General features: G+C 64.5%; 36 protein-coding genes and 1 tRNA gene (1 of these 37 running past the window's edge). 13 read left to right on the top strand and 24 right to left on the bottom strand.

From position 1 onward, the window contains the following. Nucleotides 1-338: 338 nt before the first annotated feature. From ACIQT2_RS18800 to ACIQT2_RS18790, 3 genes are read right to left on the bottom strand one after another with little or no spacing between them, the layout of a single operon-like run. Entirely contained in the window at nucleotides 339-3,989 is a 3,651-nt protein-coding gene (locus ACIQT2_RS18800; protein WP_402949446.1) for a 1,4-alpha-glucan branching enzyme, read from the bottom strand. 1 nt (nucleotide 3,990) lies between these two features. Further along, nucleotides 3,991-5,787, bottom strand: coding sequence for a maltose alpha-D-glucosyltransferase (treS, locus tag ACIQT2_RS18795; protein ID WP_400336029.1), 1,797 nt, complete (start codon nucleotides 5,785-5,787; stop codon nucleotides 3,991-3,993). Continuing rightward, nucleotides 5,788-7,869 (bottom strand): alpha-1,4-glucan--maltose-1-phosphate maltosyltransferase, encoded by a 2,082-nt coding sequence (locus ACIQT2_RS18790; RefSeq protein WP_402949443.1) that lies wholly within the window; start codon nucleotides 7,867-7,869, stop codon nucleotides 5,788-5,790. Between the two features lie 131 nt (nucleotides 7,870-8,000). On the opposite strand from ACIQT2_RS18790, the gene glgP reads away from it, so the two are divergent. Next, entirely contained in the window at nucleotides 8,001-10,625 is a 2,625-nt protein-coding gene (gene glgP, locus ACIQT2_RS18785) for an alpha-glucan family phosphorylase (RefSeq protein WP_400336025.1), read from the top strand. Between the two features lie 62 nt (nucleotides 10,626-10,687). Here glgP and ACIQT2_RS18780 read toward each other — a convergent pair whose 3' ends face one another. Genes ACIQT2_RS18780 through glgX form a run of 3 tightly spaced genes read right to left on the bottom strand, consistent with a single transcriptional unit; the run spans nucleotide 10,688 to nucleotide 13,638 of the window. After that, nucleotides 10,688-11,047 carry a barstar family protein gene (locus tag ACIQT2_RS18780; protein WP_402949439.1) on the bottom strand — a complete coding sequence of 120 codons (360 nt, stop codon included), beginning with the start codon at nucleotides 11,045-11,047 and terminating at the stop codon, nucleotides 10,688-10,690. Nucleotides 11,048-11,053: 6 nt separating this feature from the next. Then, the gene (locus ACIQT2_RS18775) at nucleotides 11,054-11,497 is read right to left on the bottom strand and encodes a ribonuclease domain-containing protein (RefSeq protein WP_402949437.1); all 444 of its coding nucleotides are present in this window, start codon (nucleotides 11,495-11,497) and stop codon (nucleotides 11,054-11,056) included. A gap of 32 nt (nucleotides 11,498-11,529) precedes the next feature. Beyond that, nucleotides 11,530-13,638: a glycogen debranching protein GlgX gene (gene glgX, locus ACIQT2_RS18770; protein ID WP_402949435.1), complete on the bottom strand. Its 2,109-nt coding sequence runs from the start codon at nucleotides 13,636-13,638 to the stop codon at nucleotides 11,530-11,532. 123 nt (nucleotides 13,639-13,761) lie between these two features. Here glgX and ACIQT2_RS18765 point away from each other — a divergent pair, with 123 nt between their 5' ends. Then, entirely contained in the window at nucleotides 13,762-14,571 is an 810-nt protein-coding gene (locus ACIQT2_RS18765) for a carbon-nitrogen hydrolase family protein (RefSeq protein WP_402949454.1), read from the top strand. A gap of 402 nt (nucleotides 14,572-14,973) precedes the next feature. On the opposite strand, the gene rlmB is transcribed toward ACIQT2_RS18765, so the two are convergent. The 6 genes from rlmB to ACIQT2_RS18735 form a co-directional block, all read right to left on the bottom strand. After that, nucleotides 14,974-15,963, bottom strand: coding sequence for a 23S rRNA (guanosine(2251)-2'-O)-methyltransferase RlmB (rlmB, locus tag ACIQT2_RS18760; protein ID WP_402949432.1), 990 nt, complete (start codon nucleotides 15,961-15,963; stop codon nucleotides 14,974-14,976). Nucleotides 15,964-16,042: 79 nt separating this feature from the next. Next, nucleotides 16,043-17,512: a cysteine--tRNA ligase gene (cysS, locus tag ACIQT2_RS18755; RefSeq protein ID WP_402949430.1), complete on the bottom strand. Its 1,470-nt coding sequence runs from the start codon at nucleotides 17,510-17,512 to the stop codon at nucleotides 16,043-16,045. Nucleotides 17,513-17,547: 35 nt separating this feature from the next. Next, a complete protein-coding gene (locus ACIQT2_RS18750) occupies nucleotides 17,548-17,901 on the bottom strand; it encodes a hypothetical protein (protein ID WP_402949427.1) in 354 nt (117 codons plus the stop codon). Further along, nucleotides 17,894-18,412, bottom strand: a complete 519-nt coding sequence (gene ispF, locus ACIQT2_RS18745; RefSeq protein WP_402949424.1) for a 2-C-methyl-D-erythritol 2,4-cyclodiphosphate synthase — start codon at nucleotides 18,410-18,412, stop codon at nucleotides 17,894-17,896. Before ispF ends, ACIQT2_RS18750 begins: the two co-directional genes overlap by 8 nt. Nucleotides 18,413-18,420: 8 nt before the next feature. Then, entirely contained in the window at nucleotides 18,421-19,203 is a 783-nt protein-coding gene (gene ispD, locus ACIQT2_RS18740; RefSeq protein ID WP_402949422.1) for a 2-C-methyl-D-erythritol 4-phosphate cytidylyltransferase, read from the bottom strand. A gap of 66 nt (nucleotides 19,204-19,269) precedes the next feature. Continuing rightward, a complete protein-coding gene (locus ACIQT2_RS18735; RefSeq protein WP_009357288.1) occupies nucleotides 19,270-19,752 on the bottom strand; it encodes a CarD family transcriptional regulator in 483 nt (160 codons plus the stop codon). Nucleotides 19,753-20,045: 293 nt separating this feature from the next. Between ACIQT2_RS18735 and ACIQT2_RS18730 the strand changes: the two genes are divergently transcribed. Then, nucleotides 20,046-20,603, top strand: a complete 558-nt coding sequence (locus tag ACIQT2_RS18730; RefSeq protein ID WP_400336039.1) for a hypothetical protein — start codon at nucleotides 20,046-20,048, stop codon at nucleotides 20,601-20,603. A gap of 71 nt (nucleotides 20,604-20,674) precedes the next feature. Here ACIQT2_RS18730 and ACIQT2_RS18725 read toward each other — a convergent pair whose 3' ends face one another. After that, nucleotides 20,675-21,355, bottom strand: a complete 681-nt coding sequence (locus ACIQT2_RS18725) for a response regulator transcription factor (RefSeq protein WP_020608526.1) — start codon at nucleotides 21,353-21,355, stop codon at nucleotides 20,675-20,677. After that, on the bottom strand, nucleotides 21,352-22,632 hold the full coding sequence (locus ACIQT2_RS18720; RefSeq protein ID WP_402949451.1) for a sensor histidine kinase: 1,281 nt from the start codon (nucleotides 22,630-22,632) through the stop codon (nucleotides 21,352-21,354). Before ACIQT2_RS18720 ends, ACIQT2_RS18725 begins: the two co-directional genes overlap by 4 nt. A 199-nt stretch (nucleotides 22,633-22,831) precedes the next feature. On the opposite strand from ACIQT2_RS18720, the gene phoU reads away from it, so the two are divergent. Next, nucleotides 22,832-23,485, top strand: a complete 654-nt coding sequence (gene phoU, locus ACIQT2_RS18715) for a phosphate signaling complex protein PhoU (protein ID WP_400336008.1) — start codon at nucleotides 22,832-22,834, stop codon at nucleotides 23,483-23,485. Between the two features lie 77 nt (nucleotides 23,486-23,562). Here phoU and ACIQT2_RS18710 read toward each other — a convergent pair whose 3' ends face one another. Beyond that, nucleotides 23,563-24,309, bottom strand: coding sequence for a phosphoglyceromutase (locus tag ACIQT2_RS18710; protein ID WP_387438948.1), 747 nt, complete (start codon nucleotides 24,307-24,309; stop codon nucleotides 23,563-23,565). A gap of 297 nt (nucleotides 24,310-24,606) precedes the next feature. Between ACIQT2_RS18710 and ACIQT2_RS18705 the strand changes: the two genes are divergently transcribed. Beyond that, nucleotides 24,607-25,428, top strand: coding sequence for a class I SAM-dependent methyltransferase (locus tag ACIQT2_RS18705; RefSeq protein ID WP_402949417.1), 822 nt, complete (start codon nucleotides 24,607-24,609; stop codon nucleotides 25,426-25,428). A gap of 16 nt (nucleotides 25,429-25,444) precedes the next feature. On the opposite strand, the gene ACIQT2_RS18700 is transcribed toward ACIQT2_RS18705, so the two are convergent. Together ACIQT2_RS18700 and ACIQT2_RS18695 are read right to left on the bottom strand one after the other, a co-directional pair. Then, nucleotides 25,445-25,786, bottom strand: a complete 342-nt coding sequence (locus ACIQT2_RS18700) for a DUF2516 family protein (protein ID WP_397326069.1) — start codon at nucleotides 25,784-25,786, stop codon at nucleotides 25,445-25,447. Nucleotides 25,787-25,796: 10 nt separating this feature from the next. Next, nucleotides 25,797-26,981 carry a trans-sulfuration enzyme family protein gene (locus tag ACIQT2_RS18695; RefSeq protein WP_402949413.1) on the bottom strand — a complete coding sequence of 395 codons (1,185 nt, stop codon included), beginning with the start codon at nucleotides 26,979-26,981 and terminating at the stop codon, nucleotides 25,797-25,799. Nucleotides 26,982-27,054: 73 nt separating this feature from the next. Between ACIQT2_RS18695 and tmk the strand changes: the two genes are divergently transcribed. Genes tmk through ACIQT2_RS18680 form a run of 3 tightly spaced genes read left to right on the top strand, consistent with a single transcriptional unit; the run spans nucleotide 27,055 to nucleotide 30,412 of the window. After that, nucleotides 27,055-27,705, top strand: a complete 651-nt coding sequence (tmk, locus tag ACIQT2_RS18690) for a dTMP kinase (protein ID WP_402949411.1) — start codon at nucleotides 27,055-27,057, stop codon at nucleotides 27,703-27,705. Next, the gene (locus tag ACIQT2_RS18685) at nucleotides 27,702-28,853 is read left to right on the top strand and encodes a DNA polymerase III subunit delta' (protein WP_402949408.1); all 1,152 of its coding nucleotides are present in this window, start codon (nucleotides 27,702-27,704) and stop codon (nucleotides 28,851-28,853) included. Before tmk ends, ACIQT2_RS18685 begins: the two co-directional genes overlap by 4 nt. A gap of 8 nt (nucleotides 28,854-28,861) precedes the next feature. Next, nucleotides 28,862-30,412 (top strand): alpha/beta hydrolase, encoded by a 1,551-nt coding sequence (locus ACIQT2_RS18680; RefSeq protein ID WP_402949405.1) that lies wholly within the window; start codon nucleotides 28,862-28,864, stop codon nucleotides 30,410-30,412. A 13-nt stretch (nucleotides 30,413-30,425) separates the two neighbouring features. Here the strand turns inward: ACIQT2_RS18680 and ACIQT2_RS18675 are convergent, their stop codons facing one another. Continuing rightward, nucleotides 30,426-31,157: an HAD family hydrolase gene (locus ACIQT2_RS18675; protein WP_402949402.1), complete on the bottom strand. Its 732-nt coding sequence runs from the start codon at nucleotides 31,155-31,157 to the stop codon at nucleotides 30,426-30,428. Nucleotides 31,158-31,375: 218 nt separating this feature from the next. On the opposite strand from ACIQT2_RS18675, the gene ACIQT2_RS18670 reads away from it, so the two are divergent. The 4 genes from ACIQT2_RS18670 to ppk2 all read left to right on the top strand — a co-directional run bounded on the left by ACIQT2_RS18670 (nucleotide 31,376) and on the right by ppk2 (nucleotide 35,076). Further along, nucleotides 31,376-31,448: transfer RNA gene (locus tag ACIQT2_RS18670), tRNA-Thr, on the top strand. Between the two features lie 243 nt (nucleotides 31,449-31,691). Next, on the top strand, nucleotides 31,692-33,050 hold the full coding sequence (locus ACIQT2_RS18665; RefSeq protein WP_402949400.1) for a hemolysin family protein: 1,359 nt from the start codon (nucleotides 31,692-31,694) through the stop codon (nucleotides 33,048-33,050). After that, complete coding sequence (locus ACIQT2_RS18660) at nucleotides 33,043-34,083, top strand: hemolysin family protein (RefSeq protein ID WP_402949397.1); 1,041 nt, start codon at nucleotides 33,043-33,045, stop codon at nucleotides 34,081-34,083. The genes ACIQT2_RS18665 and ACIQT2_RS18660 overlap by 8 nt, the downstream gene beginning before the upstream one ends. A 99-nt stretch (nucleotides 34,084-34,182) precedes the next feature. Then, nucleotides 34,183-35,076, top strand: coding sequence for a polyphosphate kinase 2 (ppk2, locus tag ACIQT2_RS18655; protein WP_193594428.1), 894 nt, complete (start codon nucleotides 34,183-34,185; stop codon nucleotides 35,074-35,076). A gap of 44 nt (nucleotides 35,077-35,120) precedes the next feature. Here the strand turns inward: ppk2 and ACIQT2_RS18650 are convergent, their stop codons facing one another. Genes ACIQT2_RS18650 through ACIQT2_RS18630 form a run of 5 tightly spaced genes read right to left on the bottom strand, consistent with a single transcriptional unit; the run spans nucleotide 35,121 to nucleotide 40,734 of the window. After that, a complete protein-coding gene (locus ACIQT2_RS18650) occupies nucleotides 35,121-36,668 on the bottom strand; it encodes a carboxyl transferase domain-containing protein (RefSeq protein ID WP_402949394.1) in 1,548 nt (515 codons plus the stop codon). Continuing rightward, nucleotides 36,669-37,892 carry a CaiB/BaiF CoA transferase family protein gene (locus tag ACIQT2_RS18645; protein ID WP_402949392.1) on the bottom strand — a complete coding sequence of 408 codons (1,224 nt, stop codon included), beginning with the start codon at nucleotides 37,890-37,892 and terminating at the stop codon, nucleotides 36,669-36,671. It lies immediately after the preceding gene. 36 nt (nucleotides 37,893-37,928) lie between these two features. Beyond that, nucleotides 37,929-39,155, bottom strand: coding sequence for an amidohydrolase (locus ACIQT2_RS18640; RefSeq protein ID WP_402949390.1), 1,227 nt, complete (start codon nucleotides 39,153-39,155; stop codon nucleotides 37,929-37,931). 48 nt (nucleotides 39,156-39,203) lie between these two features. After that, nucleotides 39,204-39,941, bottom strand: a complete 738-nt coding sequence (locus ACIQT2_RS18635) for a hypothetical protein (RefSeq protein ID WP_400335987.1) — start codon at nucleotides 39,939-39,941, stop codon at nucleotides 39,204-39,206. Between the two features lie 43 nt (nucleotides 39,942-39,984). Continuing rightward, a complete protein-coding gene (locus ACIQT2_RS18630) occupies nucleotides 39,985-40,734 on the bottom strand; it encodes a DUF5058 family protein (protein WP_402949388.1) in 750 nt (249 codons plus the stop codon). A 274-nt stretch (nucleotides 40,735-41,008) separates the two neighbouring features. Between ACIQT2_RS18630 and ACIQT2_RS18625 the strand changes: the two genes are divergently transcribed. Continuing rightward, nucleotides 41,009-42,457 carry an amidase gene (locus ACIQT2_RS18625; RefSeq protein WP_402949386.1) on the top strand — a complete coding sequence of 483 codons (1,449 nt, stop codon included), beginning with the start codon at nucleotides 41,009-41,011 and terminating at the stop codon, nucleotides 42,455-42,457. Here the strand turns inward: ACIQT2_RS18625 and ACIQT2_RS18620 are convergent. Beyond that, nucleotides 42,438-42,571 carry the 3' end of an Lrp/AsnC family transcriptional regulator gene (locus ACIQT2_RS18620; protein ID WP_402949384.1) on the bottom strand. Its footprint extends 820 nt past the window's final position, so 134 of the gene's 954 nt are visible here — the last part of the coding sequence; the start codon falls outside the window, past its right edge; its stop codon occupies nucleotides 42,438-42,440. The genes ACIQT2_RS18625 and ACIQT2_RS18620 overlap by 20 nt on opposite strands.

The raw sequence follows: 42,571 nt of genomic DNA, 5'->3' as shown, positions 1-42,571 counted from the left end.
CAACAAACTTGGCACACTATTGAGTTCTCAAACAACAGACACTAACCAGCACCACCAGCAACCACACAGGCCACCAGATCGCTCCGGAGCAACTTTTCAAACTTACCCGCGCACTTCATCCGAGTCAAATCGGCAAGCTTGACTTGATTTTTCCTTGCGGTTTCTTGTCAGCTTGCGATCCCTGCTCGAGGAGCAGCGCGGGTACTAACTATACGCCTACTCTTCCCGGATCGCAAAACCGAGGGAGGGCCGCTCCCTCGGTGGCCGCGAAAACCCCTGAAACACAAGGCAGGAGGCCCGGTCCCATTGGGACCGGGCCTCCTGCCCGGCAAAGCCGACTAGTCAGCCAGCGTGAACCAGGAGGCGCCGAGCGGCGGAAGTGTTACGGTCAGCGCGGCCGGCTGGCCATCCGTACCGGGCGAGACAGCCTTCAACGTCCCACTGTTCACCACGCCGGAACCGCCATAGGCTTCGGCGTCGGTGTTGAGCACTTCCCTCCACTCCCCTGCCGACGGAACCCCCAGGATGTAGCCCTCGTGCGGCCCGCCGGAGAAGTTCACGGCACAAACCAGCGCCTTGCCGTCACGGTCGTATCGCACGAAGGTCAGGACATTCCTGTCAGCGTCTCCACCATTGATCCATTGGAATCCGGCGGCGTCGTTGTCCTGGCTATACAGGGCCGGGGTGTCCGCGTAGACGGCATTGATGTCCTTCACCAGCAACTGGAGTCCGCGGTGCGCAGGAATATCGGCAAGGAACCAGTCCAGCCCGTGCTGCTCGGACCACTCTGCTTCCTGCCCGAATTCCGTGCCCATGAAGATGAGCTGCTTGCCGGGGTGGGCCCACTGGTATGCGAAGAAGGCGCGGAGGTTGGCCAGCTGCTGCCAGCGGTCGCCGGGCATCTTCCTGAGCATGGAGCCCTTGCCGTGCACAACCTCGTCATGGCTGATGGGCAGCAGGAAGTTTTCCGAAAACGCATACACCAGGGAGAACGTGATGGTTCCGTGGTGCCACTTGCGGTTGACCGGGTCTTCGGAAATGTACTTCAGGGTGTCGTGCATCCAACCCATGTTCCATTTGAGTCCGAACCCAAGTCCCCCCTGGCTGGTGGGAGCCGTGACTCCCGGGAACGCCGTGGACTCTTCGGCGATGGTCACCGCACCGGGGTGCGTCTTGTAGACCGTGGCGTTGACTTCCTGCATGAAGGAGATCGCCTCAAGGTTTTCACGGCCGCCAAACTTGTTGGGCCGCCACTGGCCTTCCTCGCGGGAGTAGTCCAGGTAGATCATGGACGCAACGGCGTCCACCCGCAGCCCGTCGATGTGGAATTCGTCGAGCCAATAAAGGGCGTTGGCCACCAGGAAGTTGCGTACCTCGCGCCGGCCGAAGTCGAAGATCAACGTACCCCAGTCCGGGTGTTCCCCCAGTGCCGGGTCGGAGTGTTCGTACAGCGCCTCCCCATCGAATTGGGCCAGGGCCCACGAGTCCTTGGGGAAATGCGCGGGGACCCAGTCCAAGAGCACGCCGATGCCCGCCTGGTGGAGTGAATCAACCAGGAACCGGAACTCGTCAGGGTGCCCGAACCTGGATGTCGGCGCGAAGTAGGACGTGACCTGGTAGCCCCAGGATCCGCCGAAGGGGTGCTCGGCCACGGGCATGAATTCCACGTGGGTGAAGCCAAGCCACTTCACGTATTCCACGAGTTCCTTGGCCAGTTCCTTGTAGCCAAGGCCGAGGCGCCAGGAGCCGAGGTGGACTTCGTAGACGCTCATGGGCGAGTTGTGCGGATCGCGCTGGGCACGCGCCGCCATCCATTCCGAGTCCTTGAAGCGGTAGCTGGAGTCAACTACCCGGGATGCTGTCAGTGGAGGGACCTCCGTGCCAAACGCCAGGGGGTCGGCCTTCTCCACCCAGTGGCCGGCGCGGGTCAGGATCTCGTATTTGTAGCACGCCCCTGCTACAACCCCAGGAATGAAGGCTTCCCAAACACCGGACGAACCCAAGGACCGGAGGGCATGGTTCCGGCCATCCCAGCCGTTGAAGTCGCCCTTGACCCGGACTGCCTGTGCGTTCGGCGCCCACACAGCGAAAGAAACACCGGAGACGTCCCCCAGCGAGGTGCGGTAGTCCTGCAGGTGCGCGCCCAGGACGTCCCAAAGCCGCTCATGCCGGCCCTCACCGATGAGGTGCAGGTCCACTTCACCCACCGTGGGCAGGTAGTGGTAAGGGTCATCAATGGTGACCGTTTCGGCGTCGTACACCACTTCCAAGCGGTAATCCGGCACGTGGCCGGCCTGAAGCGGTTCCAAAACCGCTACCCACACACCATTGGATTCGTGCTCCATGGGCGTGCGACCGGTTTCAGTCACCACCGTCACGGACTTGGCAAGGTGCTTCACCGTACGGATGGTCACGTGGCCATGATCGTCAAGGTGCGCGCCGAGCACGGAGTGCGGTGCATGGTAGGCACCGGCTGCCACACGGGCCAAGGTCTCGGGGTCCACCGGCATGGGGACCCGGGGCCGTTCGGTGCGTGCAGAGCCAGTCATGTCATTACCTTCCGCTGTAGCCGCGGCGTGCTTGCCGCGGCTCGTTTTGTCGAGGATGTGCCGTGCTGCGTTGACCGGAATGGACAGCCAGTCCGGCCGGTTCCGCAGCTCGTAAACCACCTCGTATAAGGCCTTGTCCAGCCACAATGCCACAAAGAGCGGCGAGCCGCGGTCCACGGTTCCGGGGTTGACTTCGGCATAACCGGCAAGGAACGCTTCAGCGCAGTCCTCCACCCAGGATCCGGACACCGTGGCCTCCGCATTTTCACGGACGGCGGCACCCGCGGCGTAGTCAAAGGAACGGAGCATTCCCACCACATCGCGCAGCGGCAGGTCCGGAGTGTTACGTTCCTCGATGGTGCGAAGGGGCTCGCCCTCGAAGTCGAGGATGGCCCACCTGCCCGGCTCTCCCTCGGCGGCTGGAACCCAAAGGATCTGGCCGAGGTGGAGATCGCCGTGGACGCGCTGCAACTGGCCAACGGCACCGGCATCCAAGGCGGACAGCAACTCATCAAGGCTCTGGTCGTAAGGCCCGACGGCGGCAGCCGCCTCAGCCCACGACTGGCGGACCCGCCGGGCGAGCGTTGCGACAATGTGGGCTCCCTGGCCGCTGCCGTCGATCGCACCGAAGGTTTCCGAGAGACGCGCATGGACTGTTGCCGTGGCAGCACCCAGCCCGCGCGCTTCAGCCGTGAAGTCGGTTCCGGAGGCAGCAGCCTCAACCGCCAAACGCCATGCGTCCTGGCCACCGTGCAGGAACTCGTGGGCAACGGTGAGCTCACCCGTTGATGGATTTCCAGCCGAGTCCCAGGAGCCGGTGATCCAACCGAGCGTGGCGGGCACCTCGCTCGTACCTGCCGCGGTGAGGGCCGCACCCAGCTCGATTTCCGGGTTCTTCCCGGCCGCCAACACACGGAAGATCTTCACGATCGCCGACGATCCGCCGTCGTCCACTATGACGGAAGTGTTGGACTGCTCGCTGGAGAGGACCTTCACGGAGGTGGGGCGCCCAGGCAAGGCAACCCGTCCCCGCGCGAGGTGACCGCGGACGGCGCCGTCCCCTGCTGCGCCGCCTTCGCGCATCAGTTCAAGCCACGACCCAATGAAGGCGTCGTCGAAGACGGCATCGTAGACCAGTTGCAGGCCATGCTCCGGGTCCGTTACCTCGCCAAGCAGGGCCGCCGGTGCCTCGGCCAGGGGCTGGCTGCGGAAGCTCAAGGGGACCTGCACCACGTCGGTCCGGGGACCGCCGTCGGACGTCTTGTATGTCACTCCGAGCAGCAGGACCTCCGAGGCCGGACTCCCTCCCGGATCCGGGAGGTGGAAGCCTCCGACGCGCTCCAGCGCAAAGTCGGGATTCTTCACCGGGAACCAGCGTTTGGTGGGCAGCCAGTTCCGGAGAAGGCTTTCAATGGCGGGGTTAAGTGTTCCCTTGCTCATCTCATCCTTTGGTCGACACCACGGGAATCGCCTGCGTAAAGGGCGACGATGGGTTGGAAGACGCAGAGCGCAGCCGCAACCAGTAGAAGTTGTGGCTTCCCAACATGACATTGAGTTGGCCGTTATCGCCCACGGCGGGGAAGGGCTGACCGCCGAAAATGTCCCGGAATCCCCTGCCAACAAACTCAGGCAGGTCCAGGGAGGCGGCCACTGGATGTTGTGAAAGGTTGAAGACGCACAGGATGGTTTCTGCGGTTTCGCCTTCGGCATTGCCCGGCGGAAGTTCCCGGACATACGCAAGAACCACCTCGTGGTCGGCCTCGATGTGGCGGAAGTTGCCCAGGCCGAACGCGGGGTGGTTCTTGCGGACGCTGAGGATCTGCCGGGTCCACCGGAGCAGCGAACCGGAGTGCGCGGCCTGCGCCTCCACGTTCGCCATCCCGAAGTTGTACACGAGCGACTGGATCACGGGGAGGAAGAGCTTGCCGGGATCCGCACTGGAGAAACCTGCGTTGCGGTCCGGATTCCATTGCATCGGAGTGCGCACGGCATCCCGGTCGTCCAGCCAGATGTTGTCACCCATCCCGATCTCGTCCCCGTAGTACAGGAACGGGCTTCCGGGAAGGGACAACAGCAGGGCGTTGATGAGTTCGATCTCGGACCGTGAGTTGTCCAGCAGCGGTGCCAGCCGCCGTCGGATGCCGATGTTCGCCCGCATGCGGGGGTCGGGAGCGTACCAGCCGAGCATCGCCGCACGTTCGTCCGCAGGCACCATCTCCAAGGTCAGCTCGTCGTGGTTGCGCAGGAACGTTCCCCACTGGGCACCCCGGGGGATGCCAGGTGTATCGCGCAGCGTTTCGATGATCGGCGCAGCCTTCTGGTCCCTCAACGCGTAGTACAGGCGGGGCATGATGGGGAAGTGGAAGGCCATGTGGCACTCCGGCGCATCCTCGGTCCCGAAGTATTCCACTACCTCGTGCGGCGGCTGGTTCGCTTCGGCGATGATCACCCGGCCCGGGTAGCTCGCGTCCACCATCCTGCGCAGCCCTTGGAGGAACTCGTGGGTCTTGGGGAGGTTTTCGCAGTTGGTGCCGTCTTCCTCGAACAGGTATGGAACGGCGTCGGCCCGGAAACCGTCGATGCCCTGGTCCAGCCAGAACCGGATGACGTCGTGCAGGGCCTCCACCACGGCGGGGTTCTCGAAGTTCAGGTCAGGTTGGTGGCTGAAGAAGCGGTGCCAGAAGAACTGGCGCCGGATGGGATCGAAGGTCCAGTTGGATTCCTCCGTGTCCACGAAGATGATGCGTGCGTCCTGGTACTTCTCGTCCGTATCGCTCCAGACGTAGAAATCGCCGTAGGGTCCCGTGGGATCTTTCCGTGATTCCTGGAACCACGGGTGCTGGTCCGAGGTGTGGTTCAACGGGAGGTCGATGATTACGCGGACGCCGCGCGCGTGGGCTTCTGCCACGAGCCGCTTGAAGTCGCTGATGGTGCCGAACTCGTCCAGCACCGAGGTGTAGTCGGCAATGTCGTAACCGCCATCACGCAAGGGCGAATGGAAAAACGGCGGCAGCCAGAGGCAGTCAACGCCCAACCACTGGAGGTAGTCCAGTTTGTCGATCAGGCCTTGGAAGTCTCCCGAACCGTCGCCGTTGGCATCCGCAAAGGCCCGGACCAGTACTTCGTAGAACACAGCCTTGCGGTACCAGTGGGGATCATGCTGGAGACCGGGAGCGTTCAGCTCGAAGGTGTTCTTCGGAGTGAAGTACTGGCTCGGGTTTTGCGGAGAGAAACTCACTTAAGGCTGCCTCCGGATGCTGAGCACATGGGCCGGCTCAACGTGGGCGTCCAGGCGGACGTAGTTGTGCTCGCCCCACGCCCAGCTCTGGCCGCTGATGAGGTCGTCAACCCAGTAGCGGCCGTTCTCATCCAGGTCCGCGGGGTCCAGGTGCAACGCTGAGAGGTCCAGGGACACTGTGCTCTCGCGGGCGCTGTGCGGATCCACGTTGACCACGATGATCAGTGTGTCCTTGGTGCCGTCCGGAAGGGTCTTGTGCTTGGAGTACACGATCGTGGCGTCATCCGTACTCCGGTGCAGGGTCAGGTTCTGCAGGTCCCCCAGTGCCGGGTGGTCCTTGCGGATGGTGTTCAGCCGCGTGATGTAGGGAGCCAAGGTGCGTCCCGACTCTGCAGCGCCGTCCCAATCCCTGGCCTTGTACTCGAACTTCTCGTTGTCGATGTACTCCTCGGCGCCCGGCCGGGCCACGTGCTCATACAATTCGTAGCCTGCATACACGCCCCAGAGCGGGCTGGCCGTCGAAGCGAGGGCGGCGCGGACCTTGAAGGCCGCAGGACCGCCGAATTGCAGATACTCGGTGAGGATGTCCGGCGTATTCACGAAGAAGTTCGGCCGGAAGAAAGCCGCACTCTCGTGGCTGACTTCGTGGAAGTACTCCTCCAGTTCGGTCTTGGTATTGCGCCACGTGAAGTAGGTGTAGGACTGCTGGAAGCCTGCGCGGCCCAGCGCATGCATCATCGCGGGGCGGGTGAAGGCCTCGGCGAGGAAAACCACTTCGGGGTTCTTCTTGTTGATCTTCCCGATCAACCATTCCCAGAACCACACCGGCTTGGTGTGCGGATTATCCACGCGGAAAACCTTCACGCCGTGGCTGATCCACAGCTGCACCACCCGCAGGATTTCCTTGGAAATTCCCGCAGGATCGTTATCGAAATTCAGCGGGTAAATGTCCTGGTACTTCTTGGGCGGGTTTTCCGCATAAGCGATGGTGCCGTCCACGCGGGTGGTGAACCACTCCGGGTTGGAGGTGACCCAGGGGTGGTCAGGGGCTGCCTGCAGCGCAAGGTCCATGGCCACTTCCAAGCCCAGGTCATTGGCCCTGGCCACGAAAGCGTCAAAGTCCTCGAACGTTCCCAGCTCCGGATGGATGGCGTCGTGGCCTCCGTCCTTGGAACCGATGGCCCACGGCGAGCCGGGATCCTGCGGTCCCGGGGTCAGCGTGTTGTTGCGGCCCTTGCGGTGCTGGAATCCGATCGGGTGGATCGGAGGCATGTAGATGACATCGAAACCCATCTCCGCAACGGCATCCAGGCGCTTGGCTGCAGTGCGGAAGGTGCCTGATGTCCACACCCCCGTGGCGTGGTCCAGGACGGCGCCTTCGGACCGCGGAAAGAACTCATACCAGGCGGCACGTCCGGCGAGGTCGCGTTCAACCTTCAGCGGGAACCGCTCGGAGACGGTTACCAGCTCACGGATCGGGACACGCCCGACGGCGGCCAGCACCTCTGCGCTGAAACCGGCAGCAAGCCGCTCTTTGGCAGATTTGGTGGTGTCGGCCAGCGCCACTGAAGCTGCGCGGAAGGTGCGCTTGTCAGCAGCGCTGCGGCCGGCGTCGTCATCTGCTGCCCCGGCCAGGAGCACGGCACCTTCGGCGAGCATCAACTCAACGTCGATTCCTGCGGCCACCTTCACTTCGGCGTTGTGGTGCCACGTACCGTAACGGTCGTGCCAGGCTTCGATGACGAAGGTCCAGGGCCCCGCCGCCGTGGGCGTCAGCAGGCCTTCCCAGCGGTCACGGCCTTTCCACTGTTCCTGTTGGGACGGTTCCAGACGCACCCGCTGGCGTTCCTTGCCGCGCGGATCCAGGAGAACTGCCGAGACGCCCAGCTGGTCGTGTCCTTCGCGGAACACCGTGGCGGCCACCTGGATGTCCTCGCCGGGGAGGGCTTTGGCCGGGAAGCGGCCACCCTCAACCACTGGCTGGACGGCTGTGATGGGGAACCGGCCGAAACGAAGTCCGTCGGTGATGTCCGTCTTGGTCTTGGATTTCAGAGCGGTGCTGGTTCGCTGGATATTCGTCACAAGCACGACGTTAGCGACAAAAATCACAGAATGCTAAGCACACGACCTTTCTTCTCGACGCAAGATGTCTTTTACCTAAAAGAAACCCAAAGCGGTTCCGGCTGCCATGTGAGTCGGTTAGTGTGGCGCTCGTGAAGGCAATTCGAAGGTTTACAGTCCGTACCGTCCTCCCCGAGTCCATCCGGCCTTTGGCCCGTCTGGCTACCAATCTGCGCTGGTCCTGGCACCGGCCCACCAGGGAGCTTTTTGCGAGCCTCAACCCGGCTCTCTGGGAGTCCGCGCAGCACGATCCCATCGCGCTGCTTGGATCGATCAGCCGCGAGCAACTGCAGGAGCTGGCCACCAACGGCGACGTTGTGAACCGTGTGCAGGAAGCCGCCGCCGATCTGGACCGCTACCTGAGCGAACCGCGCTGGTACCAGGGCCTGGGCGAGGACGCGCCAAAGTGCATCGCCTATTTCTCGCCCGAATTCGGTATCACCGAGGTACTCCCCCAGTACTCCGGCGGGCTCGGCATCCTCGCCGGCGACCACCTCAAGGCCGCGTCCGACCTCGGCGTGCCGCTCATCGGCGTCGGCCTGCTCTACCAGGCCGGCTACTTCAAGCAGTCGCTTTCCCGTGATGCCTGGCAGCAGGAAACCTACCCCGTCCTCGACCCGGACGGCCTGCCCCTGACCTTGCTCCGCCACCCCGCCAAGGATGGCGTACCCGGCAAACCGGTCCAGATTTCCCTACCGCTGCCCAACGGCCGGGAACTCCACGCGCACGTGTGGCGTGCCGACGTCGGGCGGGTTCCGCTGCTGCTGCTCGACTCCAACGTGCCCTCCAACGACGAAGCCGCCCGCGGCATCACCGACCGCCTGTACGGCGGTGGCGGCGACCACCGGCTCCAGCAGGAACTCCTGCTCGGCATGGGCGGCGTCAAGGCCCTGCGCGTCTACCAGGAGCTCACCGGCACCCCCGCACCCGAGGTCTTCCACACCAACGAAGGCCACGCAGGATTCCTTGGCATCGAACGCATCCAGGAAGCCATGGCGGACGCCAACGATCCCCTCACGTGGGAAGAAGCCTTGGCCGCAGGCCGTGCCTCCACCGTGTTCACCACGCACACTCCCGTTCCCGCCGGCATTGACCGCTTCGAGGCAGTGCAGATCAAGCACTTCTTCGAGGCCGGGCTTGCGCCCGATGTGCCCGTGGACCGGATCCTGGAGCTGGGCCGCGAGAATTACGACGGCGGCAACCCTTCCGTTTTCAACATGGCGGTGATGGGGTTGCGCCTGGCGCAGCGCGCAAACGGCGTGGCCAAGCTCCACGGCGTGGTGTCGCGCGAAATGTTCTCCGGCCTCTGGCCGGGATTCGACCACTCTGAGGTACCCATCACCTCGGTGACCAACGGCGTGCACGTGCCCACGTGGGTCGACCCGCGGATCTCGTCCCTGGCCCGTCACCAGTTCGGTGCCGAAGCCGAAGCCCTGGGCCGCTGGGACCTGGCTTACAACGTCAGCGACGAGGACGTGTGGGCGCTCCGCCGCGAACTCCGTGTCCAGCTCATCGAGGACGTGCGTCGACGCCTGCGCGCCTCATGGAAGAAGCGTGGCGCCGCTGACGCCGAGCTTGGCTGGACCGAAAAGGTGCTGGACCCTGACGTACTGACCATCGGCTTCGCCCGTCGCGTCCCCACCTACAAGCGGCTCACCCTGATGCTCCGCGACCCCGCCCGCCTTAAGGCCCTGCTGCTGGACCCGAAGCATCCCATCCAGCTGGTCATCGCCGGTAAGTCCCACCCCGCGGACGACGCCGGCAAGAAGATGATCCAGGACCTGGTGCGCTTCACCGACGACCCCGAGGTGCGCCACCGGATCGTGTTCCTGCCCAACTACGACATTGCCATGGCACGCACCCTGTTCCCCGGTTGCGACGTCTGGCTCAACAACCCGTTGCGCCCGCTCGAGGCTTGCGGCACATCCGGCATGAAAGCCGCCATCAACGGCTCGCTCAACCTGTCCGTCCTGGACGGCTGGTGGGACGAAATGTACGACGGCGAGAACGGCTGGGCCATCCCCACCGCCAACAATGGGGCATCCGCCGACGAACGCGACGACATCGAAGCAGCAGCGCTTTACGAACTGCTCGAAAACCAGGTGGCACCGCGCTTCTACGGCACCACCGTCTCCCAGGGTGCCGGAGCCGCGGGTCCTTCCGAATCCAGCACGGAGAAGGTCCCCACGCACTGGGTGTCCATGATCAAGCACACCCTGGCGCACCTCGGCCCGGCCGTGTCCGCCGAACGCATGCTGCACGACTACGTCAACCTGCTGTACTGCCCGGCTGCCGTTTCGGGACGCCGCGCCAGCGCCGACTCGCACAAGGAAGCCAAGGAACTCGCCGCCTGGACATCCAAGGTGCGCGGCGCCTGGCCCGGCGTAGTGGTGGAACACGTGGACTCGGTCGGTTTGTCCGAGGAGCCCCAGGTGGGTGACAGCCTTCAGGTCAACGCCTACGTGGCCCTCAATGACCTGTCACCGGAAGACGTCTCCGTGGAGGTAGCCTTTGGCCGCGCCGAGGAAAGCGACGAACTCGACGACGTGGTTGTGGCCGAACTGGACGCCAAGGAGGACCTCGGCAACGGGCGGCACCTGTTCCACGGCTCCCTGGTCATCAACCGGTCCGGCTCCTTTGGCTACACGGTCCGCGTGTTCCCGAAGCACTCAGCGCTGGCATCGAAAGCTGAACTTGGGTTGATCGCGAACGCGTAGCAAAAGCGTTCCTGGCCCGCTGTTCCGTTGTTGCGCAACAACGGAACAGCGGGCCAGCGACGTTAATGCCCGAACACGGCGATCACTGCGAGGTCGCGGCCTGCGTAGCGCTCGGCGTCCTGGAGGATTTCGCAGACCACGGCGAACGAGCGGTCCGCGCGGTAGGCGGCGGGGACCTGCCAGATCATGGTCACGGGGCTGCCGTCGTCGTCCGAGAGCGAGTCGGCGAAGTCGTGCAGCGAATCGTTCAGGGCATCCAGGTTCACGCCGTAGTACTCGGGGAAATCAAGGACTTGGCCGAAGACCTCAAGGACCGCCTGCTTGTTTGCGGCAGGCGGGACCAGGATGGTCCTGCGTCCGGCGTCAGAGACTTGCTCCTGCAGTTCTTCGAGTGTCCAGGTGTCTGCTGAGTAGATCTTCATGGGCTCCTACTTGTCCTCGACGATGAACTTGAACGATTCGTAGTGATCCGGGGTGTAGTACTTCGCCCTGTCCTTGCCCGCGATGATCCGGCGGGCGCCGCGGTCCGACTCCCCGGGCGTCGCAACCGTGTACTCCTGATAGAAACCGCTGGACTTCTTGGGAAGGAGTCCTTCGAAGTTGCCGAAGTTCACGCCATCCCGGTCATACGGATACGGCCCACCCTTGGCTATCAGCGCGAGCGTCTGCCGCGCTTCCTTGGGCAACTGCGAAGCGTTGACAGCAGGGAGCCCGGAAGGATTCACCGGTGCGCTGGCGGCGGCAGGAGGCGCCGGCGTCGTGGTTTCTGTGCCGTTGGGTGCCGTGGCCTGCTGGCCGCTCACCATCGCGACCACCAGCACGACGGCGGCAATCACCAGGGCTGCGAATGCAGCCAGTTTGCTGCGCTTCATGTGGAGGACTTCCTTTGATGCCGTTCGGCCGCTCAGGTGCGGTAGATGTTGATGGTGTTGGCTTGCAGGATATCCCGCTCGCCGGACGCCACCAGCGCACCCTTGCGGTGATCGTGCAACACGGAGGTGGTGAAACGGAGTTCGAACATGCGCTTGCCGATTCCGGTTTCGCTGAGGATCTCCGGGAGCACCATCTTGACGTCCTGGTTGCTCCCGTTCACCGCGATCAAACCGCGGACGGTGCTGGTCTCGTTCCCCATGAGGAGTTGAACGGAACGGACGTTGGGATCGTTCCACCGGGCAGGGGTCATCCGCTTGCCCTTATCGTCGAACCATTGCAGGCTGGCGTCGTTGGCTGTGGCGGGGAAGCTTTCAGGCTGCTGCCGAAGGAACCACCGCCGGAGCCGGACCAGTTCCCGGGTGGTTTGGAACATCGCGTTTGCCTCGTGGGTGCGGCTCCAGTCCAGCCAGGCAGTGGGGTTGTCCTGGCAGTACGCGTTGTTGTTGCCCTGCTGGGTACGGCCCAGTTCATCGCCGGCGGTGATCATGGGTACGCCGATGGAGAGCAGTAGCGTGGCCATGAGGTTGCGGATGGACAGGGCCCGGGCAGCGACGATCGACTCGTTCTCGCTGCGGCCCTCGAAGCCGTGGTTGTAGCTGCGGTTGTCGCCGTGCCCGTCGCGGTTTTGCTCGCCGTTGGCCTCGTTGTGCTTGCGGTCGTAGCTCACCAGGTCCGTCAGGGTGAAGCCATCGTGTGCGGTGACAAAGTTGACCGACGCCAGCCGTGACCTGCCGGACGGAGCAAAGAAGCCCGCGGAGCCGGCCATGATTTCGGCCAGCGCGGCAACGGAGCTTCCTAGACCGCCAGCTTCGATGGACGCGCGGTCGGACAACCAGAACTGCCGGACTCCGTCGCGGAAATGATCGTTCCAGTCGGACCAACCCTGCGGGAAACGGCCCGTCTGCCAGCCGCCATAGCCAACATCCCACGGCTCCGCGATCAGCTTCACGTCGGAGAGCACCGGGTCCTCGGCTATCGCCTGGAGGAACGGATGCTTGGGATCGAACTCGTTGCCTGCGTCGCGGCAAAGCGTGACGGCGAGGTCGAACCGGAAGCCGTCCACGTGGAATTCGTCCACCCAGTAGCGCAGGGAGTCCAAGGCCAGCTGCACCACTACGGGATCGCTGAAGTCCATGGTGTTTCCGCAACCTGTGGTGTCCAGGTAACGTCCGTGGGCATCGTGGCGGTAATAGCGCTTCTCCGCCAAACCACGGAAGCTGATGACCGGTCCGTCGGGTCCTGCCTCGGCGGTGTGGTTGTACACCACGTCCAGGATGACCTCGATGCCGGCGGCATGGAGCAACTTGACCATGCCCTTGAGCTCGTCCTGCACTGCGTGCGGGCCGGCGTTCCGGGCTGCCTCAGTGGCATAGTCGGCGTGCGGGGCAAAGAACGCAGCACTGTTGTAGCCCCAATAGTTGGTGAGGCCCAGGTCCTGCAGGTGTGCCTCGTCCAGATGGAAGTGGATGGGCAGCAACTGGACGGCGGTGATGCCAAGCTCGGTCAGGTGCTGGATCATCACCGGATGCGCCATGCCCGCGTAGGTTCCCCGGAGGTGTTCCGGAATCTCAGGGTGCAGCATGGTCTGGCCGCGGACGTGGGCCTCGTAGATCACCGACGTCCGCATCGGAGTGCGCGGGGCGGCGTCATCTCCCCAATCGAAATCAGTGGCCAAGTGGACGCTGGTCAGGAACTCACCCCGCTGGTCCACGGCGCGGCCATAGGGATCCAGCAGGAGCGACTGCTCGCCGTCGTCGTCGAAATCCAGCGACGGGACGGACAACGGCAGTCCACCCTCCGACGGCGCCGCGCGGAAACCGTACCGCGTTCCTGGAGGCATGCCGCTCACCAGGCCAAAGTGCACGCCGTCCTCGGTGTTGGGGAGAGTGTGCACGCGCCAGCCATCGCCGGGCGCCTGATAGGCAATCTCCACGCGCTCCAGGTCCGGCGCAAAGACCGCAACGTTGACGTGGGTGCCACCGGCCGCGCCGAAATCTCCGGGCTGCGGAGTGCTCAGTCCGAGGGGCGTGGGACGCGAGGCGTCCAGCGTGGCTGCTGTGTCCAAAATAGGCATAACCATTGCTTGCAAGTTTAGTTCCACGCCAAGTATGTGCCTCTTCGGGGGTCCATGTGACGACACACACGGTGTTTCCCTTGACCGGCTTGCCATACTGAAAACGAAAAGAACTGGAGGTTTCGAATGGTGCGTGTGGCACTTGCCCAAGTCATTACCGGACGGGATGTTGCCGACAACCTGCGGCTCCTCGAAGAGTACGCACGGCGCGCGAAGGACGGCGGCGCCGAACTGGTGGTTTTTCCCGAAGCCATGATGCGGGCGTTCGGGAACTCCCTGCTGGACATCGCCGAGCCGCTCGATGGTCCGTGGGCCAGCCGTATCCGCGAAATCGCTGCTGAACTCGGGTTGGTGATCGTGGCCGGCATGTTCACACCTGGCGCTGATTCGGAGTCTGGAAAGCCGCGCGTCCGGAACACCCTGTTGGCCACCGGCCCGGGCGTCGAAGCGAGCTACGACAAGATCCACCTTTTCGATGCGTTCGGCTTCGCGGAGTCGGACACCGTTGAGTCGGGTACGGACCCCGTGACGTTCGACGCCGGTGGCCTCACCTTTGGCTTGGCCACCTGCTATGACGTCCGTTTTCCGGCGCTGTTCACGGCCAACGCCCAACGCGGCGCCGTGGTGAACATCGTTTCTGCTTCCTGGGGATCGGGACCGGGCAAGGCCGAGCAGTGGCAACTCCTGGCCAGGGCACGGGCTGTGGACACCACAACGTTCGTCCTGGCCTGCGGCCAAGGCGACCCGGCCACCCAGGGAATCGAAACGAAAGGTTCCGCACCCACAGGCGTGGGGTACTCCGCCGTCGTGAGTCCATTCGGCCAGGTACTGGAAGCACTGGAGGGCGAGCCGGGCCTGCTCTTCGCGGACCTCGACCCCGCCGTGGTGGATGAGGCCCGGCAACAACTCCCGGTGCTGGCCAACCGCCGCGACTTTTAGCTCCCCTGCCCCGGACGCTCTCTCACCGAACCGCCCCCTGGGCCGGACCCTCTCTCACCGAACCGCCCCCTAGGCCGGACCCTCTCTCACCAGCCCCTCTGGGCCGGACCCTCTCTCACCGAACCGCCCCCTGGGCCGAACGCTCTCTCACCAGCCCCTGCGGCCGAAATAGAGGTGAGAGAGCGTTCGCCAAAAAGCACCCAACAGTGAGAGAGCGTTCGCCAGTAAGCATCCAAAGGTGAGAGAGGGATACGCGAAAGGCACCGCAAGGGCCACCGGAAGCGTGCGCCAAGGCGACGAAGTGGGCCCACGCCGTCAGGGTTCCCGGGCCGAGCTTGCGAGGCTAGGGGGCGGTGGGGAGCAGCACGCGGAGGATGGCGCTTGCGGCGCCTTACTGACGGATTACGAAGCGCGCTGGCGCGAGACTTCGTACAGCGAGATACCGACGGCCATGGATGCATTGAGCGACTCCATGGCGGAGTCGATCGGAATCGAGACGATCTGGTCGCAGTTTTCGCGGACAAGGCGGCTGAGGCCCTTGCCCTCGGAGCCAACCACGATGCACACCGGTTCGGTGGCAACCGTGAGGTCCGGCAGCGATACGTCGCCGTCGCCATCGAGGCCGAGCACGTAGATGCCCATGTTCTTGAACTGCTTGAGGGCGTTGTTCAGGTTGGAAGCACGTGCCACGGGAACGCGGACTGCGGCACCGGCACTGGTCTTCCACGCCGCGGCAGTGACGCCTACAGAACGCCGCTCCGGAACAATCACACCATGGCCGCTGAACGCTGAAACGGAGCGGATGATCGCACCGAGGTTACGGGGGTCGGTGATGCCGTCGAGCGCCACGAAGAGGGGGGCGTTGGCGATGTGCCCCTTCTTCCACTTGGTAATGGTTTCCTCGGCAAGTTCGTAGGCATCCCCGTACTCGTACGGCGGGATCTGCAGGACCAGGCCCTGGTGGACAGCGTCCTCGGTCATGCGGTCCAGCTCGGGTTTGCCGGCTTCGAGCAGCGGGATGCCGCGTTCGGCTGCGAGCTTGAGCGATTCCTTGACGCGGTCATCCATTTCGATGCGGATGGCCACGTGCAGCGCCTTCGCGGGAATGCCGGCGCGCAGGGCCTCGACCACGGAGTTGCGGCCCGTGACAAGTTCCTCGGTGGCACGTCCCTTGGGACCGGTGCTCCGGCGGGTGCCCGCAGCACGGTTGGTGGCACCGCGCTTGGCGGCTGAACGCTCGGCCAACTGCTTGTTTTTGTGGGCCTTGTGGTAGACGCGGTCCTCCGCCTTGGGCGTGGGACCCTTGCCTTCGAGCGCCTTGCGGCCGTGGCCACCGGTTCCGATGGTGGGGCCCTTCTTCTTCTTGACCGACCGGTTACCGTTGTTGGCCATGGGATTCCATCCTTGATGTTGTAATGAGTCTGGAATCAAGTCTACTGACCCAGTGCAATTCGGCGGACGTGCCCGGTTGTCAGTCGCGTTTCAGGCTCCAGGTGGCTCCGTCCGAACCATCTTCGACCACGATGCCTGCTGCCGCGAGGGTGTCGCGGATGGCATCCGACGCTGCCCAGTCCTTGGCAGCACGGGCTGCGGCGCGGGCTTCGAGTTGAGCCTCCACCAGCACGTCGAGGGCTGTATGTTCGCGGCCTTGCACTGCCTCGGGACGCTTGACGGCGTCCAGGCCAAGGACGCCGGTCATGGCATTCACGCTGTACAACGCGGCTTTGGCGGCCTCAAGGTCACCTGCCGCCAATGCGGTGTTGCCGGCCCGGACGGTTTCATGCAGCACTCCGAGTGCCTGCGGAACGTTCAGGTCGTCGTCCATGGCGGCAATAAAGGCGGCCGGCATGTGGGCCATCGGCGCTACGGCATACCCCTTCGGCCCGCCCATATCGTGCGTGACCTTGGCTGCTGCCTTGGTGATGAAACCGTCAATGCGTTCGACGGCGGCAGCGGCTTCCTGCAGCGAGGTGGGGCGGTAATCCAACACCGAGCGGTAGTGGGCTTGTCCCAGGTAGTAGCGGACGACGCGCGGTGAAGCGAGTTCCAGCATCTCGGCCGGGCTGACGGTATTCCCGATGGACTTGGACATCTTTTCGCCCTCGTAGGTGACCATGCCGTTGTGCATCCAGAAATTCGCGAACTCGTCCCCGGCGGCCTGTGACTGGGCCATCTCGTTCTCATGGTGCGGGAAACGGAGGTCCAGTCCCCCACCATGGATGTCGAAGCGGCTTCCGAGGTACTTGGTAACCATAGCGGAGCACTCGAGGTGCCACCCGGGCCGTCCGGCGCCCCACGGCGAATCCCACTTGGCGGTGGCGGGCTCGCCTTCCTTGTAGCCCTTCCACAGCGCGAAGTCACGGGGATCGCGCTTGCCCCGGGGGTCGGCGTCGGGAGCGCCTTGCATGTCGTCGATGTTCTGGCGGGTCAGCGAGCCGTATTTGCTCCACGAGCGCACGTCGAAATAGACGTCGCCGGAATCGTCCAACGCCGGGTACGCGTGCCCGCGGTCAATGAGGCGCTGGATCAGCGCGTGCATTTCCGGGATGTGCCCGGTGGCGCGGGGCTCGTAGGTGGGCCGCTGCACGCCGAGGGTTTCGTAGGCCTTCTCGAATTCCTGCTCGTAACGGTAGGCAAGGGCCCACCATTCCTCGTCCATTCGGGCGCTGGGTTCGGAGAACCAATCCGGCTCGAACGACTGCGCCGACTTCACCAGGATCTTGTCATCGATGTCCGTGACGTTGCGCACCACGGCGACACGGTGCCCCCGGAATTCCAGCCAACGCGTCAGCTGGTCGAAGGCGATCGCGGAACGGACGTGGCCCACGTGGGGCATGCCCTGGACTGTGGCCCCACAGTAGTACACGCTGGCCTTGCCGGGTTCGAGGGGAACGAAGTCGCGGACTTCGGCGGACGCGGTGTCATAAAAGCGCAGGGTCACCGCTCCAGATTAGCCGATGACGAACCATGAACCGCCTACTTGCAGTACTCCCCCACCTTGTTGAACTGCACCTTGAGCTGCTGTTGCTGTTCCTGGGTGGCTGCACCGAGCGAGGAAGCTGCCGCTTTGTCCATGATGGCGGCCATTTCCTTGATGGGGTTGGCCACCTCCGGCGCCAGCTTGTCAGCGATCTCGTGGTAATGCGCCGCCAACTGCTTCGATTGCTGCTGCTGGTTGCCATCCGGTTTGAAAGCATCGTTGTTCAGGAACTCGCAGCTGGCCTTGACGTCCATGGTGGGCGTGCCGCCGCACCCGCCCAGGAGGAGCGCCGCCGCCAGGGCGCCCGCTACGGCCGAAAGACGTACGACGGCGGTACGCGGCTTAGTCATTCGTCGGAGCTTTCGTTGGGGCCGGGACGGCATACACGAGGGCAGTGGCGACAGCCGAGATACCTTCGCCGCGGCCCGTGAAACCGAGCCCGTCGCTGGTAGTAGCCGTAACGCTGACAGGAGCACCCGCGGCATCACTCAGCACCCTTTGGGATTCCTCGCGGCGAGGGCCGAACTTGGGCCGGTTTGCGACGAACTGCACAGCCACGTTGCCGATTTCGAAGCCTGCTGCCCGGACAATCCTGGCAGCCTCCCCGAGGAGCGTCACACCGGAAGCGCCTTTGAACTCGGGGCGGTCCGTGCCGAAGTGCGTGCCGAGATCACCGATTCCGCAGGCAGAAAAGAGTGCGTCCGCCGCCGCGTGGGCCACGCAATCGCCGTCGGAATGGCCGGAAAGTCCTTGTTCGCCCTCCCAGAAGAGGCCACCGAGCCAGAGCGGTTGCGGATCATCGGCCGGCGCGAAGGCGTGCACATCGACACCGATGCCGGTACGCGGAAGAACGGGCGCCATGTCCGCCATCAGCCTTCCACCCAACGGATGCCCAAGGGTCCTTCCAACAGGCCTTCGGCAATGATGAGGTCCAGCGGCGTGGTGATCTTGAGTGACTGGCTGGCACCGCGGACTGCGTGGACCGGGATGCCCAGGAGTTCAACCAGCATCGCGTCGTCCGTCACGGCGGCGGACTGCTTGTCATCAAACAGTCCGGCGGCGTCGTGGGCACGCTGCAGCGTTGCCACCTCAAAGCCTTGGGGAGTCTGCACTGCCCTGAGCTGTTCGCGCGGCGCTGTTCCCGTCACGATTTCCGGAGCAATCTTCGAATCGGAATTGTCCGTGGGCGACACCGTCTTGATGGTGTCCACCACGGGCATGGCAGGAATGACGGCCTTGGCGCCGGAAGCCAGGGCGTCGGCCACCCGCTGGAACACCCGTTCCGGAGTGAGCGCACGCGCGGCGTCGTGGACCAGCACGGATTCGGTACCGTCCTCCAAAGCAGCCAATGCCGCCCGGACGGAATCCGCCCGGGTGGAACCGCCGTCGACGACTGTGACTTCGGGGCCACCGTCAACCAGTTCCACCGTGAATTCGGCAATCAGTTCGCGGAGTTCGGTGTCCCCCTTGGGCACGGCAATGCAGATCTGCCGGGCAACATCGGACGCCACCACGCCGCGCAAGGCATGCATCAGGATGGCTTCACCGCCCAAGGGCACCAAGGCCTTGGGCATGCCGTAGCCCAGGCGCTCTCCTGAACCTGCCGCAACAACAATGACGGCTGTGACCGAGCGCTTCGAAGGTTGAGTCATGATCACAAGGGTACTTCGTGGCAAAAAGAAACCCGGCGGCGCTTTCGCACCACCGGGCATCAATTCTTAGGAAGCCAAGACCTCGTCGAGAACGCTTGCTGCCTTCTCTTCGTCTGTCTTCTCAGCCAGGGCCAGTTCTGAAATCAGAATCTGCCGCGCCTTGGCCAGCATGCGCTTCTCACCTGCGGAAAGGCCGCGATCGTGATCACGACGCCAAAGATCGCGAACGACCTCTGCCACCTTGATGACATCGCCCGAAGCAAGCTTCTCCAGGTTTGCCTTGTAACGACGTGACCAGTTGGTGGGCTCTTCCGTGAACTCGGCGCGGAGAACGTCAAATACGTGCTCCAAACCGTCCTTGCCCACTACGTCCCGGACCCCAACAAGGTCAACGTTCTCTGCTGGAACTTCAATGGTCAGATCACCCTGAGCCACCTTGAGCTTGAGATACATCTTCTCTTCGCCCTTGATGGTGCGCATCTTGATTTCCTCAATTTTCGCTGCACCGTGGTGAGGGTAAACTACTGTCTCGCCGACCTCAAAAACCATGTGGACTTTCCCCTTTCCCGCAGACTAGTCTATCACGATTAAGGCATACGACTGGCATCGGACGGCCCCTGGACCCGCGCAAATAAAGGGAAAGAGGCCTCAGAGGGTCACAAACCACCCCTTGACGAAAACCCTGAAAGATGCATTAGTCAATCAAAGTGAGTGTCAGGTCCGGCCCGCCGCAGCTCGCCACAATGCCCTCCCGAATCCTCGTTTCGGGCTGTTTGCCGATAGGCTATGGCTGAAAACTTTCCAATGACTCTTGAGGAGTAGGTGTCGTGCGCTTTCCTGCGATGAACACTGTCCAGCGCGGCAAGCTGGCTATGGCGGCCGCTGCGATCGGCGTCGGCGTTCTGTCCGTAACCGGCTGCGGCTTCGTCAACGCCCAGCAGACGTCGCACCAGTACTCGGCATCGGACGGGGTCAGGGCCGACCTCGGCAAGCTGCAGCTCCGCAACATCCTGATCGTTGCCACCGGCGAGAACCAGCCGGGCCGCGTCATCGGCGCCGTCTTCAACCAGGGCACCTCCGACGCCACGCTCACCATCAGCGGCGCCAACGGCTCCCAGACCGAGATCCCGGTCAAGGCAGGTTCCGAAACCTACCTGAACGACCAGGCGGATGCCGCCATCCTCAGCTCCGCCGGTACCCAGCCCGGTGGCCTGACTCCGGTGACCATCCGCAGCGGTTCCGACTCCAGCACCGTCAACGTTCCTGTAGTCGACGGCACGCTTCCCGAGTACCAGAAGTACCTGCCCACCCCCAGCGGTTCGGCAAGCCCCAGCGGCTCGGCAACGTCCACAGCCACTCCGACTGCTACTTCCACCGAGTCCGCAGCAGCCGGCCACTAAGGTCCGCAGGCCACATAACAAAGGAAGGGTTCCGCTTCAGCGGAACCCTTCCTTTGTGCTATCGGGAGCTGTTACGGCTCGAACTTGTAGCCCAGGCCGCGGACCGTAACCAGGTACCGTGGCGCGGACGGGTCCGGCTCGATCTTGCTGCGCAGGCGCTTGACGTGCACATCCAGGGTCTTGGTGTCACCCACGTAGTCCGAACCCCACACGCGGTCGATCAGTTGCCCACGGGTCAGCACGCGGCCCGAGTTGCGCAGCAGCATTTCCAGGAGCTCGAACTCCTTGAGCGGCAGCGAAACCTGCTCGCCGTTGACGCTGACCACGTGGCGTTCAATGTCCATGCGGACCGGGCCGGCCTGGACGGTGGACGTGATCAGCTCTTCCGGCTCTCCCTGCCGGCGCAGCACTGCCCGCACGCGTGCCACGAGCTCGCGGGAAGAGTAGGGCTTGGTCACGTAGTCGTCCGCGCCGAGCTCCAGGCCCACCACCTTGTCGATCTCCGAATCCTTGGCGGTCAGCATGATCACCGGGACGCTGGAGCGCTGGCGCAGCTGGCGGCACACCTCGGTGCCCGGCGTCCCCGGGAGCTGGAGGTCCAGCAACACCAGGTCGGCACCGTTGCGGTCGAACTCCACCAGGGCGTCGCTGCCGTTATCCACCACTTCGACATCAAAACCCTCCTTGCCCAGAAGGTAGGATAGGGGGTCGCTGAAGGACTCCTCGTCCTCCACAATCAAAATTCGGCTCAAGCGCTGGCTCCTTGCTCTTGGGCGCCCGTGGCGCCCGCTTGTTGACGTGCGCGAGCTTGTTGGGTCGCGCTTTGGGGTTCGACGGCGGCGGGGTCGGCCACCGGTAGTCCGGGAGATGTGTCCGCAGTGGCAGCGGCAGGCGGCAGGGCGTCGTCGTCCTGGCCTTCCATCTCCGGCAAGCGGATGGTGAACGTGGAGCCCTGGCCCGGCTGGGACCAAACGGTCACTTCGCCGCCGTGGTTGGACACCACGTGCTTGACGATGCTCAAGCCCAAGCCGGTACCGCCCGTGTGCCTGGAGCGCGCAGCGTCCACCCGGTAGAAGCGTTCGAAAACGCGTTCCTGGTCCTCCGGGGTGAGGCCCTCACCCTGGTCGGTGACGGAAATGGCAACCACACCTTCCCGCGTCCGGACACCGACGCCCACGCGGGTGTTCTCCGGGGAATACCGGATGGCGTTATCGATCAGGTTGCGAAGCGCTGTCACCAGGAGGTCGCGGTCGCCGAAGACCAACGCCTCCGAGTGGCCGCCCACCACCATCTGGATGTTCTTGCTCTCGGCGGGCAGCTGGGAGCGGTCCACGGCCTCGGTGATCACGGCATTGATGTCCACGGCGTGGCCTTGCTGTGCCACGTTGGCGCCCTGCAGGCGGGACAGCTCAATGATGTCCTGCACCAGCGCCGCGAGGCGGCCCGATTCTTTGTGCATGCGCTTGGCAAAGCGACGCACGGCGTCTTCGTCATCCGGGGAGGCTTCCAAAGCCTCGGCCAGCAGCGAGATGGCGCCCACGGGGGTCTTCAGTTCGTGGGAGACGTTGGCCACGAAGTCGTTGCGGATCTCTTCGGTACGGGTGATTTCCGTGCGGTCATCGGCAAGCAGCACAATGTATTCCTGGCCGAGCATCGCCGCCCGCACCTGGACCACGATCGCGCCCTTGCCCAAGGGACCGCGCGGCAGTTCGTACTGGTCCTCCAGGATCACGCCATCACGGCGGACCTTCGCGGTCATGTCCAGGAGTTGTTTGTGGACCACCGTGTGCCCGCGCACCAGGCCGTACGCGTACGCCGCAGGACTGGCGCGGACCACGCCGTCGATCGCGTCCACCACCACGAAAGCACGGCCAACCACGGAGAGTACCTCGGCCGCCCCCTCGGGAAGCAGCGGTTCGGTGACATCCAGGTCAACAATCCTGCGCTGCCGTTCACTGATCCTGAATGCGAGCATGCCGAAGACGCCCAAAGACAGGCCAACCAAGCCTGCAATGACACCTATAAGCAACGGATCCACCTGTCCAGCTTATGCTGTGAAAACACGGCAAAGCATGGATCCTGCGCCAAACGCGGACGGTTCAACTAACGTTCACCTAAAGGTGCGCAACAGTTCATGGCCGGCTGTCAGTGTTACTTGTTGGACTAACCATGGTTTTGAAATCCGGCCGCCACCACGGGCACAGGATTTCCAAGGAAAGGACGCCTTAGTGCGCAAGGTTTTTCAGGCGGAACTCACCCAGGTGGGCGACGACCTCATCGAGATCTCCAAACTCGTTCACGAAGCAATCACCAAGGCCACCACTGCCTTTGAAGGGGCAGACATCGATCTCGCCCAGGACGTCATCGCGGCCGATGCCCGCATCGACTTCCTGCAGAACAGCCTGGACGAGCGCGCCATCGACATCCTGGCACTCCAGGGTCCTGTAGCCAGCGACCTCCGCATGATCGTCGGTTCGCTGCGCATGAGCGCTTCCCTGGAGCGCATGGGCGATCTCGCCCGCCACGTAGCGCAGCTGGCCCGCCTCCGCTACCCCGCCACCGTCATCCCGTCCCCGCTGACCCAGACCTTCAAGGCCATGGCCCAGCACGACATCGAGATTGTGGCCAAGGTCATCGAGCTCCTCGAAACCCGCGACCTGGAAGTTGCCCGGGACATCCTCAAGATCAACCTCGCCGTGGACGACCTCCACCTCAGCGTCTTCAAGGCCATCGCCGCACCGGACTGGAACGAATCCGCTTCCACCACGGTGGACGTTGCCCTGGCCAGCCGCTACTTCGAGCGCTTCGCCGATCACGGTGTTTCCGTGGCCCGCAAGGTCACCTACCTGGTGACGGGCGAATGGCAGCCCGAGGGCTTCTAGCCTTTACTGCTGGACGACGACGGCGGCCGGTCACCTGGGGTGACCGGCCGCCGTCGTCGTTTAATCGCTGCGGAGCCCTACTTCTTGCCCTGGTTGGCTACGGCGAGGATGGCCTCTGCCGCGGCTTCGGGGTCCAGGTAGGTGCCGCCGGGGTTGACCGGCTTGAAGTCCTCGTCCAGTTCGTACACCAGCGGGATGCCAGTGGGGATGTTGAGGGAGGCAATGGCGTCGTCGCTGATGCCGTCAAGGTGCTTGACCAAGGCACGCAGGGAGTTGCCGTGTGCGGTGACCAGGACGGTCTTGCCCGCCTTGAGGTCTTCCTTGATGTCAGATTCCCAGTACGGAAGCAGGCGGACCAGGACGTCCTTGAGGCACTCCGTACGAGGCAGTGCGTCGCCCAGCCCGGCGTAGCGGGGGTCGTGTGCCTGCGAGAATTCGCTGTCGTCCGAGAGGGGCGGCGGCGGGGTGTCGTAGCTGCGGCGCCATTCCATGAACTGCTCTTCGCCGAACTCGGCAAGGGTCTGGGCCTTGTCCTTGCCCTGCAGGGCGCCGTAGTGGCGCTCGTTGAGGCGCCAGTCGCGCTTGACCGGGATCCACCCGCGGTTGGCCTTGTCCAGGGCCATGTTGGCGGTATTGATGGCACGCTTCAGGAGCGAAGTGTAGAGGACGTCCGGGAGGATGTTGTTCTCAACCAGGAGCTCTCCACCGCGTACTGCTTCTCCGCGGCCTTGGTCGTTCAGGTCAACGTCCACCCAACCGGTGAACAGGTTCTTGGCGTTCCAGTCGCTGTGGCCGTGGCGCAGCAGAATGAGCTTGTAAGTCATGGTTTTTATCCTAGCCGAGCGCCCCTCTCCCCTGCCGGGCGTTACGAACAGCAACGGGCGCCCTCGGTCGCATCTGCCGCACCCACTCGCACCCCCGCACCCATTCGCGCCCAGCGCACCCACCCGCGCATCTGCCGCACCCACTCGCGCATCTGCCGCACCCATTCGCGCCACGCGCACCAGTGGTCCGGGGTGCGTGTGGCGGCAAAGGGTGCGGCACGTCAGGTCAGCGAAGCGCCGCAAAGGGTCCTAAAGGCGGCAAGGGTGCGGAGCAGGGCAGGCGATAAAGTGGGGGCCGTGGTGCAAAAGGCTGAACGGGTGGGCTCTCCCCGCAACAGGGGCGGAAAGCCGGTTGGCAATATCACCCGCGGAACCACGAATCCCAACCGCATGCGCCGCTTGGACAGGTGGCTTGCCGGGCCACAGGCGTGGCGCCTGCGCGCCGCCGTCGAGCCTTTGGTGGTGGACCTGGGCTACGGCGCCTCGCCGGCCACCGCCGTCGAGCTCTTTGAACGGCTGCAAGCCGTCCGTCCCGATGTAAGGGTCTGCGGGATCGAAATAGAGCCCGAACGCGTGCGGAACGCCAAGCCGTTGGAGCGGCCTGGGCTGAGTTTCCACGTGGGTGGCTTCGAGATTCCCGTGCCCGGCAAACCCGTCCTGGTGCGGGCCTTCAACGTGCTGCGCCAATACGAGGAAGCGGACGTGCCGGCAATCTGGGGACTGGTCCAGTCCCGGCTTGCTCCGGGCGGCCTGTTCATCGACGGCACCTGCGACGAAATCGGCCGCCGGGTGACCTGGGTAGCGCTGGATCAGGAACGTCCGCTGAGCCTGAGCCTGTCCGTGCGCTTCGGCAGTTTTGAGCTGCCGTCCGAGGTGGCCGAGCGGCTGCCCAAGGCCCTGATCCACCGCAACGTCCCGGGAGAGCAGGTGCACACATTCCTGCAGGCCATGGACCGCGCCTGGCTGGAGGCGGCGCCGTTGGCCTCGTTTGGCAACCGGCAGCGGTGGACCGCCATGTGCCGCTCACTGCTCGACGCCGGATGGCCGCTTCAGGATGGACCGTCGCGGTGGCGCTTGGGTGAAGTGACCGTGGCGTGGGAGGCCGTGGCGCCGCTCTAGTTTGGTGCGGCGCTGTTTACCAGGGGCCGTACGGGCCCACGTTGCGGTTGCCGCCACTGCCGGCCTCGCGGACTGCGGGGCGGACGTCGGCGAGATACACGGAGGCAGCCGTGACTGCCGCGATGCCGAAGAGGCCAAGGCCGCTGCCGCCGCTGAGCACGGTCAGGGCGCCGATGGCGAAGGCGACACCAGTCAGCGCGGTCCAGAACGTCTTGGTGCGCTTGGAGGCAGCCACGAACAGCGCCGGGCGGTGACGCAGGCAATCCACAAAGGCCCAGATTTCGAGGGCCAGGGCCACCAGTCCCAAGATGAAGTAGACCGCGTTGGTGACAATGGCGATCAAGAATTTTCCGTCCACGCCCTTTAGCCTAGCTGTCCAGCGACTTCAGCGCTTGCTCGAGGTCTGACCAAAGGTCCTCGACGTTCTCAATGCCCACGCTCAACCGGACCAGGTTCTCCGGGACGCTGAGCGGCTCGGCCGTGTGCCGGCGTCGGCGTTCAATCAGTGACTCGACGCCGCCCAAGGACGTAGCGGGGAGCCAGAGCTGCAGCCCGCGCACCAGCTGGTCGGCGGCTTCGGCGCCGCTGCGGGAGTCGTCGCCGGCAATCTGGATGCAGAGGATGGAACCAAAGCCCTTCATCTGCTCCGTGGCCCGCTGGTGGCCGGGATCCGTAGCGAGGCCCGGATACCGGATAGCTTCCACCCTCGGGTGGGTGCTGAGACGCTCCGCGAGGACAGCGGCGGACGCTTGCGAACGCTCGATGCGCAGGGCCAGCGTCCGCAGTCCACGGAGGGCCAACCACGCTTCGAACGGGCCCGCGATGCCGCCGTGGATGATCCGGTGATGGAGCAGCGCGGCCCGCAGCTCCGGATTGGAGGTCACCAAAGCGCCGAGGACCACGTCCGAGTGGCCGGCCAGGTACTTGGTCACCGAGTGGAGAACGACGTCGGAACCCAGGGCCAGCGGCTGCTGCACCAGAGGCGTTGAGAACGTATTGTCCGTGACGACAAGCGCGCCGGCAGCGTGCGCGGCTTCCGCCAGGGCACGGACATCGGCGATACCCAGCATGGGGTTGGTGGGGCTTTCGAGCCACAGCAGGTCTGCCTTCCGGCCTCCCTCGGGGCTGATGAGGGCTTTGACCGCCTCCGTGTCCGCGATGTCCACGGTGCGCAGTTCAATGAAGCCCTTGTCCGCGAGCTCGGAAGCCATCACCAGCGAGCCCGAGTAGCTGTGCGATGGCATCACCACCACGCCTCCGGCGGGCACCAGGGAAAGCACGGAACTCACGGCGGCCAGTCCGGAACCGTAGAGCAGCCCCGGAAGCCCGGCGCCTTCGAGCTTGGCCAAGGCCTCCTCGAAGGGGTCCCAGGTGGGGTTGGCGTAGCGCCCGTAGCCGCGGTCGCCGTCGCTCAACGGACCCGTTCCGAAGTATGTGGAGGACAAGACGATGGGCGGATTGACCGGCTCATCGTGCTTGCGTTCGGGACGGCCTGCAGCCACCACAAGGGTTTCCGGGGACAAAGCTGCCGCGTGCTCTTCGGAAAGGCTCATGGTTTCAGGGTAGTCGGGGGCACGGGTGTGGATGAAAGCCGTTACGTTTGCACCCGCTCGGTAGGCTAGGCAGGTGAGTATTCAGAGTCCTGGCCTGTTCATTGCCTTCGAAGGCGGGGACGGAGCGGGCAAGTCCACCCAGGCCGCACGGCTCTTCGACGCCCTTGAATCCCGGGGGCTGACCGTCCTGCGAACCCGCGAACCCGGCGGAACCCCCATCGGCGAAAAACTGCGCTCCCTTGTCCTTGAGCACGGCCACGGGACCATCGACGCCCGCACTGAGGCACTGATGTTCGCCGCTGCCCGCGCTGCCCACGCCAGCCAAGTGATCCGCCCCGCCCTGTCAGCGGGCACGGTGGTCATTACGGACCGCTACATCGACTCCTCTGTTGCCTACCAGGGCGCGGGCCGGGGCCTCGGCGCCGAGCAGGTCCGCTCCCTTAACGAGTGGGCCACCGAAAGCCTGCAGCCGGACCTGACGGTACTGCTCGACGTCGATCCTTCAGACGGGCGCCAGCGGCGCACTGCCGGCGAGGCCACAGAAGACCGGCTGGAGTCCGAGCCGGACGATTTCCATTCGGCCATCCGCCACGCGTTCCTGGACCTGGCCACCGCGTCGCCGTCCAGTTATCTTGTGTTGCCCGCATCCTTGGATATTGAGACGTTGGCTTCCCGGATCCTGGAACGTGTCGAGGCGTTGCTTGGTGGGCGGGTTCCCCAGTGAGCGTTTGGGACGACCTCCAGGGGCAGGCTCCGGTTGTTGCGCAGCTGAAACAGGCTGCGGAAGGCGAAGCGGGACTCACCCATGCCTGGCTCTTCACCGGTCCACCCGGCTCCGGTCGTTCCAACGCGGCCAAGGCCTTCGCCGCTGCGTTGAACTGCGAGCAGGACGACGTGGCCCTTCGCGGCTGCGGCGAATGCCCCGCCTGCCACACGATCCTTGGCGAAACCCATTCCGACGTGACGTTCGTGCGCACCGAGAAAGTCACCATCACCATTGACGAAGCCCGGGAACTCGTCTCCAAAGCGGGAGACAGGCCGTCCACGGGCCGGTGGCGGATCATCGTGGTGGAGGACGCGGACCGCATGGCCGAACGGACCACCAACGTCCTGCTCAAGGCCATCGAGGAACCCACGCCGCGGACCATCTGGATGCTGTGCGCGCCCTCCCCCGCGGACGTACTGGTCACCATCCGGTCCCGATGCCGTCCGGTCACCCTGCGCCTGCCGCCGGCTTCCGACGTCGCAGACCTTCTTGTTCGCCGCGATGGCATCGACCCGCAGTTGGCTGAACGGGCCGCCCGGGCAGCACAGAGCCACATTGGAATCGCACGCCGTTTGGCTCGCGACGCCGACGCCAGGGAACGCCGGCTGGAAACTGTCCGGAGCCCGCTGGGCCTGCGCGGCGTCACAGCGGCGGTGATGATGGCCGAGAAACTGGTCAAGATCGCAACGGACGAGGCCAACAGTTCCAATGACGAACGGGATGCTGCGGAGAAGGTTGCCCTGTTGGCCAGCCTTGGAGCCCCTGAATCCGGAACCCTCCCGCCGTCCATGCGCAGCCAGGTCAAGCAACTCGAGGACGACCAGAAGCGCCGTGCCAAGCGGTCCGTTACCGACTCGTTGGACAGGACGCTGACCGACCTGCTGTCCTTTTACAGGGACGTCTTGATCATCCAGCTCGGGAACGCAGTGGAGTTGGTCAACGTTGAACTCAGGGGCGATCTTGAAGAATACGCGCGCCAGTCCGCGCCGGAGACCACCCTTGCCCGGATGGACGCCATCAACAAAGCACGGGTCCGCATCACCACCACCAACGTGGCACCGCTCTTGGCAGTGGAGTCCATGGCGACGAGCCTGATCCAGCAATAGGAGAATCCATGAAGTCCGCACGCCGCCGCCGGGGGCTCGCAGCGCTCTGCCTCACGCTCGTTTCATTGCTGGTCCTCAGTGCGTGCTCGCTTCCGTTCATGCCCACTCCCACCGCCAAGCCATCCACGAGCACGGTTGATCCTTCCATCGCCGCGTCGGCTCCGAAGGGACTGGAAAAGTACTACTCGCAGGAAGTGGAGTGGAAGGGTTGTGAGAGCGGCTTCCAGTGTGCCACCGTCAAGGTCCCGCTCGACTACGGGAACCCTTCCGGCGGGGACATCGAACTCTCGGCGATCAAGCTCTCCAGCAGCGGAAACAAGAAGGGCACCATCCTGGTCAATCCCGGCGGACCCGGCGGTTCCGGCGTTGACTTCGTCCGGGACGGCGGAAAGACGCACTTCACGCAGAAACTGCGGTCAAACTACGACATGGTGGGCTTCGACCCCCGCGGCGTCAAGCGCTCGGCTCCCGTCACCTGCATGTCCTCGGACGCTGAGCGGGATGCCGCACGGGAAAAGGTCTTCAAGGAGAACACGGACGAGGGACTTGCAGCTGCCCTGGCCTTCAACAAGTCCGTGATCCAACAGTGCGTGCAGCAGACCGGCCCCGTGCTGGAACACATCGACACCGTCAGCGCCGCCAAGGACCTCGATGTCCTCCGCGCCGTGGTCAACGATGCCAAGCTCAACTACCTCGGCTACTCCTATGGAACGTTCCTCGGCTCCACGTACGCAGTCCTCTTCCCGGACAACGTCGGACGCCTGGTGCTGGACGGGGCCGTGGATCCGTCGCTCAGCAACGAAGACCTCACCTCAGGGCAAGCCGTAGCCTTCGAGAAGGCCATCCGTTCCTATGTTTCCGACTGCCTGAACCAAAAGGACTGCCCGCTCAGCGGAAACGTGGACAACGGTGTCCAGGAGATCCGCGACCTCATCCAGGCTGTGGACGACAATCCCCAGACAGCCAAGGACGGGCGACTCGTGACGGGCAACGAATTCGTCAACGGGCTCATCCTGCCGCTCTACGATGACCAAAGCTGGCCTGCCCTGACCCAGGCCCTGGCCAGCGCCTTCTCCGGCGACGTTTCCCAGATGCTGCGGATTGCCGATCTCGGCGCTGACCGGGAGCAGAACGGCACCTACAGCTCCAACTCGAACTTCGCCTTCACGGCCATCAACTGCCTGGACTATCCCATGGTCACCGACACCGCCGGGATGCGGGCCGAGGAAGTCCGCCTGAAGCAGGACTCCCCCACGTTCGGTGAATTCTTTGCCTACGGCGGCGTGAGCTGCAAGGACTGGCCGTACAAGGCCACGCGAACTCCCGGAGCGGTGGATTACACAGGCTCGGCGCCCATCGTCGTCATCGGCACCACCGGGGATCCCGCCACCCCGCTGGCATGGGCCCAGTCGCTCCGGAAACAGCTCGGGAACGCCTCCCTTATTACGTGGGAAGGCGAAGGGCACACCGCCTACGGCCGCTCCAACTCGTGCGTCAGCAACGCAGTTGACGATTACTTCATCGACGGGAAGCAGCCGCAGGACGGGCTGAAGTGCTAGCTTTGGACCGGCCCTAGAAGTGCCGGGCCTCGTGTTTCTCCAGCAGCAGTGGCAGCTGCTTGATGGAGTCAACCACTTCGGTGGCGCCGGCTGCCCGGAGGGTCGCTTCCGAGTGTGAACCGGTCAGCACGCCAGCCATAAGTGAGGCTCCGGAGCGGACCCCGGACAACATGTCCGAGCTCGTGTCTCCAATCACCGCCACTTCCCGGACGTCGTCCAGGTCCAGGGCGAGCACAGCGGTCAGGATCATGTCCGGGTAGGGACGGCCACGTCCGGCGTCGGCCGGGCACAGACTGAGGTCGGCCAAGCCCATCCAGCCCAGGGATTCCAGGACCATGTTCTGGGTGTGCCGGCCAAAGCCCGTGGCGAGGCATACATGCATTCCTGATTCGCGCATCCAATGGATGGCGTCCTCCGCCCCCGGAATGGCACGGACGCCGCCGTCGTCGATCAATTCGTCGTACACCAGCTCGAACGTCTTGTTGGCACTTTCGGCAACCACCGTGTCCTCGAAAAGGTGGCTGAAGACTGTTCGCTTGGAGAAGCCCATGGTGTCCCGCGCATAGCCGAGCATGCTCTCAAAGCGGGTGCTGCCGGGCTCCACTCCGTGTTCGGCCAACGCCCGGGACATGGCCCGCTCGGTCCGGCCGTCGTCCGTGATGGTGGTCCCCACCATGTCCATCACCGCGAGCCGCAACCTGTTGGGCGTGTGGTTGGTATCCCTGGTCAATGCGTCCCCAGTCATTGCGCGGCTCCCTCGGCGAGTATTGCGTGCCGGACGGCCCCGGCAACAGTTGATTCCCCAGCTTCCGGCGGCAGGGGAAAGGCGGCTTGAACCCGGCCCGACGCCCGGGTGAACATCCCCGCAACGGCCGCCACCGCCGTCGTTTTGACCCGGGCGCCGTGCCTCTATTACAGTTATGTCTTGCGTGATCGGCCGGGAAACCGGTAGAAAGACGCGGTGCTTCCTTAGCTCAGTCGGTAGAGCGTTTCACTCGTAATGAAAAGGTCATCAGTTCGATTCTGATAGGAAGCTCGGTTGGGAACCCCTGGAAATCTTCGGATCTCCGGGGGTTCTCTGTTTCCGCGTTAGGGGCATCCGCTCGTCAACGTCCGAAGCCCCCGGTGGGTTCCCGTTTCAGCCTGCGGCGCACAGATATCCGGACTTGGCCGGCCACCCCGTAGACTTGGCCCACTATGGATGACCCTCCTTCACATATGCCCAGGCCCCTCTGCCCCCTGACCGGATTGCCGGTCCACACGGGAGAGGGGCGCCCGAATGTATGAATGGATCATGCTCGGCATAGGCCTTGTCCTCACTGTCGGCACAGGATTCTTCGTCGCCTCAGAGTTTGCGCTGGTCAATCTGGACCGCACTGAACTCGAAGCCCGCCAAGCCCGCGGCGAAAAGCGGCTGGGGCCCACCATCAACGCCCTGAAAATCACGTCGACGCACCTCTCCGGTGCACAGCTCGGCATCACCCTCACCACCCTGCTCACCGGCTATACCTTTGAACCGGCCATCAGCAGCATGCTCCGCGGCCCGCTGCAATCGGCCGGGCTGCCCGAGGCCTTCATTCCCGGTGTCGGTGCGGTGGCAGGTATCTTCCTGGCCACCATCTTCTCCATGGTGATCGGAGAACTGGTTCCCAAGAACTTCGCCTTGGCCTTGCCGCTGGCCACGGCCAAGGTAGTAGTCCCGTTCCAAGCCCTCTTCACCACGGTGTTCAAACCGGCAATCCTGCTCTTCAACAACACAGCCAACCGCATCATCCGTTCCTTCGGCATTGAGCCCAAGGAGGAACTTTCGGGTGCCAGATCCGCGGAGGAGCTGACCTCCTTGGTGCGGCGCTCAGCGTTGGAAGGCGTCCTGGACCGCGACCATGCCGAGTTGCTGAACCGGACCCTGCGCTTTTCGGAGCATACGGCCGGAGACGTGATGACGCCCCGTATCCGCATGGTAGCCGTGGATTCCGATCACACGGCCGCGGAGATCGTGGAGCTGGCCTCGGCCACCGGGTTCTCGCGGTTCCCGGTGATCGGACGCGACCGTGACGACGTTCAGGGAGTCCTCCACGTCAAGCAGGCCTTCGCGGTGCCGCTGGAAGCACGTGGATCCGTTACCGCTACTTCCCTCATGACCGAGCCGTTGTACGTCCCGGAGTCCAAGGACGTGGATGCACTCCTGGTCCTCCTGCGCAAGCAAGGCCTGCAAGTGGCCATTGTCTCCGACGAACACGGCGGAACGGCGGGGATTGTCACCCTTGAGGACCTCGTGGAGGAAATCGTGGGCGAACTCGAGGACGAACACGACCGTGCCAGGGCCGGGGTGGTCCGCAGCGGCCGTTCGGTGACCTTCGACGCATCCCTGCGGCCGGACGAGTTGCTGGACCGGACCGGCATTGTGGTGCCCGAAGGCGAGGAGTACGACACTGTGGCCGGCTTCATGTCCGACCAACTGGACCGCGTTCCCGAGCTCGGTGACGAGGTGGCCATCGCCGATGGCGTGCTGCGTGTGGAACGGGTAGCCGGCCCCCAGCTGGGACGTATCCGCTTCACACCGGATCCCGATGCGGACACAACCAGCACCCACGACCAGATCATCGACAAGATTTCCGAGGAGCTTGGCCATGAGTGAGTATCTTCCCGGAATCATCTGGCTGGTGATCCTGCTGGTGGTGAACGGGTTCTTCGTTGGCGCCGAGTTTGCCGTGATCTCCGCCCGGCGTTCCCAGATCGAGCCCAAGGCCGAGGCCGGCAGCAAGGCCGCCAAGACCACACTGTGGGCCATGGAACACGCCACCCTGATGCTGGCGACGAGCCAGTTGGGCATCACGGTATGTTCGCTGGTGATCCTCAATGTGTCCGAACCGGCCATCCACCACCTGCTGGAAATTCCCTTGGGGCTCACGTCCTTGCCGGCCGAGGCAATCAGCATCATTGCTTTTGCCGTCGCGCTCCTGCTGGTGACCTTCCTGCACGTGGTGGTGGGCGAAATGGTCCCCAAGAACATTTCGTTCTCCGTGCCGACCCGTGCCGCCCTGATCCTGGCGCCTCCCCTGGTCTTGGTGGCCAAGGTGTTCAAGCCTGTGATCTGGACGCTGAACGGGATCGCTAACTCCATCCTTCGGCTGTTCCGCGTGGAACCCAAGGACGAGGCGACCAGCGCCTACACCTTGGACGAAGTGGCAACCATCGTGGAGCAATCCACGCGGGTAGGAACGCTCAACGATACCAGTGGAACACTGACTGCCGCCTTCGAGTTCACGGCAAAGACCGTGGCCGACGTGGAGGTTCCGATCGCCGAGATGGTGCTTCTACCGGCCACGTCATCGCCGGCGGACATCCAGCGGACTGTTGCTGAGCACGGCTACTCCCGGTACATCCTGACGGACACGGACAGGCAGCCTTCCGGCTACCTCCATCTCAAGGACGTCATGGACCTGACCACGCCGGAGAAGTTCAGCAGTCCGGTACCGGAAAAACGCATCCGTCGGCTGGCTTCCGTTTATGTCGGCAGCGAACTCGAAGATGCCCTGGCGTCCATGCGCAGGAGCGGAGCCCACGTTGCCCGCGTCTTCAATGCCGAAGGTGCCACCACCGGCATGCTGTTCCTCGAGGACATCATCGAAGAACTCGTGGGCGAGGTACAGGACGTGACAAGCGCCTGACAACGCATGGGTCACCGTGGCCGGACGCTTTGGGGGCGTTCGGCCGCGGTGACTTCCTGTATTCACGGTGCGTTAACTTCCCGGCGCTACGTTCTGGCCATGACTGCTCTTGGCTCCAACCTCCATGGCTTCTCGGTCCTGGACGATGACGACGATGATCCCGTGTTGCTCGGCCCCGACGGCGTGCTGGTGGATACCTGGCGCGAGGGCTACCCCTATGCGGCCCGACTGGACCGTGAAACGTACGAGTCGGAGAAGCGGCTGCTCCAGATCGAACTCCTCAAGCTGCAGAAGTGGGTCAAGTCCACGGGTCGCCGGGTTGTGATGGTTTTCGAGGGCCGGGACGCCGCAGGCAAGGGCGGCACCATCAAGCGTTTCACCGAGCACTTGAATCCCCGTGGTGCCCGGATAGTCGCCTTGGAGAAGCCCAGTGAGCGCGAACAGTCCCAGTGGTACTTCCAGCGCTATGTCTCGCACCTGCCTGCGGCCGGCGAGATGGTCATGTTCGACCGGTCCTGGTACAACCGGGCCGGCGTGGAGCGCGTGATGTCCTTCTGTACCGAGGAGCAATACGAGAACTTCCTCCACCAAGCACCCATTTTCGAGAAGCTGTTGGTGGACGACGGCATTGACGTGGTCAAGTTTTGGTTCTCTGTCTCCCGCACCGAGCAACTGACACGGTTCACCATCAGGCAGGTAGATCCAGTCCGGCAGTGGAAGCTCTCCCCCATGGACTTGGCGTCGCTGGACAAGTGGGGTTCGTACACTGCCGCGAAAGAAGCCATGTTCCTCGAAACGGACACGGACTGGGCGCCGTGGACGGTGGTGAAGAGCAATGACAAGAAGCGCGCACGCCTCGAAGCAATGCGTCACGTCCTCAACCGCTTCGATTACACCGGCAAGGACGTGGAACTGGTGGGCACACCCGATGCACTGATCGTGGGCCCCGCCTCGAGGATCTTCGAAGACGGCGAGACCCCGGGCAGCCACTAGCGGAAAACGCCCGACGGCGGGACTCAACTCCCGCTATGTGGGGGCTACGAGACCAGGGCACGATACCTTGCACGGCGGCCCTGCAGCCGCGCGGATCCCGAAGCGGCCAGCGCTTGGAGTTCGACGGCGATCACGTCACCGAGGCGTCGGCAGAACTCCACCGGCTCGGCAGCGGCATCGGGGCATTCTTCCACTACCACGTCCACCACTCCCCTGCCCGCGAGCGCAGCCGCCGTGATGCCCTGGCTTTCTGCGAGCGCCGGGGCCTGCGACGTGGTCCGGTGGACGATGGCCGACGCACCCTCGGGTGGCAAGGGGGCGAGCCACGCGTGTTGCGCGGCGATGGTCCGGTCGGCGGGCAGGAGGGCCAAGGCTCCCCCGCCGGTCCCTTGCCCGAGGAGCACGGACAAGGTGGGGGTGGACAGTCCGAGGAGGTCGTACAGGGACCGTGCAATCTCGGCGGCGAGCCCGCCTTCCTCTGCTTCCTTGGACATCGCCGCACCAGGAGTGTCGATGACAGTGACCAGGGGAAGCCCGAGTTCCGACGCCAGCCGCATCCCCCGCCGGGCGTCCCGCAACGAAGCTGGTCCCATGGACCTCCCGGAATCGTGCCCCACCACAACGCACGGTTTGGCCCCGAAGCTTGCGAGGGCCACCAGGATCCCGTTCTCCTTGGCACCGTCTCCGGCGCCCCGCAGGAGCACAACGTTTCCCGCTGCTTCCCGCAGTAAGGCCGCGGTAGAGGGCCGGAGCGGGTTTCGCGACCGTTGCACCGAGTCCCACGCTGCCGGCAGCGCCGCGGAGAGATGCGGCCTGGCGAGGTCCTGCGCGGCGGGATCGTTCGCCCCGGCCGCGCCAACGCCGGCAGCGGACGTCCCAGCAACAGCTCCCACACCGCCGGGTGCCAGCAACAGCTCCAGCACCCGCCCGAAGTAGTCGTGGAGCCCCTCGGGCGGAACCACCGCGTCCACGAGCCCGTGGTCGAACAGGTTCTCGGCGGTCTGGACCCCGTTGGGGAAGTCCTCGCCGTGCAGCGCTGAATAGACCCTGGGCCCCAGGAACCCCAGCAGGGCACCCGGCTCGGCAGCGGTGACGTGCCCCAAGGAACCCCACGATGCCATGACTCCCCCGGTGGTCGGGTGCCTCAGATAGACCAAGTAAGGAAGCCCGGCGTCCCGATGGGCCTGGACTGCAGCCACGATTTCCACCATGGCAAGGAACGCGCTGGTTCCTTCCTGCATACGGGTGCCACCGGAGGCGGGCATCGCCACGAGCGGCAGGTCGAGCTGGGTTGCGCGTTCGACGGCAGCAACGAGCCTTTGTGCCGCATCCCGCCCGATGGAGCCGGCCAGGAAAGCGAAGTCGGAGACGACGACGGCGACGCGGTGGTTCCGTATCCGGCCCTCGCCGGTGAGCACCGATTCGTCACTGCCGGACTTGTCGCGTGCGGCAACCAGGTCTGCGGCGTACGCAGAGTCAGAGCCAACCACCCCACGAGCCGGGGCGTCCCACGAAACGAAAGTACCGGCGTCGAGCGTTTCCTCAAGCAGTTCCCGCGCCCCGAGGCGGCGGCGTGTGGCCGTGGCGGTCATTCAGTCCTCCTCCCCTGTGGACAGCCACTCGCGAATGCTTGTGTCGTGCTCGTTGAGCAGCGGCGGTGCCGTGTGGGCACGGCGGGTGGATTCGGCTCCGGAGGCGTTGTCGAAGAAGCGCAGCGGCGGGCCGGGCAAAGTGACCGAGCCCAGGAGCGGGTGTTCCACGTCCACCAGCAACCCCTGGGATGCCACCTGGGGCCACTCATACACTTCCTTCAGGGACCGGACCTTGCCCGCGGGAATGCCGGCGTCGGCGAGCTTCGCGAGGAGCGGCTCGGCGTCGTACACCGCGAAGGCCGCTTCCACGACGTCGATGACCTTGGAGCGGTTCCGCACCCGGTCCGCATTACTGGCGAGGCCCTCAGCCGACGGATTAAGGCCAAAGGTGGACGTAAAAGCTCCCCAGAGCTTCTCGCTGCCGACACTGATCTGCACGCTCCCGTTGCGGCAGCGGAAGAGGCCGTACGGCGCGATCGAAGGGTGATGGTTGCCCTGCGCTTCGGGCGACTCCCCCGCCACGGTGACCTTGGTCCCCTGGAACGCGTGCACCCCGACGAGGGACGCCAGCAAGGAAGTCCGCACCACTTGTCCCTGCCCGGTCCGTTCGCGTTCAAGCAGGGCAGCGACCACCCCGTAGGCGCCGTACATGCCGGACAGGAGATCGGCGATCGGTACCCCGACGCGTTGGGGATCGTCGGGGCCGGAGCCGGTAAGCGACATGATCCCGGCTTCGCCCTGCAGGATCTGGTCGTAGCCGCTGCGGTGGGATTCGGGTCCGTCATGGCCGAAACCGGTGATGGACAGGATAACCAGCCGGGGGTTGATGGCGTGCATGGCATCCGTGCTGAAGCCGAGCCGTTCCAGGACTCCGGGACGGAAGTTTTCCACCACCACGTCGGCACGTTCCAGCAGCTGCCGGAGGACCTCACTGCCGTCATCGCTCTTGAGGTCCAGCGCGAGGGATTCCTTGTTGCGGTTGCAGGACAGGAAATAAGTGGCCTGCGGATCGTCCTCGGGCCCCACAAACGGCGGCCCCCACCCGCGGGTATCGTCTCCGGTGCCAGGGTTCTCGATCTTGATCACCCGGGCACCGAGGTCGCCCATCATCATGGCGGCGTGCGGGCCGGCGAGTGCGCGGCTGAGGTCCACCACAAGGCGGCCGGAGAGTGGACCGCCGGTGTCCCGGAGGACAGGTGTTGTTTCGGTGAGTACTGAAGTCATGCGATGTTTCCTCGAAGGTCAGTTGCCGAAGCAAGCTCAGTTGCCCAGGCGGGACAGGAGGACGGCGACGGCGGCCGAGACTCCGCCGGCCAGGGAGCCTTCCAGCTCGGGGGCGAAGTAGGGCGAATGGTTCACGGGTACCGGCACGGGGCCTTCAAAGGCGGACGCCGGGGTGCCGCCGAACATCCAGAACACGGACGGCACACCGATCGCGGTCCCCAGGTGGCCGAAGTCCTCGCTCCCCATCATCGGCGGGGTGACCTCCACTGACTCAGCCCCGAGCGCACCGCGCAGTGCCTCAAGGACGGAGGGAACGGCGTCGGGGTCGTTGTAGCACTGCGGGAAGCGGTACAGCTCCTCGATCTGCGGCGTGGGAGCGCCAGACGCGGCGGCTTCGGCCTCGATGATGCGGCGGACAGCGGCGAGGACCTGGCCACGGACGTCCTCGTCGAAGGTGCGGATGTTGAGCGTGAACTCCGCCGAAGCCGGGATGATGTTTTCCTTAAGTCCGGCGTGGAATGTCCCGACGGTTACGACGGCGGACTTCCGCGGGTCCAGCTCGCGGGACACGATGGTCTGCAGCCGCGTGACCATATGCGCCGCCATGACGATGGGATCGATCGAGTCCTGCGGCTGCGAACCGTGGGATTGCTGGCCGTGGACAGTAACCCTGAGCGAATCCGCCATGGCCGCGACCGGGCCGCTGGAGATGGACACCGTACCCACCGGGCGGGGCATGACGTGCTGCCCGAACACCACGTCCGGCCGCGGAGCTTTGTCCCACAGCCCGTCGTCGAGCATGGCCAGGGCGCCTGCCGCGGTCTCTTCACCGGGCTGGAAAATCAGTATCAGGGTCCCGGACCACGCATCCCTGTTTCCAACGAGGATTTCAGTGGCTCCCAGCAGGCTCGCCACGTGGGTGTCATGGCCGCAACCGTGCATCACGGGAACCTCTGCGCCGTCCAGCATGCCTTTGTCCGTGCTGGCGTACTCCAGCCCGGTGGCTTCCTCGATGGGCAGGCCGTCGGTATCGGCACGGAACGCGACCACCGGTCCTTCCCCGTTCCGCAGGACACCCACCACTCCGGTGCCGCCGCAGCGGAAATGCTCCACGCCCAAACGGTCGAGTTGTTCCTCGATGAGTTGCGCGGTGGCGTGCTCCTGCATGGAGAGCTCGGGATGGGCGTGGAGGCGGCGGTACAGGGCGTGGAGTTTGGTGGTCTGTTCGCTGTCGAGTTCCAGGGCGGTGGCGGTTTGCGTCATGGTGTTCTTCTTTCTGGTACGTTCAGTGGGTTTGCCGTACAGCTCGGGCTACTCGATGTGGATGGGCTTGGCGGCCGCCACCTGCTTTCCGCGGAAGAACCAGGCCAGCAGGATGGTGCCAAGCACGGCGATGGCGGTGGACACCATAGCGAGCGACGGCACCAGCGGCAGGACCACGAACACGACGACGGCGGAGACCAGGAGCGCGAAGACGGTGGTGCGGGGCTGCTTCATGGAAACGATGGCCTGCACGAGCACTGCGCCCAGGACAGTCGGCAGGACGTACAGCCGCGTGACCGTCAGCACCGACGGCGGAATGACGCTGATCAGCCAACTGCCCAGCAGTCCCACGAAGATCGCGAGCGACGTCAGGTGGACCACGGCGGCACCACAGATAGCCACGACGGCGGCAAGCTCGGCGCGCTTGCTGCCCGGCTTTGCGCCGATGTTGGTCTGCGCGATGAGGGCGGCAGGGAGGAGCTTGTTGGAGATATTGCCGATCATGAAGGCCTGGTACATGGCAGCCGGGCCCAGGATCGGGAAGTAGGTCAGCGGTTCGACGATCCAGATGATCCCGAAGGTTGCGGCCACAGCGGCGAAGGCGATCCAGAGTTGGGCGGGTCCAATGTCCAGTCCACTCGCGAACACGAGGTACAGCGGTCCGGCCACGGAGATCAGCAGTCCGGCGATCATGGTGATCTGGCCCCAGCGGGAGGTGGTCCGGTTGAACTCGGCCATGGCCGTGCCGGTGGTGGGGGTGATGGCGGCAGAAGTTGTGGAAGTCATGAGGGTGTTCCCTTCACTCAAAGGTGCTCAGTGCTTTGCGGGTTCAGGCGCCGGCGGCGAGGAACGCCGCACCCAGGCCGATGACGATGGAGAAGCCGAGGCCCCATTCCCGCAGCCAGCTCTTGCCGAGCTTCTTGGCGAGCAGCAGGCAAAGGCCCATGACCGCGGCGGAGACGAGGAAGGACAGAACGTGGATCCCGGACTTGGGAAGCTCGGTGAGGCCGAGGCAGGAGAACGCGCCGATCAGCGCCGCGGCGGGAACAATCGCCATCGCTGCCGGGTTCACGGAGCGGATCTTGGCGTCGCCCTTGCGGAGCACCGGAGTGAGGATGAGGGTTGCGAGCATCCACATGGCCCCGCCGATGCTCATGGCGAAGAAGGCCACGGCGAAGACGCTTTGGGTGTAGCTGGCATCACCGAGCTTGGCTCCCATGGAACCGGCGGCGATTCCGGCAGCAGAAACGTCGTAGGCAGCTGAACCGATCAGGCCGATCCGGGACAAGACTGCCGGGGCTCCGAACAGGCCAAGCAGCGCAATGGCCACGAGCGAGACTGCCAAGGAGGGTCCGATCGCGGAGACGGCCCCGGAGCGGAAGGACGTTTTGATGTCCTGTGCACTCATCTCCACCGAGGGAGCTGCACGACGTGCCGCCTTCATGAAGATGACGGACTGGATGATGATGACGCCGAAGACACCGGCCACGCAGATCCACAGGACGGGGTTGTTGGCGATGGCAAGGATGTCCGTTGATGTGTTGGATGCGAGCGGTTGAAGTGCCAGGGGTTGGTGCATGGAAACCTCCGGTTGCGGGCCCCGCGCATTCACATCCGAACCACGTTGTAGCGGCTGTTTCCTGCTGAGGGGGCAAATCCAGGCCCACCGACCAGATCGGCCAGCGGGTTAGGAACACCTTCCGCTATGAGCCGGATCACACACAATAGCTGACGGAATCAGCCATCTAATTGGCTGATACGGTCAAACGAGACCCTTGCAACACGCGGGGCTTCCATTGGCTCAGTGTGACTCGGCACACTTTCAGGCAGCGACCATCCAGCAAAGGAGCACCATGCCCGAGACCATTGGCGAGCTGTCCGCCGTCGAACTCACCGCCGCAATCCGCACGAAGAAAATCTCCGCCCGCGAGGCCTTGGCCGCTCATCTTGGCCGGATCGAGGAGGTCAATCCGGTGATCAACGCCGTGGTGACCCTGGACCCCGAAGGCGCGCAGACGCTGGCGCACCACGCCGACCAGCTGACAGCTGCCGGGGTCGAACTGCCGCCACTGCACGGCCTGCCCATGACGCACAAGGACACCAACAACACTGCCGGGATGCGCACCACCCAAGGCTCCCTCGCCTTGCGTGACTATGTGCCCGACGCCGACGACCTCATCATTGCCCGGCTCAAGGCAGCCGGCGTGGTGAGTACAGGCAAGTCAAACGTCCCGGAATTCGGCGCGGGCTCGCACACCTTCAACGACCTCTTCGGGACCACCACCAATCCGTACGCGCCCACCCTGAGCGCCGGCGGCAGCAGCGGCGGGGTTGCCGCCGTCGTCGCTTCACGCGTCCAAAGCATCGGTGACGGCAGCGACATGGGCGGCTCGCTCCGCATCCCGGCGTCTTTTTGCAACGTGGTGGGTTTCAGGCCGTCGACGGCGGTGATCCCCATGCCGTCCGACGTCAACGCCTACGCATGGCTGGGACGGACGGGGCCGATGGCACGGACCGTGGAGGACATTGCGTTGTTCATGTCCGTCACTGCCGGACCCGACCGGCGTGTCCCCCACCCGGCAGGGCTGGATCCGGAAGTGTTCCGCGCATCGCTGGAAACGGACATGCGCGGTGTGCGGATCGGCTGGTCGCGGGACTTTGGCATTGGCGTGCCGGTGGAACCCGAAATCCTGGAGCACCTGGAACGGCAGCTCAGGGTTTTCGAGGAACTGGGGGCGATCGTGGAGGAAGCCACACCGGACTTCAGCGAAGCAGACTTGGTGTTCGGGAACACGCGGGCCATGGACTTTGCCGCAGGGCTGGGGCCGCTCTTGGAAAGGGCCGGGGACGTGATCAAGCCCGAGGTGCACTGGAACGTGAACAAGGGACTCGCCCTGACCGCCCGGGACCTGATCGAAACCGCAGCTGCACGCACACGGCTTGAAGCAGGAGTTCAGTCATTCTTCAGCCGCTATGACCTCTTCGCGAGTCCCTGCGCCCAAGTCCTGCCGTTCGATGCGACGCTGCGGTACCCGGGCTCTGTTGCCGGAATACCGTCGGAAACGTATCTGGACTGGATGCGTTCGGCGTGCGTGCTTTCCGCAACCGGCCTTCCGGTGCTGAGCGTGCCTGCAGGCTTCAGCTCGACAGGTTTGGCCATTGGCCTCCAGCTGGCCGGCAACCACTACACGGACATGCAGTTGCTGCGCTGGGGCCGGGCCTTCGAACAGCAGACGGGGTACGCCGCCGTCGCGCCCGTTATCGCTACTGACGTGCCGGCCCTTACGACGGTGCCCGCATAAAGCGGCCACCCCGCTTCTGGGCGTCGAGCAGGATGGAGACATCTACGCCGGATGCGTACTGTGCCCACTCCGAAGCAGTGATGAACCGGTAAAGGGCGGACATATCCCCCACGG

The organism is Paenarthrobacter sp. NPDC090522 (assembly GCF_044769225.1).
Taxonomy (GTDB): Bacteria; Actinomycetota; Actinomycetes; order Actinomycetales; family Micrococcaceae; genus Arthrobacter.
Note: the sequence above shows the minus strand (reverse complement) of the source record. Positions and strands in the feature narration are given on the sequence as shown.

Excerpts from the sequence above, each read along its gene's own strand:
- ACIQT2_RS18800 (WP_402949446.1), bottom strand. The coding sequence starts at position 3,989 with ATGAGCAAGGGAACACTTAACCCCGCCATTGAAAGCCTTCTCCGGAAC.
- ACIQT2_RS18780 (WP_402949439.1), bottom strand. The coding sequence starts at position 11,047 with ATGAAGATCTACTCAGCAGACACCTGGACACTCGAAGAACTGCAGGAG.
- ACIQT2_RS18775 (WP_402949437.1), bottom strand. The coding sequence starts at position 11,497 with ATGAAGCGCAGCAAACTGGCTGCATTCGCAGCCCTGGTGATTGCCGCC.
- glgX (WP_402949435.1), bottom strand. The coding sequence starts at position 13,638 with ATGGTTATGCCTATTTTGGACACAGCAGCCACGCTGGACGCCTCGCGT.
- rlmB (WP_402949432.1), bottom strand. The coding sequence starts at position 15,963 with ATGGCCAACAACGGTAACCGGTCGGTCAAGAAGAAGAAGGGCCCCACC.
- ACIQT2_RS18750 (WP_402949427.1), bottom strand. The coding sequence starts at position 17,901 with ATGACTAAGCCGCGTACCGCCGTCGTACGTCTTTCGGCCGTAGCGGGC.
- ispF (WP_402949424.1), bottom strand. The coding sequence starts at position 18,412 with ATGGCGCCCGTTCTTCCGCGTACCGGCATCGGTGTCGATGTGCACGCC.
- ispD (WP_402949422.1), bottom strand. The coding sequence starts at position 19,203 with ATGACTCAACCTTCGAAGCGCTCGGTCACAGCCGTCATTGTTGTTGCG.
- ACIQT2_RS18735 (WP_009357288.1), bottom strand. The coding sequence starts at position 19,752 with ATGGTTTTTGAGGTCGGCGAGACAGTAGTTTACCCTCACCACGGTGCA.
- ACIQT2_RS18730 (WP_400336039.1), top strand. The coding sequence starts at position 20,046 with ATGAACACTGTCCAGCGCGGCAAGCTGGCTATGGCGGCCGCTGCGATC.
- ACIQT2_RS18710 (WP_387438948.1), bottom strand. The coding sequence starts at position 24,309 with ATGACTTACAAGCTCATTCTGCTGCGCCACGGCCACAGCGACTGGAAC.
- ACIQT2_RS18695 (WP_402949413.1), bottom strand. The coding sequence starts at position 26,981 with ATGAGCCTTTCCGAAGAGCACGCGGCAGCTTTGTCCCCGGAAACCCTT.
- ACIQT2_RS18680 (WP_402949405.1), top strand. The coding sequence starts at position 28,862 with ATGAAGTCCGCACGCCGCCGCCGGGGGCTCGCAGCGCTCTGCCTCACG.
- ACIQT2_RS18675 (WP_402949402.1), bottom strand. The coding sequence starts at position 31,157 with ATGACTGGGGACGCATTGACCAGGGATACCAACCACACGCCCAACAGG.
- ACIQT2_RS18665 (WP_402949400.1), top strand. The coding sequence starts at position 31,692 with ATGTATGAATGGATCATGCTCGGCATAGGCCTTGTCCTCACTGTCGGC.
- ACIQT2_RS18660 (WP_402949397.1), top strand. The coding sequence starts at position 33,043 with ATGAGTGAGTATCTTCCCGGAATCATCTGGCTGGTGATCCTGCTGGTG.
- ppk2 (WP_193594428.1), top strand. The coding sequence starts at position 34,183 with ATGACTGCTCTTGGCTCCAACCTCCATGGCTTCTCGGTCCTGGACGAT.
- ACIQT2_RS18650 (WP_402949394.1), bottom strand. The coding sequence starts at position 36,668 with ATGACCGCCACGGCCACACGCCGCCGCCTCGGGGCGCGGGAACTGCTT.
- ACIQT2_RS18645 (WP_402949392.1), bottom strand. The coding sequence starts at position 37,892 with ATGACTTCAGTACTCACCGAAACAACACCTGTCCTCCGGGACACCGGC.
- ACIQT2_RS18640 (WP_402949390.1), bottom strand. The coding sequence starts at position 39,155 with ATGACGCAAACCGCCACCGCCCTGGAACTCGACAGCGAACAGACCACC.
- ACIQT2_RS18635 (WP_400335987.1), bottom strand. The coding sequence starts at position 39,941 with ATGACTTCCACAACTTCTGCCGCCATCACCCCCACCACCGGCACGGCC.
- ACIQT2_RS18630 (WP_402949388.1), bottom strand. The coding sequence starts at position 40,734 with ATGCACCAACCCCTGGCACTTCAACCGCTCGCATCCAACACATCAACG.
- ACIQT2_RS18625 (WP_402949386.1), top strand. The coding sequence starts at position 41,009 with ATGCCCGAGACCATTGGCGAGCTGTCCGCCGTCGAACTCACCGCCGCA.